Origin of the sequence: Microbacterium horticulturae, assembly GCF_029094505.1 — a bacterium.
GTDB classification, from domain to species: domain Bacteria; phylum Actinomycetota; class Actinomycetes; order Actinomycetales; family Microbacteriaceae; genus Microbacterium; species Microbacterium horticulturae.
Genome location: NZ_CP119108.1, coordinates 2,859,115 through 2,916,785, shown reverse-complemented (window position 1 = coordinate 2,916,785; position 57,671 = coordinate 2,859,115). Strand labels below are relative to the sequence as shown.

Genomic DNA, 57,671 nt, shown 5'->3' with positions numbered 1-57,671 from the left:
TCGCCGGGCAGCTTCGAGCGGCGCAGCAGTCGGATGATCCGGTCGAGGGTCGTCCCCAGCAGTGCCACGTCGAGGCGTGGGGTGGTTGCATCGGACATGAAAGTCATTATATATCGAGCTTATGTAATAGTCGAATGCACCGCGTCCGTGGAGTCACCCGGGCGCGGTCATATGAGTCTCCGAGCCATCACCCATCGGGCTTCCAGGACGGCCCGCATACTCTTGCACGATGTCTTATTCCGCCCACAGGCCGGGCCGCTTCGGCTCCGACGGCCGCATCGTCCTCGATGAGGCCGAGCAGGAGGAGACCGAACCGCTGTATCTGAGCGACGTTCGTGCGGCGACCGCGACCGCCGATCCGCTGGAGCAGACGCTCGAGCCCTGGGGCGCCCCGCCGATCGACGAGCAGCGGCCTGAGCCCGCCGACGAGGCGCCGACCGACGTTCTGAGTGCGCCCGCACCCCACCCGGAGCCCGAACCCGCTCCGCAGCCCGAGCCCGAAGCGCCGGCCGTGGCATCCACCCCCTCCGTTCTCACCCCGCGTCGGCCTCGCCTGCCGTGGACGCGCCGGCTCGCCGTCCTCGGCGGCGCCGACGCCGAGGTGCTCGCCGAGGTGCCGATCGAGACGTCGCGCTTCGTGCAGATGTTCTTCGTGCTCGCCGGCACCGCGCTCGTGTCGGCCCTGTCGATGTTCTTCGCGCTCATCACCGGCGTGGGCGTGCTGGTGTGGGTCGCCATCCCGGTTGCGCTCGTGTGGGCGCTCATCATCTTCAACCTCGACCGGTTCCTGACATCGACGATGAAGGCGTCGACGAGCATCCTCAAGCTCATCGCCCTGGCGCTTCCGCGCGTCGTGATGGCCGCGATCATCGGGATCGTGGTGGCCGAGCCGCTCGTGCTGCAGGTCTTCCACAACGACATCGCGCGCGAGGTCACCTCCACGAACATCACGAATGCCGTCTCTGATCAGCAAGCCGTCTCAGACGGACCGGAGAAGAAGGCGTTGGATGCCGCGAGCAAGCGCGTCAACCAGCTCGAGGACCAGGCGGCCACCGGCATCGTCGCAGGCACATCCACGACCTCGGCGGCGTCGGCCGCCGCGCAGAAGACGGTCGACGATCTGAGCACGAAGCTCGATGCGCAGCAGAAGGTCATCGATCAGGCACGCGCGCTGTACCAGTGCGAGCTGACCGGCCAGGGCAAGGGCAGCGTCGCCGGCTGCACCGGCGTGACCGGCAGCGGCGCGAGCGCCGATGCGGCCAAGAAGCAGCTGGCATCGGCACAGGACTCGTACGATGCCCTGGCTGCGAAGCTGAAGGACGCGAACGCCACGCTCGCGGCGGCCGATGCCTCCAGCACCGCGGCCGCCGACGCCTCGGCGGCACAGAACAAGAAGCAGGCGCAGGACGAACTGCCCGCCGCGCGCACGCAGTACACGCAGGCGCTGAAGGCGTACGACGACCGGGCCGCGTCGGTCGCGGGCGGCAACGCCGGGGCCGAGGGGCTGCTGAGCCAGATCAGCGCGCTCGACCGCCTCTCGCAGAGAGAGCCCACCCTCGCCTGGGCGCACTGGCTCATAGCCGCGCTCTTCTTCATGATCGAGCTGCTGCCCGTTCTCGTGAAGGTCCTCACCAGCTACGGTGAGCCGTCGCTGTACGAGAAGGCCGAGACGATGCGTCGCCAGGTCGCACTCGATCGTACGAGCCGACGCACCTGGGACGAGCGGGCCGAGATCGCGAGCGGCGGCGCCGCCTGAGGCGACTAGCGTAGGGGCATGGTCGAACATCGTTATCTGGGCAACAGCGGACTCAAGGTCTCGGAGATCACCTACGGCAACTGGGTGACGCACGCGTCGCAGATCGACGACACGGGCGCCGTCGCCACCGTGCACGCCGCACTCGACGCCGGCATCACGACGTTCGACACCGCCGACACCTACGCGAACACCGCGGCCGAGACCGTGCTGGGCAAGGCGCTCGCCGGCCAGCGGCGCGCGTCGCTCGAGATCTTCACGAAGGTCTACTTTCCGACAGGTCCGAAGGGGCCGAACGACACGGGGCTTTCGCGCAAGCACATCTTCGAGAGCATCGACGGCTCGCTGCAGCGACTGGGCACCGACTACGTCGACCTCTACCAGGCGCACCGCTACGACTACGAGACGCCGCTCGAAGAGACGATGCAGGCCTTTGCCGACCTGGTGCGCGCCGGCAAGGCGCTCTACATCGGCGTGAGCGAGTGGACCGCCGAGCAGCTGCGCGAGGGCGCCGCGCTGGCGAAGGAACTGCACGTTCCCTTCATCTCGAACCAGCCGCAGTACTCGATGCTGTGGCGCGTGATCGAAGACAAGGTCGTACCCGCCAGTGAAGAGCTCGGCATCTCGCAGATCGTCTGGTCGCCGATGGCGCAGGGCGTGCTGTCGGGCAAGTACCTGCCCGGTCAGCCGGTGCCCGAGGGCTCGCGTGCGACCGACGAGAAGAGCGGCGCGCACTTCATCCAGCGCTTCCTGCGCGACGATGTGCTCACCGCCGTGCAGCGGCTGGAGCCGATCGCGAGTGACTGCGGGCTGACGATGCCGCAGCTGGCCATCGCCTGGGTGCTGCAGAACACCAACGTCGCGGCGGCGCTGGTGGGGGCATCCCGCCCCGAGCAGATAGCGTCGAACGTCGCAGCCTCGGGAGTCAAGCTCGACACCGACGTCATGACGGCGATCGACGAGGCACTCGGCGACATCGTGGAACGAGACCCGCAGAACACCTACGAGGTCTCGCCGAAGGCACGCCTGGGCTGATGATCCGCAGCGCGGGGCTGCTGCTGCACCGTCGGGTCGGCGGCGTGCTCGAGGTGTTCATCGCACACATGGGCGGACCGTTCTGGGCGCGCAAGGACGAGGCGGCGTGGTCGATCCCGAAGGGCGAGTTCGACGCCGAGACGGAAGAACCGGTGGATGCCGCGGTTCGCGAGTTTCGCGAAGAGCTGGGCGTCGATCCGCCCGAAGGGCCGTACGACGAGCTCGGCACCTGGGCGTACTCATCCGGCAAGCGGGTCACGGTGTTCGCCGTCGACGGCGCGGGGTTCACGGCATCCCGATTCCTCTTCGGCACCTTCGAGATGGAGTGGCCTCCGCGGTCAGGCAGGCGGGCGGAGTTCCCAGAGATCGACCGGGTCGAATGGATGACGCTGGATGCCGCGCGCCCGCGCCTCGTGAAGGGGCAGCGCCCTGCGCTCGATGCCCTCCTGAACTCCGTGTAGCGGAGTGCCGCAAGTCCGTGGCATGCTTGTTCATCCGCGCATTCGCGCGATCCTCTTCTGGAGTCCTCCGTGCTCGGCAAAATCCTCTTCCGCTATCTCACGACGTATCGCTGGCTGCTGCTGGGCGTGCTCGTCTTCCAGTTCGCATCGGCGATGGCGCAGCTGTACCTGCCGCGCCTGAACGCCGACATCATCGACAAGGGCGTGGCCACCGGTGACACCGGGTTCATCTGGACCCATGGCGCGTTCATGCTGCTGATCTCGCTCGGCCAGATCGTGGCCTCCGTCATCGCCACCTTCTTCGCGGCGCGGGCGGCGATGGCCGCCGGCCGTGACATCCGCCGCGACGTCTACGACCGGGTCAGCTCGTTCTCCGAGCGCGAGATCTCGACGTTCGGAGCCGGGTCGCTCATCACCCGCAACACGAACGACGTGCAGCAGGTGCAGATGCTCGCGATGATGGGCGCGACGATGCTCGTGACCGCGCCGCTGCTGGCGATCGGCGGCGTCATCATGGCGCTGCGCCAGGATGTCGGCCTGAGCTGGCTGATCGCGGTGTCGGTGCCGATCCTGCTCGTGCTCGCAGCGCTTGTGATCAGCCGGATGGTGCCGTTGTTCCGCAGCTTCCAGACGCGGCTCGACGCGGTCAACCGCATCATGCGCGAGCAGCTGAGCGGCGTGCGTGTCGTGCGCGCATTCGTGCGCGAGCGCATCGAGGAGGAGCGCTTCCGCGGAGCGAACACCGACATCATGGTCGTCGGCCGCAAGGTCGGCTCGCTGTTCGTGCTGCTGTTCCCGCTGGCGATGCTCGTGCTCAACCTCACTGTCGTGGGCGTGATCTGGTTCGGCGGACTCGCCGTGCACGACCGCGACCTGCCCATCGGCACCCTGTTCGCGTTCATGCAGTACATCGGCCAGATCCTCATGGGCGTGCTGATGGCCAGCTTCATGACGATCATGATCCCGCGCGCGGCGGTGTCGGCCGAGCGCATCGGCGAGGTGCTGGACACCGACAGCTCGCTGGCCCGCCCTGAGAACCCGGTCGGCGATTTCACCGCGCCCGGCACCGTGGAATTCGACGACGTGACCTTCGCCTACCCGGGTGCCGACCAGCCGGTGCTGCAGGACATCTCGTTCCGCGCAGAGCCCGGCGAGACCGTCGCGATCGTCGGGTCGACCGGGTCGGGCAAGACCACGCTGGTCTCACTGATCCCGCGCCTGTTCGACGTGACCGGCGGCGCCGTGCGCGTCGCGGGTGTCGATGTGCGCGAGGCCGACCTCGACGCGATGTGGCAGGGCATCGGCCTGGTGCCGCAGCGCCCGTTCCTGTTCACCGGGACCATCGCCTCGAATCTGCGCTTCGGCCGCGAAGAGGCCACCGACGCCGAGCTGTGGGAGGCCCTCGAGATCGCGCAGGCCCGCGACTTCGTCGCCGAGAAGGACGGGGGCCTGGCTGCGCGCATCGCCCAGGGCGGCACAAACGTGTCGGGCGGGCAGCGGCAGCGGCTCGCCATCGCGCGGGCCATCGTGCACCAACCCGAGGTGCTCGTCTTCGACGACTCGTTCTCAGCGCTCGATCTGTCGACCGACGCCGCGCTGCGCAAGGCGCTGTGGCACCGGATGCCGCACGTCACCAAGATCGTCGTGGCACAGCGTGTGTCGACCATCACCGATGCCGACCGCATCGTCGTGCTCGAGGCCGGGCGCATGGTGGGTGTGGGTACCCACGACGAGCTGCTCGAGAGTTGCGACACCTACAAAGAGATCGTCGACTCGCAGCTGGGGGTGCAGGCATGAGCACTCCCGATCTGCAGACCGAAGAAGAGCGCCTCGAAGAGGAGCTCGCCGAGCAGGCGCGGCTGAACTCCGACGACTGGAGCGGCGGCGTCGCACCCGGCAAGGCCGCGAACTTCCGCGAGAGCTTCGTCCGGATGATCGGGCTGCTGAAGCCCCACTGGGTCGGCTTCTCGCTCGTGTCGCTCGCCGGGGCGATCGGCGTCGTGCTCGCCGTGATCGCGCCCAAGGTGCTCGGCGAGGCGACGAACATCATCTTCGAGGGCGTCATCTCCTCCGTGCTGGGCGACCAGTTCCCGGCATCCGCCACCCAAGACCAGGTGGTCGAGGCGCTGCGGGCCGCAGGGCAAGGCGAGATCGCGAACATGGTCGCGGCGATGTCGAACTTCCAGGTCGGCGCCGGGATCGACTTCGACCGCCTGCGCGGAGTCATCATCGCGGTGATGGCGATCTACGTGGTGTCGGCCCTGCTCAGCTGGGTGCAGGGGTACGTGATCAACATCATCATGGTGCGCACCATGTGGCAGCTGCGTGAAGACGTCGAAGCCAAGCTCAATCGGCTGCCGCTCTCATACTTCGACAAGGTGCAACGCGGCGAGCTGATCTCGCGCGTCACCAACGACATCGACAACATCACGCAGACCATGCAGCAATCCCTGTCGGGCGCGCTCACGAGCGTGCTGACCGTGGTCGGCGTGCTCGTCATGATGTTCTCGATCTCGTGGCAGCTGGCGCTGGTGGCCCTGGTCGCTCTGCCGCTGATGGCGGTGATCTTCGGTGTCATCGGTCCGAAGTCGCAGAAGGCGTTCAAGACGCAGTGGCGCAAGGTCGGGCGGCTGAACGCCCGGGTCGAGGAGTCGTTCTCGGGGCATGCGCTGGTGCAGGTCTTCGGCCGCGACGCCTCTTCGCGCGCGCAGTTCGCCGAGGAGAACGAAGAGCTCTTCCAGGCCTCGTTCAAGGCGCAGTTCCTGTCAGGCATCATCATGCCGGGCATGACCTTCATCGGCAGCCTGAGCTACGTCGGCATCGCGGTGCTGGGCGGCCTGATGGTAGCCTCGGGCAATCTGCGGCTCGGCGATGTGCAGGCCTTCATCCAGTACTCGCAGCAGTTCACGCAGCCGCTGAGCGAGCTGGGCGGCATGGCCGCGGTCGTGCAGTCGGGCACCGCGTCGGCTGAGCGGGTCTTCGACCTGCTCGATGCCGAAGAGCAAGACCCCGACGACCCTGACGCGCCGGCGTACCAGCCCGGGCGTGGAGTGATCGAGTTCGAGCACGTGAAGTTCTCGTACGACCCCGAGCAGCCGCTGATCAGCGACCTGTCGTTCCGCGTCGAGCCCGGTCAGACGGTCGCGATCGTGGGGCCGACCGGTGCGGGCAAGACCACGCTGGTGAACCTGCTCATGCGGTTCTACGAGCTGGACGGAGGGCGGATCCTGCTCGACGGGCAGGATGTGGCATCCCTCACCCGTGACGATGTGCGCACGCGCACCGGAATGGTCCTGCAGGACCCGTGGCTGTTCGCCGGCACCATCCGTGAGAACATCCGCTACGGCCGGCAGTCGGCCACCGATGAAGAGATCGTGGATGCCGCGACCGCGACGCGTGTGGACACCTTCGTGCGCTCGCTGCCCGACGGCTACGACACCGTGCTCGACGAGGACGCCTCGAACGTCTCGGCGGGCGAGAAGCAGCTGATCACGATCGCGCGCGCGTTCGTCGCGCAGCCGTCGGTGTTGATCCTCGACGAGGCGACCAGCTCGGTCGACACCCGCACCGAACTGCTGCTGCAGCACGCGATGGCGGCGCTGCGGTCGGGTCGCACCTCGTTCGTGATCGCGCATCGGCTCTCGACGATCCGCGACGCGGACCTCATCCTCGTGATGGAGCACGGCGACATCGTCGAGAAGGGCACGCACGACGAGCTCATCGCTCGCGAGGGCGCGTACTGGCGCCTGTATCGCGCGCAGTTCGAGCAGGCGGCCGCCGACATCGACCTCGAAGAGGCGCTGGAAGCCGAGACGAGCACGGTGCCCGTCGTCGCACCCGAGGGGGACGCCGCGACCGGTCGCTGAGGGTTCTCTTCACCCGGTTGAGCGTCCTCTTCACCCGGTCCTTGAGCGAGCGAAGCGAGTCGAAACGCTCTTCCCCCTGCTCCGAGCGTGCACACGGTCGGGGATTCTGGCCGACACGCCGCTCCCCGGCATCCGCCCCGGTCGTGTCGCTGGAGATCCCCTACGGTATGCACAGACGGAGGGGCGGCGATGCACGCACAGGATGAGTACTTCTCGCGCGAGCATCGCTATGCGTTGGGGATCGACGCCGAGTCGGTGCGGCACTATCTGTCGACTCCGGTGAGCAACGGCGCCGCCGACTACGAAGAGTATTACGGGGTGGATGCCGCGCACTATGCGCATCTGCGGGCCGTCGAGGATGCCGCTGCCGTGTTCGCCGACGTGAGGTGGCCGTTCCGATTCGCTTCCCTCGCTCACGCCCGGGGGCTCAATGGCCGGGGTGGGAAGCCCGTTCGACCGCCCACTCGTCGATGAGCTGCGGCATCCGCCTGGCCAGAAAGCGCATGAATCCGGCGATGTCGGCGGCGCGCTGCTGCGCGGCGGGGTCGTCGTCGAGCTCGGCGGCCATGTCGTCGAGGATCGCCGCGGCCCGCGTGTAGACCGGGTCGTTGTCGACGACCGACCGGTAGAAGGCGTCCTCGAGCAGCACATAGCGCTCGCGGCGCTCGCCGGGCACCGTGCGTCGCTGGATGAAATGCAGCTGCTGCAGATACCGCACCGCCCCCGACACCGCAGCCGCGCTCACGCCCAGCCGTTCGCACAGCTCGCCGGCGGTGTACCCGCCTTCGGGCGCGGCGATCAGGGCCATCATGACCCGCGCGGGCATGCGCGGCATGCCGGCGGCGACCATGACGGCAGCTCCCCGTTCGGCGGCCTCGATCGCGCGGTGCTCGGTCATCGTCTTCGAATCTATCCGTTCGTCGCCAGCTCGCGCCGCCGCATGAAGGTGAGGGATGCTGCGGCTCCCACCGCGACCGCCAGCAGCAGCCACCACAGCCCGCGCACGTCGACCTCGCCTTGCGAGACCACCGGGGTCACGCCGAACGGCGAGATGCTGGTCGTCCAGTCGGGGAAGCCGAACAGCGGCCCGAACATGCCGAGCATCGTCGCGATCAGCAGTAGCGCCCACGCGAGCCCGATCGTCGCACGCGGCGCGAGCACGAACACGAGCGCGGTGATGACGGTGAACACCGATGCCGCGACCGCCTGCCCTGCGCCGTCCACGAGCACGGTGCGGGCGATGTCAGCACCCCCGCCCGACGAGGCCATGCCGACAAACGCGAACACCACCGCGGCTGCGATCACGATCAGCACGGCGCAGGTCGCGACGATGAGGTAGTCGGCCAGCCACACGACGCGGCGCGTCGGCGTGGAAAGCACCGGCTCGGCCGTGCCATGGGACTCTTCCTGCCGGGCGCGGGCCACCGTCTGGACCGCGCAGCATCCCGCCACGATCCCGAGCATCGTGAAGAAGACCGTCACCATGGCCTCGTCGAGGGTGCCCGACTGGGCGATCTTCGTCAGGATGTCGGCCACGGCAGGGTTCTCGGTCGAGACCTGGTCGATCACGCCGCCCAGGGTGGTGGCGAGGATGCCGGTGAGAGCGCCGCCCACGGCCCAGCCGATCAGCGACCCGCCCGACAGGCGCCAGACCAGGGCATGGGTTGATGACAGCGCGGGGCGGGCGTGCACGCGGCCCATCCGCGGCGCGATGAAGCTCGCCCCCATGTCGCGCGCAGACTGCAGCAGCGCCGCGACCACGGCGAGGCCGATGCCGACGACGAGCGCGAGCGCGACCGGCCACCCGTTGTTCGCATCGTAGGGGCGGGTCTGCTCGGCCCAGCCGAACGGCGAGATCCACGCGGGCCACGCGCTCGTGATGTGCGTGAGGTCGTCGCTGGGCGTGCCTGCCGCGTTGCCGATTCCCCGCAGCAGGAACGTCGCCACGAGCACCCAGACGGTGAGCGAGTTGGCGCCGCGCGAAGTGCGCATGAGCTGCGCTGCGATCAGGCCGATGCCCAAGAACGCTATACCCGTCGCGCCGGCGGCCGCTCCGGTGAGGGCCGAGCCCGCGGCATCCAGCCCCGTCGACATCAGGGCGAGGGCTGTGAGCACCGCGAGGACGACGTCAGCGAGGATGCCGTGGATGATCGTCGCGACGGTCGGCAGCGTGCGCGCGGCCGGGGTGGCCGACAGAAGTTCGCTGCGGCCGGCCTCTTCGTCGGCGCGGGTGTGGCGCACGGCGAGGAAGAGCGACATGAGCGCGGCGAGGATCGCGAGCCAGGGGAGCACCTCGAACGCGAGGAACGCACCCTCGCTCGCCCCCGACGGCAGGCCACGGAACATGAGGATCACCGGGTTGGCGAGGGCGGCGGCGAGGATGTTCTGTCGGTCTTCGAGCGTGCCGTACGACTGGGTGACACCCGAGTAGCCGGCGTAGGCCATCAGCGCGGTGCCGAGGATCCACAGCAGCAGCTGCAGCCAATCGCGGCGCAAGCGCTGGCGCAGGAGGGCGCCGATCATCGCTTGCTCGCCTCGATCTTCTCCAGGTCGTCGCCGTAGTGGCGCAGGAACAGCTCCTCGAGCGACGGCGGCGCGATGCGCAGCCCTGAGACCTTGCGCCGAGCGAGCTCGGGCAGCACGGCGTCGACGTCGTCGCTGTCGACCGTGAACGTCGCCCGGCCCGATGCGAACGCGGCGTCGTGGGCGGCGGCGATGCCCTCGAGGGCGGCGAGATCGGCGGCCTCGAACGAGACCTCCGAGCGGGTCAGGTGGCGCAACTCGTCGAGGGTCCCCGACTCGACGATGCGCCCGGCCCGAATGATCGAGACACGGTCGCAGAGCAGCTCGACCTCGGAGAGGATGTGGCTCGACAGGAGCACGGTGGCTCCGGCATCCCGCACCCGGGTGATCTCGTCGCGGAAGGCGACCTCCATCAGGGGATCGAGGCCGCTCGTCGGCTCGTCGAGGATGTACAGATCGGCGGGCACCGCGAACGCCGCGATGAGCGCAATCTTCTGCCGGTTGCCCTTCGAATAGCTGCGGCCCTTGGGCCGCGGGTCGAAGTCGAAGGCCTCCGCCAGGCGGTCGCGCTCGGCCCGATACCCGCGGTCGCGGTGCGCGGCGCCGCGCAGGCGCGCGAGCAGGTCGATGGCTTCGCCCCCGGAGAGGTTGGGCCACACGCTCACGTCGCCGGGTACAGAGGCGGTGCGCCGGTGGACGGCGACGGCATCGTTCCAGGGATCGAGTCCGAAGACGGATGCCGCGCCTCTCGTCTTGCGTGCGAGACCCAGCAGAATGCGGATCGTCGTGGTCTTGCCGGCGCCGTTCGGACCGAGGAAGCCGTGCACCTGACCGGCCTCGACGCTCAGGTCGAGGCCATCGAGTGCGTGGACGCGGCGATAGTGCTTGTGCAGCGACTCTGTGTGGATGACGGTGGTCATGAGCGACGAGTGTACGCGTAGTTCATGAATTTGTGAATAGTGCGAAATTACGCCGCGTGTCGTCACTCTTCGTCACGCTCGCCCGGCGGTGTCCGCGGCATCCCTACGATCAATCCCTATGAGCAGCAGCACAGCAATCGCCAAGAAGAAGGACGAGCGCGGCCCCGTCCGTCGCGTCCTCACGAACTTCGGGTTCCAGATCCTGGTCGCCCTCGTCCTGGGTATCGCCCTCGGCCTGTGGGCCCGGGCGATCGGTCCCGACGCCGAGGGCAACGACAACGGCCTGACCGCGACGCTCGGGGTCATCGGCTCGTCGTACGTGACGCTGCTGAAGGCCGCCGTCGTGCCCCTCGTGTTCGCGGCGATCGTCGCGAGTATCTCGAACCTCCGCCGCGTGCGCAACGCGGCGCGGCTGGCGGGCCAGACGCTGATCTGGTTCGCGATCACGGCGTTCATCGCCGTGTCGATCGGCATTGTGCTGGGTCTGGTCATCAAGCCCGGCGCACGTGCGGGAGAAGGACTCGAGGCCGGTGAGCCGAGCCATGTCGGCACGTGGTGGAACTTCCTCATCGGACTCATCCCGCAGAACTTCCTCGGGCTGCAGGTGTCGAGCTCGCTCGACGGCGATGCGGTCAGCTCGGCTGTGAGCTTCAACATCCTGCAGGTCATCGTCGTCTCGGCCGCCATCGGCATCGCGGCGCTGAAGGCCGGGCGCAAGGCCGAGCCGTTCCTCGCGTTCGTCGAGTCGTTCCTGAAGGTCATCCAGCGGGTGCTGTGGTGGATCATCCGCATCGCGCCGATCGGCACCCTCGGCCTGATCGCCAGCGCCGTGGTCAACTACGGCTGGGAGAAGCTGGCGTCACTGGCCTGGTTCGCCGGCGCTGTGTACATCGGCCTGGGCATCGTGCTGTTCGTCGTCTACCCGATCCTCGTCAAGACGCACGGGCTGTCGATCAAACAGTACTTCTCGGGCGTGTGGCCGGCGGTGCAGCTCGGCTTCGTGAGCCGCTCGTCGATCGGTACGCTGCCGGTGACCGAGCGTGTCACCGAGCGCAACCTCGGCGTGCCGCGCGCCTACGCATCGTTCGCTGTGCCGTTCGGATCGACGACGAAGATGGACGGCTGCGCGGCCATCTACCCGGCCATTGCCGCGATCTTCGTCGCGCAGTTCTTCGGGGTGACGCTCTCGCCCATCCAGTACATCCTCATCGTCGTGGTCTCGGTGTTCGGCTCGGCCGCGACCGCCGGCACGACCGGGGCCACGGTGATGCTCACCCTGACGCTGTCGACCCTGGGTCTGCCGTTGGAGGGCGTCGGCCTGCTGCTGGCCATCGATCCGATCCTCGACATGGGCCGCACGGCGATCAACGTCGCCGGTCAAGCGCTCGTACCGACGATCGTCGCCAAGCGCGAGGGCATTCTCGACCTCGACCTCTACAACGCTCCGCGCGAGGGCCTGCCGTTCGCCGACGACTCGGACGAGGACGAGACGGTGGATGCCGCGGCCGAGGCCTCCGGAGTGGCGGACGCCGACCGGGTGCCGGTCGCGGCGAGCTGACGCACTCGGCCGCTGTAGGGGCGTGGTGTCTGTGAAGGCGCCACGCCCCCGCTGTGTGGGCTGCCGCCCGCCCACAGCGTGAGGTCGCGGTGCGGGTGCCGGGCAGGACTCAGTCGATCTGGGCGTCGAGCAGCCTCGAGCCGCGGCATCCACCCCCCTGACGGCGCGGATTGGATGAGTTGTGAACGCGCGACGCCGCTGACCGGGTGCGCTCAGAGCCTCTCGATGACGGTGGCGTTGGCCATGCCGCCACCTTCGCACATGGTCTGCAGGCCGTAGCGGCCGCCGGTGGCCTCCAGGTACGAGAGCAATGTGCCCATGAGGCGCGCGCCGGTGGCACCGAGTGGATGGCCGAGCGCGATCGCGCCGCCCCAGGGGTTCAATTTGGCCGGGTCGGCGCCGGTCTCGTGCGCCCAGGCCAGTGGCACGGGGGCGAAGGCCTCGTTGACCTCGTACGCGTCGATGTCGTCGATGGAAAGGCCCGCGCGGTCGAGGACCTTCTTCGTGGCGGGGATCGGACCGGTCAGCATGTAGAGCGGGTCGTCGCCGACGACCGCGAACGAATGGAACCGCGCCCGCGGGGTCAGGCCGAGCTCGCCGGCCTTGTCTTCGCTCATGATCAGCAGGGCAGAGGCCCCGTCGGTCAGCGGCGAGGAGTTGCCGGGGGTGATGTTCCAGCCGATCTGAGGGAATCGCGCGGCGGTGTCGTCGTCACGGAAGGATGCCGCAAGTCCGGCGAGCTTCTCAACGGTGGTGCCGGCGCGGACGGTCTCATCGACGGCGACCTCGCCGCCCTCGACCGGCACGGGGATCAGCTCGCGGTCGAACCGGTGCGCCTCCCACGCGGCGGCGGCGCGGCGGTGCGACTCTGCCGAGAAGGCGTCGAGGGTGTGGCGGTCGAACCCCCATCTCGCGGCGATGAGTTCGGCCGATACGCCCTGGTTCACCAGCCCGTCCGGGTAGCGCTCCCGCATCCGCGGTGAGGTCGGCGAGCCGCCTGCCGCGGACGAGCCGAGCGGTACCCGGCTCATCGATTCGACCCCGCCGGCGATGACGACGTCGTACGCGCCGGCGATCACGCCCTGCGCTGCGAAGTGCGCTGCCTGCTGGCTCGATCCGCACTGCCGGTCGATCGTGGTTGCGGGCACCGTCTCGTCGAATCCGGCCGCCAGCACCGCATTGCGTGCGAGGTTGACCGACTGATCACCGATCTGGCTGACGCATCCCATCAGCACGTCATCGATCTGGCTGGATTCCAACCCGTTGCGTTCCAGGATCGAGGAGAGCACCAGCGCCCCCAGATCCACCGGATGCACCCCCGACAGGGCGCCCCCCAGCTTGCCCCGCCCGGACGGGGTGCGAACAGCGTCGACGATGACAGCAGCAGACATGTCCTCACTCTAGATCGGCTGTCGACTGCCGGATGAATGTATACGCTATGGGCAGACAGGCGTCGACTGAATGGCGATCCACGCGGATTATGCATACACTAGCTGCGAAGCCATCGAGGGAGGGAGCGTATGCGCGCCAGCGACCGTGCTTACGGCATCCTCCTCGACGAGATCCAGTCAGGCGTGCTCGCACCGGGCGCCGTTCTCGGCGAGGTCGAGCAGGCGGCGCGCCTGGGCGTCAGCCGCACCCCGCTGCGTGAGGCCATCGGGCGCCTTGCCGCCGACGGCCTCGTCGTGCAGCAGTCGCCGCGCGTGACCGTGGTCAGCGAGATCGATGCCGGCGACATCCGCGAGATCTTCGAGATGCGCCGTGCGTTGGAAGAGACGGCAGCACGCTTGGCCGCGCGGCGGGCGGATGCCGCGAACTTCGCCTCTCTCGCGGAAGGCTTCGCCGCCGTCCGTATCGGCGAGACCAACGCCCCCGACGCGTACCGCGAGCTGTTCGGCCGGTTCGACGCGGCACTCGACGAGGCCGTCGCCAACGACTACCTGACCTCGGCGCTGCGCACTATCCGCACACACCTCGTGCGGGTGCGGCGCATGGCACGCGAGAACCCCGAGCGGCTCGCCGCAGCCGTCTCCGAGCACAAGCTCATCTCCCACGCGATCGCGGCCGGTGACGAAGAGCTCGCCGCGCACGCGACCCACATCCATCTGCACAATGCCCTGGAGAGCATCCTCGCCTCCGTGGCCTCGGAACAAGGAGCAGCATGACCGTCACGCACCACGTTCGCGTCTACAAGAGCGAAGAAGAGCTGCCCCGCGACCAGCAGCTCGCTTACAAGATCGCCGAGGTCGCCGCAGACCCCATTCCGGTCGATGATGACGTCGTCGACATGATCATCAACCGTGTGATCGACAATGCGGCCGTGGCCGCGGCATCCCTCACCCGAAAGCCCGTGAGCGCGGCGCGCCAGCAGGCCCTCGACCACGCCGTGTCGGTCTCGGGCGACGGCTCGACCGTCTTCGGGTGCGCGCTCGACCGCCGCACGAGCCCGGAGTGGGCGGCGTGGGCCAACGGCGTGGCCGTGCGCGAGCTCGACTACCACGACACGTTCCTCGCGGCCGAGTACTCGCATCCGGGTGACAACATCCCGCCGATCCTCGCGGTCGCGCAGCACGCGGCCAAGGATGGTGCGGCGCTCGTGCGCGGGATCGCGACGGGGTACGAGATACAGATCGACCTGACCCGCGTGATCAGCCTGCACAAGCACAAGATCGACCACGTGGCGCACCTCGGCCCCTCGGCAGCCGCGGGTATCGGGACCCTCCTCGGCCTGCCGGTGCAGACCATCTACCAGGCGGTCGGCCAGGCGCTGCACACGACCACCGCCACCCGACAGTCGCGCAAGGGCGAGATCTCGAGCTGGAAGGCGCACGCGCCCGCGTTCGCCGGCAAGATGGCGGTCGAGGCCGTCGACCGTGCGATGCGCGGCGAGACCAGCCCCAGCCCGATCTACGAGGGCGAAGACGGGGTCATCGCCTGGCTGTTGGACGGCCCGGATGCCGCATACGACGTGCCCCTGCCGGGTGGCGGTGAGTCGAAGCGCGCCATCCTCGACTCGTTCACCAAGGAGCACTCGGCCGAGTACCAGGCGCAGGCCTGGATCGACCTGGCTCGCAAGCTGCACAACGAACACCCCGCCGAGGCGTTCGAGCCCGACAACATCGCCTCGATCGTGCTGCACACCAGCCACCACACGCACTACGTCATCGGCTCGGGCGCGAACGATCCGCAGAAGTACGACCCGCGCGCGTCGCGCGAGACGCTCGACCATTCGATCCCGTACATCTTCACGGTCGCCCTGCAAGACGGCGCGTGGCACCACGTCGACTCGTACGCTCCCGAGCGTGCGCAACGCGACGACACCGTCGCACTGTGGAAGAAGGTCACCACCGCCGAGGACGAAGAGTGGACGCGCCGCTACCACTCCGAAGACCCGAACGAGAAGGCGTTCGGCGGACGCGTGGAGATCACCTTCGCCGACGGGGGAAAGATCGTCGAAGAGATCGCCTTGGCCGACGCGCACCCTCTGGGCGCCCGGCCGTTCGCGCGCGAGGACTACATTCGCAAGTTCCGGATGCTGGCCGAGCCGGTGCTCGAGCCCGACGAGATCGAGCGGTTCCTCGAGCTCGCCCAGCGCCTGCCCGAGCTGAGCGCCGAAGAGGTGCAGCAGCTCACGATCGTCGCCAAGCCCGGCGTGCTGGCCACGGCGCCTGCGCCGAAGGGGCTGTTCTGATGGAGCGGCGCACACAGACTTCGGACGATCACCCCATGTTCGGCCCATTCGGCGCACATCGTCCGAAGTACGCGCGATCCTCCGAACCCTGGATGGCGCCGGCGCCCCGTGACGGGGCGTCGATGCGGGAAGAGAGCGCGTTCTGATGCTGTACGCCAAGACTCCGGCCGCCGAGAAGAGGCGCCTGTTCCGCGAGCGGCTCGCGAGCGGTGAGCTGCTGCGCTTTCCCGGGGCGTTCAATCCGCTGTCGGCACGGCTCATCGAGCGCAAGGGCTTCGAGGGCGTCTACATCTCGGGCGCTGTGCTCTCGGCAGACCTCGGTCTGCCCGACATCGGCCTGACGACGCTGACCGAGGTCGCCGGCAGAGGCCAGCAGATAGCGCGCATGACCGAGCTGCCCGCGATCATCGACGCCGACACCGGCTTCGGCGAGCCGATGAACGTCGCCCGCACGATCCAGACACTCGAAGACGCGGGCCTGGCCGGCACGCACATCGAAGACCAGATCAACCCCAAGCGCTGTGGTCACCTCGACGGCAAGCAGGTCGTCGACGAGGGCACGGCCATCAAGCGCATCCGCGCCGCCGCCGACGCGCGCCGCGACCCGAACTTCCTCATCATGGCCCGCACCGACATCCGTGCCGTGGACGGACTGGATGCCGCGAAAGACAGGGCGAAGGCACTCGTGGATGCCGGTGCCGACGCTATCTTCCCGGAGGCGATGCGCACTCTCGACGAGTTCGCCGCGATGCGGGATGCCGTCGACGTGCCGATCCTCGCGAACATGACCGAGTTCGGCAAGAGCGATCTCTTCAGCGTCGAGCAGCTGCGCAGCGTCGGGGTGAACATCGTGATCTGGCCGGTCTCGCTGCTGCGGATCGCCATGGGCGCGGCATCCCGCGCTCTCGACACGCTCATCGACGAGGGCCATCTCACGAGCAAGCTGGGTGAGATGCAGCATCGCGCCGACCTCTACGATCTGGTGGACTACGAGGCGTACAACCACTTCGACACCAGCGTCTTCAACTTCCAGATCGCCCGCTAAGGAGAGCCATGACCGACACTGAGATCAAGAAGGGCCTTGCCGGGGTCACCGTCGACTACACCGCGATCAGCAAGGTCAACCCCGACACCAACTCGCTGCTGTACCGCGGGTATCCGGTGCACGAGCTCGCGGCGACGCAGCCGTTCGAGGCCGTCGCGTATCTGCTGTGGCATGGCGAGCTGCCGAGCGAGACGCAGCTCGCGCAGTTGCGCGCCACCGAGCGCGAGCGCCGTGCGCTCACCGACGATGTGAAGGCGGCCATCGACCTGCTGCCGGTCGAGGCCCACCCCATGGACGAGGTGCGCACCGCCGTGTCGGTGATCGGCGCCGCCGACCTCGCGGGCATCGGCAACGTGATGGACGCCGTCGGGACCCCCGAAGAGAACCTTGATCGCAGTATCCGTCTGTTCGCGGCCCTTCCGGCGATCGTCGCGTACGGCCAGCGCCGGCGTCGTGGGCAGGACGCCGTCGCGGCGCGTGACGACCTCGACTACGCGGCGAACTTCCTCTGGATGACCTTCGGCGAGGAGGCCGACCCCGTCGTCGTCGATGCCTTCAACCGCTCGATGATCCTTTACGCCGAGCACTCCTTCAACGCGTCGACGTTCACGGCGCGGGTCATCGCCTCGACGTTGTCGGACCTGTACTCGGCCGTGACCGGTGCGGTGGGTGCGCTGAAGGGGCCGCTGCACGGTGGCGCCAACGAGGCCGTTCTGCACATCTTTGACGAGATCGGTTCGGCCGACCGGGTCACGACGTGGCTGGATGACGCCCTGGCCCGGAAGCGCAAGATCATGGGCTTCGGGCATCGCGTCTACAAGCGCGGCGACTCGCGGGTGCCCACGATGAAGGCCGCGCTCGACAGCCTGGTCGCGCACTACGACCGGCCCGACGTGCTCGCGCTGTACGACGCGCTCGAGAGCGAGTTCGTCGGGCGCAAGGGCATCTACCCGAACCTCGACTATCCGTCCGGTCCGGCATACAACCTCATCGGGTTCGACACGCTCACATTCACGCCGCTGTTCGTCGCGGCGCGCATCACCGGCTGGACCGCGCACATCATGGAGCAGCAGGCCTCGAACGCGCTGATCCGGCCGCTCTCGGCGTACAACGGCTCGGACGAGCGGCACATCGAAGGATATGTTCCCGATTCCGCGACCGCCGCGGCCGCCGACCGCCCCGAGGAGGCCGCCGGCTGACGCGCCCCGCGGCATCCCGCCTCGTCTTCTTCAACAGTCCGTAACTGCAGGGCCTCGGCAGGCGCGGGCCCGCGGCATCCACCCCCTCGATCACGCCCCCGTGCTCAGTCGTCACGGATTACCGATTCTTCACGCTGAACTGGTCATCTGTGACGACCGAACCTCTGCGGGCCGGCTTCGGTCGTCACAGATGACGGTTTTGAGCAGCGAAAACGGTAATCCGTGACGACCGAAGGCGGCGAGGCGTGGCGGGGAACGTGGAGGCACGCCGGGGGCGCGCCGCCTCGAGCGCTGAGAGTGCAGTGGGTGGACGAGGAGTAGGGAAGCACCCGCTCTTTCGTCCACCAGCTGCACTCTCACCGCTTTCGGTGGGGCCCGATTCGCCGATGCATGGGCGCCCGCGCATTTAGTAGGACGTCCATGTAAAATGGAGGCGATGCCGGAGGCGGCATCCCCTCGTGGTCACACGATGACGTTGCGCGGGGGCGATCGACAGGGGCTGCCATGAGCATGACGACGACCGAAGAACGCCGCGCGATCCTCGAGGCCGTGCGCGAGTTCGCCGAGACGGAGCTCGCGCCGCACGCGCAGGAGTGGGATCAGAACAAGCACTTTCCCCGCGATGTCATCCAGCGCGCGGGTGAGCTGGGTCTCGGCGGCGTCTACGTGCGCGATGACATCGGCGGCACCGGCCTCGGGCGCACCGAGGCCGTCGCGATCTTCGAGGAGCTCGCCCAGGGCGACCCGACGATCTCGGCCTACATCAGCATCCACAACATGGTGGGCTGGATGATCGACACCTTCGGCACCGACGAGCAGCGGCAGACCTGGCTGCCGCGCCTGACCGCGATGAGCGCGCTCGGCGCTTATTGCCTCACCGAGCCGGGAGTGGGGTCGGATGCCGCGGCCCTGACGACGTCCGCGATCCGGCAGGGCGACGAGTACGTCCTCACCGGCGTGAAGCAGTTCATCTCGGGTGGCGGCGAGGCCGACGTCTACGTGGTCATGGCGCGCACGGGAGAGGCGGGGGCCCGCGGCATCACCGCGTTCGTCGTGCCCGACGGTCTGCCCGGCCTGAGTTTCGGCGCGAACGAGAAGAAGATGGGCTGGAACGCGCAGCCCACCCGACAGGTGATCTTCGACGAGGTGCGGGTACCGGCCACCGCCGTGCTCGGCGAGGTGGGCAAGGGCTTCAAGATCGCGATGCAGGCGCTCAACGGCGGCCGCCTCAACGTCGCCGCGTGCTCGATCGGCGGCGCACAGTGGGCGATGGACCGCGCGATCCGCTACGTGCACGAGCGGTTCACCTTCGGCGAGCCGCTGGCCGAGCGCCAGGCGGTCATGTTCGCCCTGGCAGACATGGCCACCAAGCTGCGGGCCTCGCGCGCTCTGGTGCGGGATGCCGCAGCCGCCCTCGACGCGGGCGAACCCGATGCCGCGCTGCAGTGCGCCATGGCCAAGCGGTTCGCGACGGACGCCGGCTTCGAGGTCGCCAACGAGGCGCTGCAGCTGCACGGCGGCTACGGCTACCTGCAGGACTACGGCATCGAGAAGGTCGTGCGCGATCTGCGCGTGCATCAGATCCTCGAGGGGACGAACGAGATCATGCGGGTCATCATCGGCCGCGAGGTGCTCGGCGCGTGACGCGTGACACGATGGGAAGCATGACCGAGTACGCCACGATTCTCACCGAGACGCGAGGACGCGTCGGGTGGATCACCCTCAATCGACCCGAAGCCCTCAATGCGCTGAACTCGCAGGTCTGCGCCGACGTCGTCGCCGCCGCGACCGCGTTCGACCGCGACCCCGTTATCGGCGCCATCGTCGTCACCGGTTCCGAGCGCGCCTTCGCTGCGGGCGCCGACATCAAGGAGATGGAGTCGAAGTCGTCGCTCGACATGATCATGGGCGACCACTTCGGCGGCTGGGCCGAGTTCGCGGGCGTGCGCACACCGGTGATCGCGGCGGTCAGCGGCTACGCGCTGGGCGGCGGGTGCGAGCTGGCGATGATGTGCGACATCATCCTCGCCGCCGACACCGCGAAGTTCGGGCAGCCCGAGATCAACCTCGCAGTGATCCCCGGGATGGGCGGCACGCAGCGGCTCATTCGCGCGGTCGGATATTACAAGGCCGCCGAGCTCGTGCTCACGGGACGTCTGATGGGCGCCGAAGAGGCCGAGCGCGCCGGGCTCGTCTCGCGCGTCGTGCCCGCGGCCGACCTGCTCGACGAGGCCGGCAAGGTCGCCGACACGATCGCGTCGAAGTCGCTGCCGTCGGTCTTCGCCGCGAAGGCGGCGCTGGATGCCGCGATGGAGACGACCCTCGCCGAGGGCCTGCGCTTCGAGAAGCAGGCGTTCGCGGGGCTCTTCGATACGCAGGACCAGAAGGAGGGGATGGCGGCCTTCCGCGAGAAGCGTGCGCCGTCGTTCGAGAATCGCTGATCGGGCTTTCGCGATGTGCGGCCGCGGCCACAACAGGCGAGTCGTTCGAGCCTCGGACCGTTCGAAAAGCGCATTGAACTTCCGGTTCACACAGCCCCTCCGAGCTGTGTGAGCGGGAAGTTCAACGCGTCTGGAGGATGTGTCGGTGCGCCCGAGAAGGCGCCGCTGCGCGGCGACCACAGCCGAGTCGCTGTGCTTCTCGCTCAACGACCTAATCGCCCTCGGCAACGAGCGCCGCGGCCTCGGCCCGTTGTGCGCGCAGCACGGCGACGCTCGCGATCGCCATCGTGAGGGCGCCGCCGATTCCCGCGACGATGAACGTTGCGCGGGGACCGAGCAGTGCGTTGCCCACGCCGCCCAGGCCCAGGGCGATGAGTGATCCGCTGCGGGCGAGGCCGTTGAGCGCTGCCGACACGCGGCCGCGCTGCAGATCTGATGTGCGCGAGATCAGCAGGGCGCCGAAGGTCGCGTTGCCGGTGCCGAAAGCTGCCACCAGAAGAGTGAGCAGTGCCGCGTACACCCAGAAGCTCGGCGCCGTGCCCGCGGCGATCATCACCAGCGCGGCGGTCCCGAAGCCGATCGTGGCCGCGCGCGCACGCACGACGTTGCTGTGGATGCGGCCGGCGACGGCCGCGCCGATCAGGCCGCCGGCGCCGGCGAAGAACTCGCTGAGTCCGTACTGCCAGTCGGTCGCCTCGAGGGCATCGCGGGCCAGGAACACCTCGACCGGGTTGATGCCCTCGACGAGCACGACGAACACGATGATCGCCCCGAACAGCGGCACAAGGATGCGGTCGCGCATCACGACGCGCAACCCGACGGTCCACGACTCCTTCGGCGTTTCGACGCCGTCCGTCGGCGTTGCGTCGACGGCGCCATGGCGACGCGTCCGGATGATGAGAGCGCCTGCGGCCAGCAGGACGTAGGTCGCGGCATCCACCCAGAATCCCCACGCCACATCGTCGAGGGTCACGAGCAGCCCGCCGAGCCCTGCACCGATCGGCGACGCGACGGCGGCGAGTCCCTGCTGCCACGAGATTGCTTGACCGATACGGTCTTCGCCGACGATGCGGGGGACCAGTGCGCTCCACGTCGGCTGCTCGAACGCCTGCGCCAGCGAGATGACGACGCCGGTGACGAAGATCATCGCGGTGTCGTGCGAGAAGCCGAGGGCGACGACGGCGGTGGCCTGGACAAGGGATGCCACCACCAGCACTGTGCGCGAGTCCATGGTGTCGGCGACCCGCCCGGCGATTCCGATGGTGGCGATCGCGGGGATCACGAGTGCGGCGAGGAACGCTGCGATGCCGAGCGCGCCCACTCCGCCGTCGTGCAGCAGCAGGATCGCGGCGATCGAGGTCACCGAGGTTCCGGCGGTACTCAGCGCCCGGGCGACGAGGGCGATGCGCGCATCGCGGATCGCCCACACCGAGTTCTGAAAGGAACGCTTCACAAGTATGAAGGATATGTTTCATGAACTCAGAGCGCAACTAGACTGTCGACATGGCGGGCAAGAAGGCTGAGCCGATCGAGGTCAACGACCTCGCGCAGATGCGTGCGCTGGTGCATCCGGCGCGCTGGACTGTCTTGCAGGCCCTCTACGACGGAGACCCTCTCACCGCGACCCAGGCGGCCGAGCTCACCGGTCTCACTCCGTCCGCCATGAGCTATCACCTGAAGCAGCTGGCGAAGATGGGGCTCATCGAGCGCGCGCCGAAGACCGACGACGGCCGGGAGCGGCCCTGGGTGGCGCGCGGCGGTGGACTGCGCATGTCGGCGCAGCCCGACGAGTTCGTCGGCGGCATCATGATGCGCCATCTGATGACCGCGCTCACCAAGGTCGTCGCGGCTCCGCCGCCGAAAGACCCCGAGGAGCGCCCCTGGCCGGCCGGTTACTCACAGATGCGCATGCGCATTTCGAAGGAGCGCCGCAAAGAGATGCTCGAGCGGTTGCAGGCGATCCTGGACGAGTATGACGAGGTCGAGGACCCCGACGCGCCCGAGATCGACGTCTTCCTGATCCACGGTCCCCGGGTCGAGCCGGGGGAGGGGCGGGATGCCGCGGCCCCCGCATCGCCAGGCGATGGCAAGGCATCCGCGCGCCGCAGCGCGTAGCGCCCGGTCGTTCCCCGTGCACATGGTCGGGGACTTTGTCCGACGCGCCGTGCATTTCGCGATGACGGCGGCGTGTCGCCCAGGATCCCGACTCTGTGCACGGGCTGACGTTGTTGCGGCTCGTTCAACGCGCGGGCGCGACTCATCCCATCCGCCGCCGGTAGGCGAGCATCGCGAAGACGTACGCGATGATCAGGATGCCGCAGCACCAGGCCAGCGCCATCCAGATGTCGCCCGACACGGCGCGCTGGGCGAACAGGTCGCGGATCGTGTTCACGATCGGCGTGACCGGCTGGTACTCGGCGAACCACTTCACCGGCCCCGGCATCGTGTCGGTGGGAACGAACGCCGAGCTGATGAACGGCAGGAAGATGAGCGGGTACGAGAAGGCGCTCGCGCCGTCCACCGACTTCGCCGAGAGCCCTGCGATGACCGCGATCCAGGTCAGCGCGAGTGTGTAGAGCAGGAGGATGCCCGCCACGGCCAGCCACGCGCTCACGCCCGCTCCGCTGCGGAAGCCCATGAGCACCGCCACGGCGACCACCAGCACGAGCGAGACCGCGTTGGCGGCGAGCGAGGTGAGCACGTGCGCCCACAGCGCCGCCGATCGCGCGATCGGCATCGACTGGAAGCGCTCGAAGATGCCGCCCTGCAGGTCCATGAACAATCGGTACGAGGTGTAGGCGACGCCCGATCCGATCGTGATGAGCAGAATGCCGGGCAGCATGTAATCGATCGGTGCAGCGTCGCCGGTCTGCATCGCACCGCCGAAGACGAACACGAACAGCAACATGATGGCGATCGGCATCACCGCCGTGGTGATGATCGTGTCGAGACTCCGTGTGACGTGCCGGAGTGAACGGCTCGTCAGAGTGACCGTGTCGGTCAGGATGTCGCCGGTCATCGTTCCTCCCCGTTCGGGGTCGTGCCGACCAGGGTGAGGAAGACCTCCTCGAGCGTCGGCTGCTTTTCGACGTACTCGACTTTCGCGGGCGGCAGCAAGGCCCTGAGCTCGTCGAGCGTGCCGTTCTGGATGATGCGCCCCTCATGCAGGATCGCGATGCGGTCGGCCAACTGCTCGGCCTCGTCGAGGTACTGCGTGGTCAGGAGCACCGTGGTGCCGCCGGCGGCGAGGTCGCGGATGGCGTCCCACACCTCGTTGCGCGCCTGCGGGTCGAGGCCGGTCGTGGGCTCGTCGAGGAACACCACCGGCGGATCGCCGATGAGGCTCATCGCGATGTCGAGCCGCCGGCGCATACCGCCCGAGTATGTGCCCGCTCGCCGTGAGCCGGCCTCGGTCAGAGAGAAGCGCGCGAGCAGCCGATCGGCGACGGCGCTCGGGCTGCGGACATGGCGCAGGCGGGCGACGAGCACGAGGTTCTCGCGTCCGGTGAGCACCTCGTCGACGGCGGCGAACTGTCCGGTCAGACTTATAGCCTGCCGCACAGCGGCCGGATCGGCGGTCACATCGGCATCCGTGATGCGGGCGGTTCCGGCATCCATTCTCAACAGCGTCGACAGGATGCTGATGAGGGTGGTCTTTCCCGCACCGTTCGAGCCGAGCAGCGCGAAGATCGTGCCAGGTGAGACGTCGAAGTCGACGCCACGCAGCACGGAAAGGTCGCCGAACGACTTCTCGATGCCCGCGACGGCGATGGCGGGCGCGGTCATGATCGGCCCTCCTCGGACTCGGCCTTCGCGATCGTGTCGGTCAGGCGCGTGCGCTCCTTGGCGATCCACTCATCCTCGGAGTAGTTGGCCAGGAAGGCGTCGGCGAACTCGACCGGGTCGTCGCCGACGATCGTGTGGATCGGCGTGGCGTCGGCCGCGGCCTGCTCGAACAGGTCGGCAAGGTCTTCGAGCATCTTCACCAGGGTCGAACCGCGGGTGATCGCGCCCTTGTGCATCAGATAGCGCTCGACACCCTCGACCGCGGTGCGGTACGGGGTCGGCAGCGCCTTGACCCGCGCCTTGTATTCCTTCCAGCGGCGCTTCTCACCGAAGTCGCCGACCATCTTCTCGATGAAGTTCGTCATCGTCGTTCTCCTTCGTGGAGTTGGGCGAGTCTGTCGGTGAGGAAGCCCCACGATGTCCAGAACCCGCTGAGCTGTTCGTGTCCTTGCGTGTTGAGGGAGTACACCTTGCGCGGCGGCCCCTTTTCGGAGGGCACCTTCTCGACGTCGACCAGCCCGCGCTGCTCGATGCGCACGAGGAGCGCGTACACCGTGCCCTCGGCGATGTCGGTGAAGCCTTGGTCGCGCAGCCACGCCGTGATCTCGTAGCCGTATGCCGGGCGGCGGGCGAGGATCGCCAGGACGATGCCCTCGAGCACGCCCTTGAGCATCTCGGTCTCTTGCTTGCCCATGTGCCCTCGTCTCGGTACTCAGTGACATTGATTACCGGTACAAAGTAACACTGAGTACCGGTAGCTGGCAAGACTAGGTACCGAGCAGCCGCGCGCTGCCTCGATCCGCGTCCGCCCCTGTCATTCGCCCGCGAACAGGGAAAACGACAGCGCGACCGGAGAAGCGCCGGGCGCGCCGGGTCTCGAAGCCGAGGCGGCTCTCCCGATGCGCGAGATCACGCTCGTGCACGCCCTGAGGCACCAGAAGCGTGCACAAGGATGTTCTCGCGGAGGGAGCGCCGGGGCGCAGGGTTCGCGGAGGGGCGGCGGGATGCCGGGGCGCAGGGTTCGCGGAGGGGCGGGATGCCGGGGCTCAGGGTTCGCGGAGGGGCGGCGGGATGCCGGGGCTCAGGGCTCGCGGAGGAGGCGCCCCGCACCGCCCCGCACCGCACCGCACCGCATCGGGGCCGCGTCAGAGCGGCTCGGGCGCCGGGCGCGGGTCGTCGAAGTCGCCGGCGCCCCGGCGCATGCGCGCCACGAGGCCGACCAGCTCTTCAGCCTCGCTGCGCTCGAGCCCGGGGTGCTCGAACACCTCGGCGTTCAACGCGGCGGTCGCGCGCTCCGCGAGAGCGCGGCCCGACTCGGTGAGAACGATGAGGGTCGCCCGTCCGTCGTCGGGGTGCGGCTCGCGCCGCACGTGCCCGGACGTCTCGAGTCGGTCGACGGTGTTCGTCACGCTGGTGGGGTGCACCTGCAACCGCAGCGATGCAGACGCCATCGGCATCCTTCCGCTCTTCGTGAAGCTCAGCAGGGTGAGCAACTCGTAGCGCGCGAAGGTGAGTCTGAAGGGCTTGAGTGTGGCGTCGACGCGGGCCAGCAGCAGCTGCTGTGCACGCATGATCGAGGTGACGAGGGTCATACCGGGCGCGGCGTCGGTCCATCCGTGGGCGAGCCATTGCCGCTTCGCCTCGGCGATCGGGTCGACGGGCAGTCTCTTCACGCGGGCCACGGGCAACCTCCTGGATCAACGGTACTGGGTGGGGCGCCGTCGGCGAGAATGGGCGGGTGCAGGATCGAGAAGCCCTATCACCGATTACAGCGGCGCTGCGCGCGATCGCGGATGGCACACAGCTGGATGCTGCCGCTGTCGCCAGCGTCGCCGCCGGAGAGGCTGAGGTGGAGGACGCGCTGCTTGACCTCTCAGCTCAGGCTGCCTCACTCCGCCGCCGTGGAGCCGAACTCCGCGCCCTTGTCTCCTCGACCCGCGAACTGCTGGGCACACATGACACAGTGGTTCTGTTGCAGCGCATCGTCGAGCGGGCGCACGAGTTGCTCGATGCTGATGTGGCGTATCTATCGGTGTACGAGCCCGCCACGGACGAGCTCTACGTGCGCGCACAGACGGGAACGATCTCGCCCCGTTTCGCCGGCATGGTGGTGCCAGCCGGGGTTGGCCTGGCGAGTCACATCGTCCGCACCCGTCGCCCGCAGAGCGTGGATGACTACCGCGAGATGACCGGCCTGCCGCACGACTCGACCATCGATCAGATCGTGTCAGAAGACCAGCTGCGTGCGCTCGTGGGCGCTCCGCTCGTGGTGGACGGACAGGTTCTGGGGGTTCTCTTCGCGGCCAGTCGAACCCCACACTCGTTCCGCGCGGAAGAGATCGCGCTCCTCAGTGCGTTCGCCGGCCATGCGGCACTCGTTCTGCATGTGGCGCGGTTGCTCGCGGCAGCGACCGAGGCCTCTGCGGAGGCGACGTGGCGTCAGCAGCAGGCGGAATGGGCCGCTGGACTGCATGCTGAGCTCACGGAACTGGTGGTGCGGGGGCATCCCGCCGCCGACATCGTCGCTGCGCTGGCCGGAGCACTTGGGCGAGACGTGGCGATGATCGCGCAGGGAGAGGCCATAGCGGGGCCTCCGAGCCTGGTGGACGCCGCCGTGCCGCTGAAGGATGCCGCAGCCGACGCTGCCGTGTCGGGCCGTGGAGTCGTGCTCGACGGCGGTGCAGTCGAGATGATCGCCCCGGTGCCGGCGGGTGCAGACCGGCCAGCCCTGCTCGTGGTGGGGCGGGGTGCGGCCCCGATGACGGATGTCGAGCAGCGGACCGTCGAACGCTCAGCATTGACGGCAGCGCTCGTCCTTCTGCGCCGCGACGCCGTGGATGACGCGGAAGAACGCGTGCGAGGAGAGCTCGCAGCCGATCTGCTGGAGACCGAGAGCAGCCGCCGGTCGGCGTTGCGGCGCGCTGCGGCACGCGGTCTACCGATCGACGCTCCCTGGTGCACGGTGGTGGTGCCGTCGGCGGTGGGCGATCGCGGTCGCATCGTCAGCGCCCTGCGTGCGGTCGCCGATCGTCTGGTGACGAAGATCCCGGATGGTGTCGTGGCGTTCGTGCCGGAAGCGGAGTCGGCATCGATGGGTCGTGGAACGGCGCTCGCCGAGGTCGCGCCCCTGGTCGTGGTGCGCGGGCATCGAAATCTCGCGGAGGCATCCGGCCAGGCACGTCATACGCGGCGCACGGCGGAGCTCGCAAGGGGGCTGGGCATCTCGGGCGTTCTTGACGCGAAGCTGCTCGCGCCGTATGCGCTGCTCACCGACGGCGATCCGCGAGCGCTGCTCGAGTTCGTCGAGGCGACGCTCGCGCCGGTGATCGCGTGGGATGGCCCCGGCGGTTCAACCCTGTTCGACACGCTCGTCGCGTTGCAGGACGAGCATTGGGGCGCAAGCGCGACAGCCCGGAAGCTGCATATCCACCTGAACACTCTCAAGCAGCGGCTTGCGCGACTGCGGGCGCTGCTGGGGATGGTGGTCGACGACCCGGAGGCTCGATTCCGTCTCGAACTCGCCGTGCGCGTGGAGCGGGCCCGCCGCCTTCTCGGCTACACCGAACGGTAAGCGTCTCGGACATTTTCTGCGCCTGCTTTGTGGCCGATCTGGACCTGTAGGCGTCGGACCGGACTTGCTTTGCTGAGAGGGCTGCGGCGAAGACGCCCGCAGGAAAGGATGCATTGTGGCCACCACCTCTCGTCTCAGCGGTCTGCGAAACAGTGCGGTCGATGACCGCAGGGTCACCGTCATCAAGGCGATCGGCCTCGACTCCGACGCTCTCCGTGCGCTGGAGGGCAGCGGCCTGTCGATGGATCAGGCGGACCGCATGGTCGAGAACGTGATCGGGCAGCTCGGTGTGCCGGTCGGCGTGGCGACCAACTTCATTGTGAACGGACGTGAGGTTCTCATCCCGATGGCGACGGAAGAGCCGTCGGTGATCGCCGCAGCATCCAACGTCGCGCGCATGGCGCGCCCGACGGGCGGCATCGTCACGACGGCTGCGGAGCCGCTCATGCAGGCTCAGGTGCAGTTGTTGGAGGTTGCTGACCCGTTCGGCGCGAAGGCGCGCATTCTTGAGGCGCGGCAGGAGATCCTCGATCTTGCAGATGCGCAGGACCCGAGACTCGTCGAGGTCGGCGGCGGCGCACGAGACCTTCTGGTGCGTGTGATCGATGCATCACCGGCCCCGCACCTGGTCGCGCATCTGGTGGTCGACGTCGGCGATGCCATGGGCGCCAATGCGGTCAACACAATGGCAGAGGCCATCGCTCCGCGCCTGGCCGAGATCACCGGGGGCCGGTCTCTGCTACGCATTCTCACCAACCTCGCCGATCGCCGCGTGGTGCGGGCACGGGTCGTCATCGATCCTGACGAGATCGGCGGGCCAGCCGTCGTCGACGACATCATCGAAGGAGCCCGCCTTGCCGTGGACGATCCGTATCGGGCGGCGACGCACAACAAGGGCATCATGAACGGGGTCACGGCCGTGGTCCTCGCGACCGGCAACGACACACGCGCCGTGGAAGCCGGCGCCCATTCCTACGCGGCTCGCGACGGCCAGTATCGCTCGCTCAGCCGCTTCGAGAAGGATGCCGACGGCCGTCTCGTCGCTACTCTCGAAATGCCGATGGCTGTGGGGCTGGTCGGCGGAGCCACGAAGTCCCATCCCGCCGCTCGCGCCGGCGTGGTGATGACTGAAGTCACGACTGCTGCCGAGCTGGGCGAGCTGATCGCCGCCGTCGGACTCGCGCAGAACGTCGCCGCAGTGCGCGCGCTCGCCGCAGAGGGGATCCAGCGCGGGCACATGGGACTCCACGCCCGCAACGTCGCGGTCGCGGCCGGCGCCTCTGGTGAGGAGATCGACGTGGTCGCCGCCGAGCTGGTGCGTCGACGCGCGGTGAGGACCGACGTCGCCGAGCAGGTCCTGGCGGAGCGGAGAAGTGCGCGGTGAGCCGCGACGACAGCCTTCCCATGCGCGTTGCCGACAGCGCACTGCCAGCGGACGTGGAGATCTGGGATGTCGCACCGCGCGACGGTCTGCAGTCTGAGGCGACGCGGCTCGACGTCGCGCACAAGGTCGAGCTGATCGAGCGACTCGTGCGCGCTGGGTTCCCCGTCGTCGAGGTCGGCAGCTTCGTGCGCGCCGAACGCGTCCCGCAGATGGCCGACTCCGCCGACGTGTTCGCGCGGGTGAAGGATCTGCCGGCGCGCACGCCCGTGCTCGTCCCGAACGCTACAGGCTTCGAACATGCCCGAGCTGCCGGCGCCGATGACATCGCGGTCTTCCTCAGCGTCACCGAGACCTTCTCCCGTGAGAACCTCGGCGCGTCGCGTGCCCGCATGGAAGAGGAAGTGCGGTGTATCGCGCGGCGGGCTGTCGCCGACGGGGTCCGCGTCCGGGGCTACCTATCGATGGTGTTTGGTGACCCCTGGGAGGGCGCGGTAGCCGACGGCGAGGTCGTGCGCCTCGCCACGGAGATGCGCACCTGGGGGATCCGTGAGCTGTCGCTCGGTGACACCATCGGCGTGGCCACCCCCGGCCAGGTCAAGCACATCGTGCGGCTGCTCGCCGGTTCGGGGATCGCCGTGACCGATGTGGCGCTGCATCTGCACGACACCTACGGGACGGCTCTGGCGAATGTGTACGCCGGGCTGGAGGAAGGCGTGCGCACCTTCGATGCCGCAACCGGTGGGGTCGGCGGCTGTCCGTTCGCGAAGTCCGCGACCGGTAATCTCGCCGCGGACGATCTCATTTGGATGCTCGAAGGGCTTGGCATCCGCACCGGCGTCGATCTCGATGCTGTCGTCGAGACGAGCGCTTGGCTGTCGGCCGTCTTGCAGCGGCCCATCACATCTCGAGTCGCAACGGCGCTGACCCGTTAGAGAGGAACACCCTGTGGAAGACCGCTATCTGGAGGTCTGGGGAGATACCGTCGACAAACGACATCTCCTCATCTCGATCATCCTGGGCGTCGGCATCGCCGTCCCCGTCTATCTGATCGCCGATTGGCTGTTCGGGATGCTGGCCGACGGCGCCGTCGGACATAGCTATGCCCTGCTGGTCGGGTTGGCCGGCTGCATCATCGCGGCGGTGGTCGCCGCGCGGCTGTTCAAACCCAAGCGCATCGTCGAGATTGGCGCCGAGCACACTGGTTCGCGCGAAGCGGCGATGGACGCCATCGAGGCCGAGATCGGCCCGCTCGGCGACCCCGACGAACTCCCGCGGGCGGCGCTCGCCGAGGTGAAGGAGCTCGGGCTGTACGAAGATCTGAAGGCACAGCACGAGAAGAACCGTCGCGCGGCCGTCGAGATCGGGGAGCGCGCATGACCGCGCTGCTCGAACCCACGCTGTGGGCGCTTGGGATGGCTTTGCTTGGTGCGATCGTCTTTGCCCTCATCGGACTTGTCTCGGGTACGGACGAGACAGCGACGGTCGCCCCGCTCACGCTGCTCGTGATTCTGCTTGGGGTTCCGCCGGCCGGCGTGTTCGCATTCTTCATGGCGTCGATCGCCGCCAAGCACGTCACCCACGCTATCCCGACGACGCTGCTCGGCATCCCCGGCGATACGATGGCGGCTCCCCTGTTGCGTGATGCGCAGATGTTACGCGAACTGGGCGTGCCCCACATCGCGCTCCGCAAGGCGATTTCCGGTGGGGTGATGGCGGCCCTCATCGCCGTGCCGCTGGCGGTGCTGTTCGCGTGGATCATCACGCCGTTCTCCGACGCGATCAGCGCTGTCGCACCCTGGTTGTTCCTCGCCGCAGCCGCGCTCATCGCCGTCCTCTCGAAGGGACGCTGGGGCGCACTGATCGCGCTCGTGCCATTCGTGCTCATCATCGTGGGGTTGCAGCAGTTCTCGAGTGACATCCTCGGCAAGGGCCTGTCGATCAGCTTCTTCCTCGGCATCGCGACCGGTCCGCTCATTGCGGACCTGGTACTCGCGTCGACGCCTGCTGGTCGGCGGAGTATGGCGCGACCCGGTCCACGGGTCTTCGAATTGGCCGCGGATGTGCGCACGTGGTCGGGACGCATGCCGAACCCCGCGAAGGTGCTCGATCGCACCCAGTTCTGGGGCACCGCTGGAGCGGCGGCCGTCTCGAGTGCGACCTTCGTCTTCTCACCTGTTGCGATGACCGTCATGATGGGTGAGCTGTTCGGCGGCCGCATCAAGAACGGCTATCGGCGCCTCACGACGCTCATGGCTGTGAAGAACGGCACGACCGAGTCGACGTATATCGCCGAGACCCTCATCCCTCTCATCGCGATCGGACTGCCCCTGTCACCGATGGCGGCGGGACCGGCAAACCCGCTGTTCAACGCACCGCCGGTGTTCACGATCGATACCGAGACCGGTGCGACGCACAACCTGCACGACCTCATGGCGCCGTGGCAGTTCCTCGGGGTAGGACTGCTCGCGGTGATCATAGCGCTGCTGATCACATACCCGTTCGCAATGACGCAGGCACATCGTGCAGCGTCATGGATCATGCGGCACGTATCGCACGAGGCGATCATCGGCGCCTTCGCCGGGCTGATCGCCGTCATCTGCCTCTATGAGGGCGGCGTCGTGGCCATTCTGGTCGCGGTGACGGTCGGCCTGGTCGGTGGACTCATGAACCGCTTGTTCGCCATGCACACCGGCGTGCAATTCATGGGCTACTACGTTGCGGCACTGACCGTGCCGGCGATCGGAGGCCTGTTCGCCTGACCGCGAAGACACACATGAGGCCCGGCGGAAATCGCCGGGCCTCATGTCGTTGCATCTACTCTCGTCGAACCCCACAAACAACTCTCCGCAGACGCATGTCCCTTCGTGGAATGTATACATTGACCGGATGGTCACGGGGATTTTCCCGGTCGAACCCGCGAGATTGGGTACATTCGCCGTGCTTGGCTAGACTCGGACCCGCCGAAGGAGTTGCCTTTATGAAGATCATCGTCCTGGTCAAGGAAGTCCCGGATACGTACGGGGACCGCAAGCTCGATCTCGAGACGGGGCTCGCAGATCGCGCCGCGAGCGAGTCCGTGCTCGACGAGATCAGCGGGCGCGCCCTGGAAGTCGCGCTGAGCTACGCCGACAAGAACGCGGGCACCGAGGTCGTCGTGCTGTCGATGGCACCCGAGTCGGCGCAGGCGACGATCCGCAAGGGGCTCGCGATGGGGGCGGGAACGGCGGTGCAGATCGTCGATGAGGCGCTGCTGGGCGCCGACCTGGGCCTGAGCGCCGAGGCGCTCGCCGCCGCGATCCGCGAGATCGGCTTCGACCTGGTGATCGCCGGCAACCAGTCCACGGACGGCTCGGGCGGTGTGCTCCCGTCGATGATCGCCGAACTGCTCGATGTGCCGCAGGCGACGAGTCTGAACAGCGTCGAGATCACTGACACGGCGGTGTCGGGCGAGCGCGCGATCGACGGCGGCACCGCGAACGTGACGGCCCAGTTGCCTGCTGTCATCTCGATCACCGAGCGCCTCCCCGACGCCCGGTTCCCGAACTTCAAGGGCATCATGGCGGCGAAGAAGAAGCCGTATGAGACGAAGACGCTCGCCGATCTGGGGGTGGATGCCGCAGACCCGGCGGCATCCCGCTCGATCATGATCGCGGTGAGCGAGAAACCCGCGCGTTCGGCGGGCACCAAGATCGTCGATGAGGGCGACGCGGGTGTGAAACTCGCCGAGTTCCTGATCCAGAACCGACTGGCCTGAGGTGAGCGACATGGCTGATTACGCTGCAGATTCCATTCTCGTCCTGCTCGACACCACTCCGTCGGGCGAGCTGGCGAAGTCCTCGGCGGCCCTTCTGGGCGCGGCATCCACCATCGGCACGCCTGTCGCGCTCGTTGCGGGCGACGAGACGCTGGGGGATGCCGCAGCAGCCCTCGGCGCGGCGCGCGTGCTGGTCGCCCCTGCCGCTGGCGAGGGCCTGACGGTTCCGATCGTCGACGCGCTGGCGGCTGCCGCCGACCAGGTGCAGCCCGACGCGATCCTCATCTCGCACTCGGTCGATGGGCGCGACGTCGCGGGCCGCTATGCCGCACGCACTCGCTCGGCGCTCGCCGTCGACGCGGTCGGTGTCGGGCGCGACGACGAGGGCATCGTCGCCCACCACGCCGTGTACGGCGGCATGTTCAACGCCGATTCAGCGGCGACCTTCGGCGCTCCGGTGATCACGGTGCGCCAGGGCGCGGTCGAGGAGCGCGCCGAGGGGCAGCCGGCCGCCGTCGAGAAGCTCGAGGTCACCCCGTCGGGACGCAAGGCCGCGACCGTGACCGCGGTGCAGGAGAGCACCGAGACCTCCACCCGCCCCGAGTTGCGCGGCGCCGCGAAGGTCGTCTCCGGCGGACGCGGGCTGGGCTCGGGCGAGAAGTTCGCTCTCGTCGATGAGCTCGCCGACGTGCTCGGCGCCGCCGTGGGCGCCTCGCGCGCCGCGGTCGACGCCGGCTATGTGCCGCAGTCGTACCAGGTCGGTCAGACCGGCGTCTCGGTGTCGCCGCAGCTGTACGTGGCGCTGGGCATCTCCGGCGCGATCCAGCACAAGGCCGGCATGCAGACCGCCAAGACGATCGTCGCGATCAACAAGGACGCAGATGCCCCGATGTTCGACATCGCGGACTTCGGCGTCGTCGGCGACCTGTTCACGGTCGTGCCGCAGCTGATCGAGACGCTCAAGGCGCGGAAGCAGTAGCTGTGGCGACCTACGCGCGCACGGTTCGCCGCGGTCTGCCGCGCACTCCCGACGGCGAGATGTGGCCGCCCGCCGGGCAGGCGCCGGTCGAGGTCGCCGATCCGGCCGAGACGGTGGTGGATGCCGCGGCCGCCGCGCCGGCGGTCGTTGAGCGAGCGCAGCGAGTCGAAACGACGGCTGAGCCCGCTGCGGCCGAGGACGTTTCGACTCCTCGCTCCGCTCGTCGCTCAACGAGCGGTGCGGGTGCGCCCCTGCGCCGCGGCCTGCCGCGCGTGGCCGGGGGAGAGCCCTGGCCCCCGGCTGAGGTCGCGCCCGCGCTCGTAGCCGAACCCCGGGTCGCTGAGCGAGCGGCGCAGCCGCGAGACGAAGCGCCGTTGGCAGCCGCCGCACAGGCGGCCGCGGATTCCGGCCCTTCGTCTCGAGCCCCCGGCCCGCGCTCAGGGACCTCTGTCTCCGACACCGCCCTGCGTCGCGGCCTGCCCCGCACCAAGGGCGGCGAGCCGTGGCCACCTGCCGGTTTTGCGCCGGCCGTTGCCGCGGAGCCGGGCGCCGCGCGAGCGCAGCGAGTCGAAACGACGGCAGGGCCCGCAACGGCCGAGGACGTTTCGACTCGGCCCTCCGGGCCTCGCTCAACGACCGGTACCGGCCGCCGCACGGGCCTACCGCGCCCGGGCGCCGCAGCCGCGGCATCCACCACTGCCGCCGCACCCCCGGCATCCACCTCTGCCGCGGCACCCGCGGCGGAGCCCGCCGCACCGGCCGCGCTCGCACCTCTGCCGTTCACGAGCAGCGTGCACGCCGGCGCCGCGGCCGAGCGATGGCAGGCTGACCGGGCCCGTACGATCGCCACGCGCAAGCCGATCACACCCCCCGAGCCGGCCCGCCACGGCCCGTTCACGACGGGGCAGTGGGTCGGCGCCGCGATCGTCGCGGTCATCGCCCTGGTCGGCGCGGCTGGAATGCTCGTCATGCTGACCCGCTGGTTCCTGAGCCTGGGCTTCATGGAGAGCTTCATCGCGACCTACCCCGGCGCGTACGAGCTGCCCGAATCGGCGCCGGTCGGGTTCCCGGCGTGGCTGAACTGGCAGCACTTCCTCAACATCTTCTTCATGGTCCTGATCATCCGGTCAGGTCTCATGGTGCGGCACCAGAAGCGCCCGCCGGCGTTCTGGAGCACCCGCGGCAATCCGCGCCGCAAGATCAGCATCAACCTGTGGTTCCACCAGTCGCTCGACATCCTGTGGCTGGTCAACGGCGCCGTGTTCGTCGTGCTGCTGTTCGCGACCGGCCAGTGGATGCGCCTGGTCCCGACCGACTGGTCGGTCTTCCCGAATGCGCTGTCGGCGGGCCTGCAGTATCTGTCGATGGACTGGCCGATCGAAGACGGCTGGGTCAACTACAACAGCCTGCAGCAGATAGCGTACTTCGCGGTCGTGTTCCTCGCCGCCCCCCTCGCGGCGATCACCGGCGTGCGGATGAGCGGTGTGTGGCCGAGCAATGCGAAGACGCTGAACAAGATCTACCCGGTGGAGTGGGCCCGTGCGGTGCACTTCCCGACGATGATCTTCTTCGTGCTGTTCATCGTCGCGCACGTGACGCTCGTGGTGACGACCGGCTTCCTGCACAATCTGAACGCGATGTTCGCGTCGAACCCCGGCCACGGCTGGACCGGCTTCTGGTTCTTCGTGGGCGCCATGGTCCTCGTCGTCGCCGGGTGGGTCGCGGCGCGCCCGCTCGTGCTCGCGCCGATCGCGAAGCTGTTCGGCAACGTGAGCGAGCGCTGACCGGGGGATATCCCCACCACAGGTCTGCAGATCCCCACGCTGTGCGGGTGGATGCCACGGCCTAGCGTTGAAGCATGACTTCGACAACGACCGACAAGACGCCACGGCTGTTCACGCCGACGCGCGTGCTGGGGGCGATCGCACAGATGGCCGCCGTGGGCGTCGCCTGGGCGATCGCCTTCGGCGTGCTCTTCGCGCTGCTGGCCGCGGGCATCGGCCTGCTCTTCGCGATCGGCATCGGCCTGATCGTCCTGCTCGGCCTCGTCTACGCGATGTTCGCGCTGGCATGGCTCGAGACCGCGCGTGTCGACGGCCTCTACGGATTCGGCATTGCGCCCCTTCCCGCCCGCACGAGCGGCCGCCCCGGCTTCACCGGATGGCTGCGCACGGTGTGGCTGCAGTTCAGCGATGGACGCATGTGGCGCGGCATCGGCAGCGCGGCGGTGTCGGCGATGCTCGGGTGGGCGACGCTCTCGCTGCTGTCGATCATGGCGTCGGGCGTCGCGATGGTGTTCACACCACTCGTGCCCGGCGACCCCGACACGATTCCGCTGCGCGGCGCCGGGTGGGACGTGCCCGCACCGTGGGCGGTTGGCGTCGGCATCATCGCCGCGCTCGTCGCGATCGCGGGCCTGATCGGTCTCGCGGCCCTGCACGGCGTGCTGACCCGGGCGATCCTGGTCCCGTCCCGCGAAGTGCAGCTCGCAGCCGAAGCGCGTACCGCGCAGGCACAGCGCGGCGGTGCCGTTCGTGCCGCCGACGTCGAGCGCACCCGCATCGAACGCGACCTGCACGACGGTGTCCAGCCCCGACTGGTGTCGGTCGGGATGACGCTGGGCATGGCCCAGCAGAAGATCGACGACGACCCCGAAGCGGCCAAGCAGCTGATCGCCGAGGCGCACACCTCGACGAAGGCCGCCATCACCGAGCTGCGGCAGCTGGCCCGCGGCATCCACACCTCCATCCTCGATGACCGGGGGCTGGATGCTGCGCTGTCGGCCCTCGCCGCGCGCTCGCCGATCCCCGTCCAACTCGACTCACGGCTCACCCAGAGGTGCAGCCCGCAGACCGAGACCGCCGTCTACTACGTGATCGCCGAGTCGCTGACGAACGCGGCCAAGCACTCACGCGCCGCGGAGTGCCGGGTGATCGTCCGGCAGCGCGAGGGCGGCATCCTGTGGGCGCGGGTCGAAGACAACGGGATCGGTGGTGCGACGGTCGTGCCGGGTGGGGGATTGGACGGCTTGTCGAACCGGGTGCTCGGCGTCGGCGGAACGCTGACGGTCACCAGCCCCATCGGCGGACCCACGACGGTGGAGGTGAGTGTGCCGTGCGCGTACTGATCTGCGAGGACTCGGTCCTGTTGCGGGAGGGCCTCATGCGCCTATTGGAGGACGCCGGCCACAACGTGGTCGCGGCCCTGCCCGATGCCGACGAACTTGACGAGACGGTCGCCGAGACCAAGCCCGAGCTGTGCATCCTCGATGTGCGGCTGCCACCGACCCGCACCGACGAGGGCATCCGGGCGGCGATGCGGCTGCGCGCCGCGCACCCCGAGCTGCCGATCCTGGTGCTCTCGCAGTATGTCGAGGAGCGCTACGCGGCCGACCTCATCGCCGGGCGGGGCGGAGCCCTCGGATACCTGCTCAAAGACCGGGTGGCCGATGTCGCCGACTTTCTGCAGACAGTGGAGCGGATCGCGGGCGGCGCGACGGTATTCGACCCCGAGGTCGTCGCCCAGTTGCTCGGCCGCCGTACGCAGGACGAGCGGATGCAGCGGCTCACCGCCCGCGAGGCGACGGTGCTTGCGCTGATCGCCGAGGGCAAGTCGAACCAGGCCATCGCTCAGACGCTGTACATCACCGAGGGCAGCGTGGAGAAGCACATCACCTCGGTGTTCCAGAAGCTCGAGCTCGACCAGGATGAGTCGGGCAACCGGCGGGTGCTGGCAGCGCTCGCCCACATCGCACACAGCGGCGACGCGCCGCAGGCAGGAGAGAACCGATGAGCACGACACAGGGAGCACGAGCCGTCGCGATCGTCGCAATAGTGCTGGGCGGCGCACTGGCCGTCGGGTCGGCGGGCGGCGCTGCGGCATCCACCCTTGCCTCCGCCGCGCAGCAGACGACCAGCCGTGCGATCCCGGTTGCGGGGGTCGACGACATCGACGTCGACATGGGCGCGGGCTCGATGCGGGTGGAGTTCGCCGCTATCGACGAGGCCGAGCTCACGGTCACCGGTGGTGTCAGCGCCGACCGATGGACCCTGCGCCAGGACGGCTCCGCGCTGCGGGTCGCCTCGCCCGACGCGCATTTCTGGTCGTGGTTCGGCTGGTTCGGCGCGCACAACGGCCAGGCGGTGCTGCGTCTGCCGCAGTCGTTGGCCGGGGTGGATGCCGATCTCGATCTGGCGGCGGGGGCGCTCACCGCGGACGGTGAGTTCGGTGACCTCACGGTCTCGGCCGGGGCCGGACGCCTGCAGGTCAAGGGGTCGGCCGACGCGGTCTCGGCCGAGATCGACGCCGGCAGCGCTGATCTGCAGCTCGCCGATGTCGGCAGCGCCGACCTTCAGCTGAATGCGGGGCGGATGGACGCCCGCTTCACCGGTGCGCAGCCGCAGCGGATGACACTGTCGGCCAGCGCGGGCAGCATGGACGTCGTCGTGCCCGAGGGGCAGTACGACGTGACGCAGGAGACCGACGCGGGCAGCTTCGAGAACCGGATCGGATCGGTGCCGGGCGCTGCCAGCACCGTGCGCGTGCAGGTCTCGGCCGGCAGCGTGATCCTATCGAGCGGGCGCTGAGCGCCCGGCGGACCACGATGGCGAAGAGCGCGACTCACCCGGCGGTGTCGCGCTCTTCCCACATCTCCTCGACGCCGGCGGCATAGCCCTGGTCGTAGGCTTCGTCGGTACCCAGGCGGAACATGTCGCGCTCTGCCGGTCGCACGATCGAGCGGGCGCCGGGCAGGTCGAGGTCGCCGACGAGATCGCCGCGGCCGCGCACGATCGCAACCGGGCGGCGCGCCGCCTTGCCCTTGACGAGTTCGGCGGCCGAAGCGATCTCGTCGGCGACGCACGGCTGCGTCACGACCAGCAGGCGCCCTTCGGCGTCGGTCTGACCGCGCAGGTCTTCGAAAACCGCGACCCCGGCGGCGCCGATGGCGGCGTCGGTCTGCCCCTCGCGCCATGCCCGGCCGAGGGTGTCGGAGACGATGACGCCGACCCGCGCCCCGAGGAGTTCGCGCAGGCCGGTCGCGATGGCACGGGCAGAGGCGTCCGGATCCAACGGCAACAGCAGCACGGTGCCCTGCGGCGTGTTCGATGCGTCGACGCCCGCGGCAGCCGAGATCATACCCAGCCGGTTTTCGACGATCCGGGTCACGTGCCCCGACTCGGAGGTGCGGGATGCCACGACCCGCACGGTCTCGGCGGTGATGGCGTCTTCGCGGTCATCGGCCTGGACCGTGCGTGCTTCGGCCTTGGAGACGATCTTCGAGGTGACCACGACGATGTCGCCGTCGCGCAGCGTGTCGCCGGCGGCGTCGGCGATGATCGCCACGAGGTCGTCGCCGGCTGTGATCTCAGGGATGCCCTCGAGGGCCTGGATCTGCAACACGGTCAGCGGACGAATCGCACCTCGGTGAGCTGCTCACCGAGGAAGGGCTCGGTGTGTCGTGCGCCGTCGAGGGCGAAGCCGTTGCGCTCGTAGAAGCGGTGCGCGCGCGGATTGTCCTCGGCGACCCACAGGTAGAGAGGCTCGTCTTCGTCGACCGCGGCGTCGAACAGGCGGCGGCCGATGCCGGTGCCCTGGTACTTCGCCAGCAGGTAGATGAAGTAGAGCTCGCGGTTGCGCGGGGCGTCCTTGTCGCGGGCCGGGCCCGATCCGACGAAGCCGACGATCTCGCCGTCGATGAGGGCGGCGCTCATCTTGAACTCGGGGCCCTGTACGGCCCAGTGGGTCCACAGCTCGGCGAGGCGCTTGGGTGAAACGCTCTCGAGCGCGGCCTTGCTGATGAGGTGGTCGTACGTTTCGTGCCAGCAGGTGGCGTGCACTCGTCCGAGGGCTTCCGCGTCTACGTCGCGAACCGGACGGACGACGATGTCTGTCTGCAGTTGGGCGTCCATGGCCAGACTCTACGCGGCCGGGCGCGAACGGGGAAATCGGGCACGACATGCGCGGTCGGGCGACGGTCAGCGCACCTGAGCTCGCGCGCCCGCAGAGCGCCGATGCATCGGGCCGCCGCCGTTGTCGATGACAGCCAATCGAATCGGTCCATCGGCGGCGACCCGGTACGATCCCGGTTCGTGAATGTCATCTGGCGGACGATCCTCATCCACCTGCGCGCGCGACGACGCCTGCGCCGCGGCGACACCCTCGCGATGGACGGCGTGAGCCGCATCCGGCTGACGACGCTGCCGACCGACATCGACATCCTCATGCACATGAACAACGGGCGCTATCTCTCGTTGTTCGACCTCGGCCGCTGGGACCTGCTCGTGCGCACCGGGTTCTGGGACACCATGCGCGCCCACGATTGGTACGCGGTGGTGTCGGCCGAGACCGTCACGTTCCGCAAGTCGCTGCAGCTCTGGCAGCGGTTCGACGTCGAATCGCGGATGCTGGGGCACGATGATCGCGGCGTCTACATGGAGCACCGCGTCGTCGTCGACGGTGAGGTCTACACGCGGGCGATCGTGCGTTCGCGCATGATGCGCAAGTCGGGTGGCACGCTCCCGCACGAAGAACTGTTCGCAGTCATCGGAGCGATGGACGGGATGCCGGAGGTCGAGCCGTGGGTGCGCGACTGGGCCGCGGCATCCCGACTTCCCTCCACGCGGGCGAGCGCCCCCAGCGTCTGGGAGTGAGCGCGGCCCCTTCCCGCGCTGTCGCCGCCGACCTCGACAGCGTGCGATGCCCTCAGAGGCGCTCAGAACTCGTCTCATCGCCGTAGAGCCCGGCGCCGCTCAAGGGCGAGTCGATCCCTTCTCTGTTCCGGCGCAGCACAGCCAGCACGCCGGCTGTGCCGAGCACGGCCAGTGCCAGCACGCCGATCACCGAGACGATCGCCCACGCGGGGGCGTTCACCGGCGCACGGTCGTGCACCGTCACGGGCGCGGCCGGGGTCGCTGTGGCAGGTTCGTCCGCGGCATCCACGAAGGGACTCTCCGGGCCGCGCAGCCCCGGTCCGGGCACAAGCGTCAGGGCGCTGTACGGTTGCACGACACCCCAGCCCGACACGTCGTCGCGGGCATCGGGGTCGGCGCGTCGCGCCGTGACCTCGAGACGGTACGCCCACTGCGCGGGCGTCTCGTCGGGGTGGGCGGCGGCCACGAGCGCTGCGGCCGCCGACACGTACGCTGCGGCATAGCTCGTCGCCGGCGGCTGGCCTTGCTGGGGGAAGATGCAGTCGCCGCCCAGGGTGCTCAGTGAGAGCACATTCTCGCCGGGAGCGGCCAGCGAGACCTGCGGCCCGTGGATGCTGGCGTCGGTCACGACACCGTCGGCGCTGAGCGCGGCGACGCCGAGCACGGCGGGGTCGCCGGCGGGGAAGCGGTCGCCGTCCGATTCGCCGTCGCTGCGGTTGTCGGCGCTGGCTACCACGAGGCTTCCCTTCGAGGTGGCGTACGCGACGGCGTTGCGCAGCCGCTCATCGTCGGTCGGTGTGCTCGACGACACGTTGATGATCTGTGCGCCGTGATCGGCGGCGTACCGGATGCCGGTCGCCAGACGCCCGATGTCGGGTCCGTTGCCGGCCTTGACCGCCTCGTCGTCTTCGCCGGCGTACACACGCACCGGCAGGATCTTCACGCCGGGCGCGAGGCCGACCAGACCCGAGTCGCCGCTGGCCTGCGTCGCGATCTGGCCGGCGATGATCGTGCCGTGTCCGAAGTCGTCCGTGCGCCCGTACCGGTCGCCGCCGTCGACCAGGCTGGTGCCCTTCAGCACGGCCCCCGACAGGCGCGGGCTCGAGACATCCACTCCCGAATCCACCACGGCCACGGTGACGCCGGCGCCACGGGTGACCGTCCACGCGCGCTCCACCTGCAGCACGGCGAACGCCGGTGGTGTGTCGGTGAGGCGGGTCTGCGCGGTGCACTGGTCGCCGGTCGCCTGGGCGACGGAGGTCGGCGCGGAATCGATGGATGCCGCGGCCGCCGGTGCAGCGCCCGGCAGCAGCGCGAACGACAGCACGGCCAGCGTGGCGGCCGCGTACCCCATCGTCACCCGCGCGCCAGGCCTCATCCGCCGACGGTCTTCCCGGCGGCGTCGCTGGTGAGCGCGGGCCCGGTGGGCAGCAGGTCGGTCCACGCGGCTTCGACCGTGCCGACGTCATCGGCGTCGTAGCCGAGCCGCGCGACGGTCTCGGCCGTGGCGCCGGGCAGGCTGAATGCGGTACCCGTGGCGTCCACGAGGGTGAGCATCCGGCTGCTGCCCTCGCCGGCCTGCGCGTAGACGAGGGCGCCGGCACCGGCACCGACCTGAACGCCCGCCGTCGCCTTTCGGGTGGTCGGCTGCGAGGCGAGCACGGTCTGCGCGGCCGCGCCCTCGTGCGTGAGCAGCGCGCAGGGCCGCTGGCTGTCATCGAGCGGTGTGAAGCCGTTCTCGGGCCAGTCGGCGCCGCCGGCTGGTGCCTTCGCGGTCTGCAGGCCCCGCACCTGCGCCGCGGCGACCTCGGTGGGGGCGTGCACGCTCGGTCCGTTGCCCAGCTGATAGAGCTGCCAGGCCAGCGGGCTGAGGGCGGCCAGTTCGCCGTCGTCGGTGATGAGGAACCGCTCGTCGTCGGCTGTGCCCTCGATGTGCACGACTTCGCCCGTGGTGAGCTTCGAGTCGCCGACGGGCGCGGGACCCGCGACGGTGATCGGGGCGAGCTCGGTGCCCGCATCGAAGAGGTTCAGCCACGACGCGGGCACCTTCTGCGCGCCGGATGACGTGATCCCCGCCGCCCGCAGCACCGCATCGCTGTCGGCGGCGGTGACCGGGTGGCGCACGTGCCCGGCGACGACGAACAGGTTGGAACCGGTGGTGACCACGACGGCGTCGGGCGTGGCCGTTGCCGCGGGTGTCGCGGCGATGCGGGTGGACAGGCCATCCGCTGCGGTGCAGCTCGTCCAGCCGTCATTGGCCAGAGAAGATGCCGCGGGCAGCGCATCGGGCGCGCCGACGATGCCGAGCGTCGACCCGAGGGGGACGTCGGCGAGGTCGCTCTGGTTCGTGGTGATCACGGTGAAAGAACTCGAGGGGATCAGCAGCCGTGCGCTCGCCGTGTTCACGACCGGGTGCAGCGTGCCGTCGATCGTGACGTAGCGGGCTCCGGTGTCTTTGGCGAGCACGAGTCGGCCGTTCTCCCAGCCGCTCGGCAGCCCGGGGTGCAGCAGACCCCAGAAGACGCCCACGCCCACGACGGCGACCGACAGGGCGATCGCCGCGATGACGGCGCGCATCGGCTTGGCCGGCTCGAGCTCTTTGCCGCCGGGAGCGCCGCTGACGAACGCGGTCAGCAGACGGCGCTGTGAAAAGCTCTGCGCCTGGATCAGGTCGCCCTTGGTCGCCATGGGGTCAGGCCAGTCCCGCCGCGATGACGCCGACCGGCAACAGGGAGGCGAGGATGACCAACTCGGCGACGTCGGCCACGCGGCTCATCCGCATGCGGGTCGCCGGTGCGATCAGGGTGATCGTGACGGTGACGACGGTCGCTGCGACCACGACGATCAGCAGCAGCGACTGCAGCGCGGGCTGGGTGAGGGCCGTGACGATGCCGGTGAGGCCCAGCCCGACCGTCGACAGGGTCATGATCGCCATGACATGGCTGCGTGCGTACACCTGGCGTGCGGGGAACATCGTCCCGATGAACGCCAGGGCGCACAGCCCACTGCCGGCGGGGGTGGATGCCGCCACCAGCGGTGTGGCGATGAGAATGCACACACCCAGTGCGAGCCGTGAGACGAGAAGGGCGCGGGCGGCGGTCGCAGTGCGGCGTGCGACATCCTCCCCGTCGATGGGAGCCGGGTCGGCGAAGACTTCGGCGTCGCTGTGCGGCGAGATCACGCGGATGCGGCTGGAGCTGAGCACGAGCCACGGCAATGCGTTCGATGCCGTCGCGACGATGGCCGCCATGAGCGCATACACGGCTACGGCGGCGCCCGGCATGAGCGCGGTGAGGCCGCCGGTCACGCCGATGACGGCGCCGGCGACGATCACGCCGAGGGCTGTCTCTCTCCGCTCGGGCATGAGCGCAGCGGTGGCTCCGCCCACGACGAGCGCCGAGGCGCCGGCCGCCGCCAGCGGCAGACCCCAGGGCCCGGCGGTGCCCACGACGGCGAGGTAGCCGGCGACCGCAGCGAACACTCCCGCCGCGATACCGAGTCCATGGCCGGCGCCGACCTGGCCGAGCCGAGCGACCACGACCGCCACGGCGACCAGGAGCACGGCGCCGATACCCGCGATGAGGGCACCGATCGGCACAGCGGGACCGGCGGCGAGCAGCACCACGGCACAGACGCCGAGCAGAGTGAGGCTGGCCGCGAGCGCCGTGCGGACACCGTCTTGCGGCGTCCACGGGCGATGCTGGTCTTCGGTCGCGTCGATCACGGCCTCGACGACGTCGTCATAGACGCGCGGCTGTGCCACCAGTCCGCCGCGGGCGAGGGTGAGCACGTCTCCATCGAGCACTCCCTGGGCGGCTGCGGTGCTGCTTGCATCGAGCGCCCGCCCGTCTGCCCGGCGAAGCTCGTAGCCGGCATGCGTCATCGTGGCGTCGAGCAACCCGAGGTTGCGGGCGAATCCCGGCATCAGTTCGATGAGCGGAAGCTGGGCGGGAATGCCGATGTCGAGGCGCCGCCCTTCACCGAGCACCGAGATGCGCACGAGGGCGCGTGGTGCACTCACCGTCTGACTCACCCGGACAGTCTAACGACGCCGCTCAGACGCCTGAGGATAAGAGTTTTATCTTCGCGATCAGCCGGTGTGTGGTTTCATAGATTTTGTTGCTCTGACTGCGGGTTGGGGCATTACCGCATGGTCGAGTGAACGTTGGAGGTTGTGATGGCTGATCTGATTTCGGCTGAGGAAGGTGCGCTGGCGCGTGGCGCGCAGGCGGTGAACGAGGCCAAGGGCGGGATTGACCAGCAGGTCAAGTTCGTGCGTGGCGAGATCGAGCAGGTGTCGGGCTTCTGGACGGGTGCTGCGGCGGGTTCGTTCGCGCAGCTGATGGCCCGTTGGGACGAGGAGACCCGGAAGCTGAACAACGTGCTGGTCACGTTGGAGGACGCGCTGCGAGGCACCGAGCGTGACCAGGCGGCGACGGAGGATTCGCACCAGCAGACCATCTCGGGCCTCGGCTCGATGATGGGCGCGTGAGGTTTCTGGGATTCAGGGAGAGGTTTTGATGATGCAGTCGATGTCGGTGAAGCCGGAGCAGGTTACCGCGCTGTCGGGTCAGATTCGTACGGGTGCGCGGGGGATCGCGTCGCGGCTGGAGACGTTGGAGTCTGAGGTCGGGAAGCTGCGTGCGTCGTGGGACGGTTCGGCGCAGCAGGCGTATGACCAGGCGCAGCGCGAGTGGACGAAGTCCCTGCAGGCGTTGAACACGCTCCTGGAGCAGATCTCGGTGAAGACGGAGCAGATCTCGCAGGGGTACGTCTCGCAGGACAACTCGTCGGCGGGTCGCTTCGCGAACTGAGGTGACGTTGTCTGGTGTCGTGGCCCGGTTCGTTCCGGTCCACGACACCTGCACGTGAAGGAGAGTGGGGCATGGCGATCTACCCGGGTCTGATCGGTTTCGACGGCGAGATCCTTTTCAACCTCAACGCGGTGCTCATGCAGCGCCACGACGGGTTGCCGACGCGCGAAGAAGCGAGTCGTGTCTATGGGGCCTCCGATGAGCATGCGACCGCCGCGTTCATGCAGCGGTTGACGAAGGTCGCCGACCAGCTCGGCGACCACACCAACGTCGTGCGCGTCACCGTCAAGGATCACGTCGAGATCATGCGGGACGCGGCCAGCTCGATGCAGGACCACGACGAGCACAACGCCGCGTGGGTCAAAGAGCAGGACGCCATGTTCACCGACACCGCGAAGTCCACGACGCAGAAGGACGTCGCGGACGCTCAGGAGACGGTGCAGACGGACGCCGAGTCGCAGGGTCAGACGACCGAGGCAGGTGCGACGTCGACGTCGAACACCGGTGACATGTGATGAATTCCTCGCGCCGCGTCGGCCGGGTCGTCATGGCGTTCGTGGCAACCGCGGCGCTGGTAGCTGTGCCGACCGTGGGTGCGCAGGCGGACGACGAGCCGGCATCGAGCTGGTGGTACGACGGCTTTCACGTCGCACAGGTCCAGGCCGATGGTTGGACGGGCGCCGGGGTGAAGGTCGCGGTGATCGACAACCAGATAAATCCTGGTCTGGAGGTTTTCCAGGGGGCGCATCTGACGGTGGCGGATGAGGCTATCTGTCCGGATGGTGAGCCGGTGGTGTCGGGCCAGGACGTGTCGGATGGCGCCAGTCATGGTTCTGATGTGACGGCGCTGTTGATCGGCAATGGCAAGGGCAAGGGCAACGTGAAGGGCATTGCGCCGAAGGCGGATGTCACGTTCTATGCGATCGGCTACGACAGCAGCAATTGCCCGGGGTCCGCGGACTTCGACGGCCGTTCGGCGACGTCGGAGGGGATCCGTCGCGCTGTGGCCGACGGTGCGCGGATCATCTCCATCTCTTCGGCGGATACGCTGGCGACGGCTGCGGACGATGAGGAAGTTGCTGCCGCGTTGGCGGCGGGCGTTGTGATCGTGGCGGCGACGCCGAACTCCGTCAAGGACGCCGAGTCGAAGTGGCCGTGGTCGTTCAACGGTGTGGTCTCGGTGAACGCGTTCGGCAAGGACGGAAAGATCCAGGAGGATCAGCAGGTCGCGGGGCAGCCCATCGGCTGGAAGGAGACGACCGTGGTCGCTCCCGGTGCGAATTTCCCGTCGGTGGATTGGCGGAGCGGCTCGTGGTCGATCACGGGGGCGAGTCTGGCGACTCCGTTGACAGCGGGGATTCTCGCGGTGGCGGCGCAGAAGTATCCGGATGCCACGGGAAACCAGCTGATCCAGTCGCTGATCCACAACACGAGGACGGAGGACCACAAGCTGTCTCGTGATGGCGCGAGCGGGTATGGTCCGGTGTCGTTGCGGCACATCCTGCAGGTGGATCCGGCGACGTATCCCGACGTGAACCCCTTGATGGACAAGGCGTCTGGCCGGCCGACGGCCGAGCAGGTCGCGCAGGGCGGGGTGGCGGCATCCCCGACGGCAACGCCGACGCCGACGCAGAAGGCTCCGACGGCGACGCCGACGGTGATCGCCTCCGGTGGCGGCGGCGTGATGGTTCCGCTGCTGGTCGGTGGTGGCGTCATCCTGCTGCTGATCGTCATCGCGGTGATCGTGATCATCGTCGTGGCGGCCAATCGTAAGAAGAACAACGATGTGGGAGGTGCGGTGTGACCGGTATCTGGGAAGATCGGCTCAACAACATCGCGTACGGGCTGACATTCGACATGCCTGAGGCGCAGACGGTCATCGACAAGATGAATGACCTGAAGGACGTGCTCCTCAAGGCGGCGCAGGAGCCCGGCGCGAGCGGTCGAACCGGTGATGCGGCGACCGAAAACCTGAAGGCTGCGGCCGAACGCGCGAAGAACATCGCCGAGGTCACGAAACTCGTCAAGACGAAGGTCGATCAGGCGGCGGAGGTCCAGTACACGGCGCAGAGCGCGTGGCAGGACCTTCCTGACGGAGAGCTCAGTGCTGCCACCTCAACCCGCATCAGCATGACGGCAGACGAAGCTCCGGTCTGGATTCCAGAACTGAGCATGTATGTCGTCAAGGACGCGTACACGTTGCAGAACGCCCGAGCCGCCGTCGCGGCCAAGCGCGAGGATGCGGCGAAGACGGCTGTCGAGAAGGCCAGCGACGACCTCGACAAGATCGAGTTCGACGAGAACATCACGACGAAGCTCGACGGCAAGACGTCTCAGGGCGGTGGCGGAGGCGGCGGTACCTCCTGGCCGTCCACCTCGTCGCCGCAGCGGAGCTTCTCGTACTACCCGAACGCCGGTGGCTCCGGCAGCGGTGGAGGGTCTTCGGCAGGCACCGGATCGGCCGGCTCGTTGATCGGTTGGGGTTCGGGAAGTCTCCCCGTTAATCCCGGCACAGGTTCTGACTTTTCCGGTGGGGGCCCGGGCTACCCGGGCGGCTCGTCATACCCGGGCGGCACGTACCCGGGCGGTGAGTACGGTGGCGACTTGACGCCGAACGCGCCGGGCGGTGGCGGTACCACCTGGAGCGGTGGAGCGCCGGGCGCGGGAGCTGGCGCCGGCGCGGGCGGTTCAGCGGGATCGGGCCTTCTGGGCAACATCGCCACCGGCGGCGCGGCAGCCGGCGCCAGCGGTGCCGCACTCTTCGGCGGCGCACGTCTTGCCGGCGGTGCTGGTGGCGCCGGTGGCGTCGCGGCAGCCGGTGGTGTTTCGGGCTCGGGCGGCACGGCGGGCGGCACACTCGGTGCGCGTGGTGCCACGGGCGTCGGCGGAGCAGGCGGATCGGGCGCAGTCAGCCCCGGGAACGTCGGCGGCCTCGGTCGCGGAGGTGCAGCCGGGTCCGCGGGACGCACCGGTGGACTTCTCGGCGGAACGCGTGCGGGCGGTGGCGCGGGCGCCGCCTCGTCGTCCGCCGGGGCGGGTTCGGGCGCACGCTCGGGCATGGCCGGAGCGGGCGGACATCCCGGCGCCGGTGGACGGGAACGTGACAAGCAGCAAGGGCGCGGCCTCGGCGGCCCCATCGCCCCGCACCTCGAAGACGAGGAGGAGCGCGGTCCGCGATCGGCGTCAGCCGGCGCCGGCGAGCGCGGGTGAGCCTCGCCCGCGGGTCTCTTCCCGGACGGAGATGAGCTCCCCGTTGTGAAGGATGTCGGGCTCGGCGGCCGCGGCTGAGCGATGCCGATGGGGCGCTGTCGCACATGACGGCGCCCCCTCTGCGCGCGGACCGGGAGCGATTGCCGCCGATCACGTGATGCGAGGATGGACGAGTGGAATCGGTCGAGACGGCGCAGCGCCGGCGCGTTGTGATCTGCGACGGTCCGGCGCGACACGACGTCGCAGCGTCCGCGGACTCCGCACTCGGCGCTGTGCTGCGTCATCTCGGCATCGACCCGGCTGCGGTCACGCTGCATGATCGTGCGGGTTCTGCCCTCGACCTTGCGCGCCCTCTCGGCGACTGCGAGGACGGAGACGTGCTGACCGTCGTCGATCCCCTCGCCACGACGACATCGCCTCGACGGCAGCGCGGACGCGCGGCCGCGGCATCCACCACACCTGAGCACATTCCCGCGGTCCTCGCCGTCTTCGCGGTTCTGCTCGTCGCCCTCACCCCGCTGACCACGCGTGCGTCGGCCCCGCTGACAGCCGCGCTCGGCATCGTCGCGGCGGTCGCGGCCGTGGCGGCGGGATTGGTGTGGGCCCGTCGCGCACCGCGAGACGACGTCGAGCTGTCGAGTGGATTCTTCGCATCGCCCGTACTCGCCGCCGCGGCCGGACTCATGGTCGCGCCGTCGTTGGCCTGGGGCAGTGTTCACGTCGCCGTGATCTGCGCGGCGACGGCGGTCGCCGTGCTGTCGGGGGTGCTCGCAGTGGCCGCCGTCGGGCGCGTCGCGGCCGCCGCGTACGCCACCGTCGCGGCGCTGAGTGCCGGCCTCGCCGTGCTGTGGACGCTGATCCTGCTGCTGAGCATGCCGGCATCCGCCGCATGCGCCGTGGCCCTCGGCCTCACCCCGCTCGTCCTCCGCCTGCTGCCGTCCACGGCTCTCAGCGCGGCGCCGGGGATGTTCATCGACTTCGTGCGTTTTCAAACCCTGCGGTGGAGCGTACGCCAACGCGAACCCGAACCCGCTCACGCCGTGCGGGCGACGCAGGCGCGCACGATGGTCGCGCAGTCGGCCGCCCGGTGGCGTGTCGGTGCGACCATCACCTGCCTGGTCGCCGCGGTCTCGGCGCCGTTCGCGCTCGTTCCTCTGCAGGGCGACGCCGTCGTGTTCGGGGGTCAGGTCGGCCTGGCCGCGTACTCTGCCATCGCGTTGGCGTTGCAAGGGCGGCGCGCTCTCGATCCCCTGGTGCGGTGGATGCCGCGGGCCGCCGCGGTCGTCGTCGTGCTGTGCCTGGTCGTCGGGGCACTCGGCGGTGTCGGCACTGATCTCGTGGTCGCCGGCGCCGTGGTGCTGCTGGTCGCCGGGGTGGTGGCCGCCGCGGTGACCGTGCCCGTCGGGCGAGGAGCGCGCTCGCTGCGGTGGTCGCGTGTGGCCGACATGCTCGAGTCCCTGACGGTGGCGCTGGCGCTGCCCGCGGGCCTGCTGGCCGCCGGGTTGATCGACCTGCTCCGTGGGATGATGGCCTGATGACTGCGCGCAGCACCAGCCCGGCCATCGCTTCGGCATGCGCAGTCTGTGGAGTCGAGATCCATGCAGGGGCCGCGGTGTGCCCCCAGTGCGGCGCCGCGCAGGTGCGCCCGGCAGGCGTCGCCGCGCGCATGGCCGCGCTGACTCTCGACGTCGCGGCGGTCGCGATCGTCGGCTCGATCGTTCTGCTGGCCAGCCGCTCGATGGCATTCGCGGCGGTCGCCGCCGCCGAAGCGACGCTCGCTCTCTGGATCCTGCAGGCGCGTGCCGGACTGGGGCTCGGCAACGCCGTCATGAGGCTGCGCACGGCCCGTGTCGACAAGCCGTATTCGCCGGGCGGCGGTCGTGCGCTCGTGCGCGGCGCGTTCACCGCCGTGGGACTCGCCGTGTTCGCCGTCGGCGCCTGGCTGCTCGAGCTCACCGGAGTGGCCGACCGAAGCGGGTGGCGCCGGTCGTGGGCGGATCGGGCCGCCGGCACGGTTGTCGTCGAGGTGCCTCGCTTGGCCGCCCCCGAGCAGGCTGCGACGAGAGCCCGAGCGGCCTCGTCGTCTGCGCCGTCGGCTGCTCCCGCTGAGCCTGCGATCGCACGCCCCGCCGCGGGCGCGGGGCTTTCAGCCGCGGCCCGTCGCGCGACCGGCCTCGTCACAGATGTGCCGGGTGCGCGCGTGCCCGCGGCGCCGCCGGTCGCTCCGCCGCTGACGCCGGCGCCCGCCGGTGCGCCCGGACCGCGCCGCTCCACCGCGGTGCCGGTGCCGCCTGTCGCGGCAGCCCCGCCTGCCGCTCGCACTGCCGCGCAGCCTTTGGCGCCGGGGGTTCCAGAGCGGCAGGTTCCGGTAGCGTCGCCGCCGACTGCCGCGGCCGCGCCGGTGGCGGCATCCACTCCTCCCGACGCCGCACCGTCGGTGCCGGGATCACGCCGCGCACGGCGGGCGGCGACCGGCGACGTGCCGGTGATGCCCGCCGCACCGGGCCCGCGCCGCTCGGGCGCGCAGTCGTCAAGCCGGGGAGCGCAGACCGTGCTGTTCGCGTTCGACACCGGCCAGCGGTTGGAAGCTCCCGTGCCGTGCGCGGTCGTGCTCGGCCGTCACCCCAGCCCGATGGAGGATGGCGACCTCGTGATCACCGTCGACGACCCGCAGCGGACCGTGTCGAGCCTGCACGCGCGGCTGGAGGTCGGCGTCGACGACGCCTGGGTCACCGACCTCGGGTCGACGAACGGCTCGGACCTGATCACCGAGGACGGCGCCGCCAAACGGCTCGTCGCCCAGCAGCGCGCGCGCGTCGAGGACGGCACCCGCGTGCGCATCGGCGACCGCGCCCTGACCCTGACCCGACTTGCGGGAGACGACGCATGAGCACCGGAACACGCCTGGCGCCGCCGCGCAAGCCCGAAGAGCGGATCGTCGTGCAGCCGCCGCCCGAGCTGGTGCCCAGCGAGGGCGGCTCCGGCATCCTCACCTCTCTTCTGCCCATGGTCGGCAGCCTCGGTGCCATCGTCATGATCACCGTGACCAACTCCGGCCCCACCGGTTTCATCACCGGCGGCATGTTCTTGCTCTCGTCGCTCGGATTCGTGGCCGTCAACGGATGGCGCCAGCGGTCGCAGCACAACGCGCAGGTGCTGGCCAACCGGCGTGAGTACCTCGCCTACCTCTCGCAGCTGCGCGACAGCGTGCGGGTGGCGGCCCGCCAGCAGCGACGACACGACAACTGGGAGAACCCGGCGCCCTCGACACTGCCCTTTCTCGTCGAAGAGCGCACCCGGGTGTGGGAACGGCGGGCCAGCGACGAGCAGTTCCTGCGCGCGCGGGTCGGCGTCAACGACCAGCCGCTGTCGCTCACCCTCACTGCGCCGGAGTTGCCGCCGCTCGCCCAGCTCGACCCCGTCGCCGCGTCGGCGGCCCACCGACTGATGCTCACGCACGAGACGCAGCACGAGCTGCCGTGCGCGATCGACCTGGCCGACTACGCGCGCGTGGAGGTCACCGGCCCCGACGACGCGCGGGTGCGGGCACTGGCGCGCTCGATCCTCGTGGGCGTGGCGGCTCTGCACGACCCCGAGGACGTTGTCATCGCGGTGCTGTGCGACGAAGGTCAGACGCCCGAGTGGGAGTGGGCGAAGTGGCTGCCGCACGCACACTCGCAGCGTGCGCGCGACCGCCTGGGCGCCGCCCGCATGATCGGCACCTCGCTCGACGCGCTGAAAGACATGCTGCCGGCGGGTCTGGCCGAGCGCGGCCGCTTCCAGCGGGGCGACGTGGCGCCCGCGCCGCACGTGATCCTCGTCTCAGACGGCGTCACGCTGCCGATGGGCGACCCGCTGGTGGGGCGCGAGGGCGTGCAGGGCGTGACCGTCATCGACCTGCCGGTGCGCTGGGGCGAGCTCGAAGACCCGTTGACGCTGCGCCTCGCGCTACCGGCCGAGGCGACCGGTCAGGCCGAGATCCTCGATGTGATGGCGGCCACCGAAGTGTTCACGCCGGATGCCGCGAGCGTCGTCGAGGCGGAGGCCACGGCCCGCCGGCTCATGTCGCTGCGGCCCGTCCCGGTGGCGGCCGGTGGGGCAGGCAGCGGTGAGAAGAGCGTCGGCCAGCGCGAGCTCGTCGACCTGCTCGGCCTGCCCGATGTGCGCGACCTCGACCTCGACCGCGCCTGGGCGCCGCGCCTGGAGCGCGACCGACTGCGGGTGCCGATCGGGCAGGACACCTCCGGCGCCTCGCTCATCCTCGACCTGAAGGAGGCGGCCCAGCAGGGTATGGGTCCGCACGGCGTGCTCATCGGCGCGACGGGGTCGGGCAAGTCCGAGGTGCTGCGCACCCTCGTGCTGGCACTCGCCCTGACTCACTCGCCCGAGCAGCTCAACTTCGTGCTCGTCGACTTCAAAGGCGGGGCGACGTTCGCCGGAATGGCGGGGATGCCGCATGTCTCGGCGGTCATCACGAACCTGGGCAGCGAGCTGGCGCTGGTCGACCGCTTCCAGGACGCCCTGCAGGGTGAGGTCGTGCGCCGCCAGGAGCTGCTGCGCGCCGCGGGCAACTTCGCCAACGTCACCGACTACGAGAAGGCACGCCGCAATGGCCGCACCGAACTGGAGCCGCTGCCGGCCCTGGTGATCGTGGCCGATGAGTTCTCCGAGCTGCTGGCGGCCAAGCCCGAGTTCGTCGACAGCTTCATCAACATCGGTCGCGTCGGCCGCTCGCTGGCTGTGCACCTGCTGCTGGCCTCGCAGCGGCTGGAGGAGGGCAAGCTCAAGGGGCTCGACACCTACCTGTCGTACCGCATCGGTCTGCGCACGTTCTCGGCCGCGGAGTCGCGCACGGTGCTGGGCGTGCCCGACGCGTACACGCTGCCGCAGCAGCCGGGTGTCGGCTACCTCAAGTCGGGCACCGAAGAGCTCATCCAGTTCCGCGCCGCGTACGTGTCGGGACCGCCGAAGGGCCGCCGTACTGCGGCGGCGACGGTGGGCGGCGATGTGTATGCCGGCGCCGCCGAGATCGAGGTGTTCACCGCGGCATCCCGTGCTCTCGACAACGACGACGAGACGTCCGCACCCGTCGTCACCGCGGCACCGGTCGAGCAGGAGAAGCGCTCGACCTTCGAGCTCGCCGTCGAGCGGATGGCCGGGCGAGGACCCGAAGCGCACCAGGTGTGGCTGCCGCCGCTGCACGAGCCCGCCACCCTCGGCCAGCTCATGCCCGACCTCGCCGTGGACCCCGAGCTCGGACTCATCTCGCGCGGATGGCGGGATGCCGGGGCTCTCACCGTTCCGCTCGGCATCGTCGATGTGCCGCTCGAACAGCGTCGCGAGCAGCTCACCGTCTCGCTCGGCGGCGCGGCCGGCCATGTGGCGATCGTGGGCGCACCGCTCAGCGGCAAGTCGACGCTCGCGCGCACGCTCGTCTCGGCGCTGGCCCTGACCACGACCCCGCGCGAGGCGCAGTTCTACGTGCTCGACTTCGGCGGCGGCGCCTTCTCAGGCATGCGAAAGCACCCGCACATCGCGGGGGTCGCCACCCGCACCGATCAGGAGTCTGTGCGCCGGACCGTCGCCGAGGTCGAGGGCATCCTGGATGCGCGGGAGAAGTACTTCCGCGACCAGGGACTGGACTCGATCGACACCTACCGGCAGCGCCGCGCGCAGGGCATCGTCGACGACGGCTACGGCGACGTCTTCCTCATCATCGACGGATGGCCCACGCTGCGCAGTGAATACGAAGCCCTCGAGGCGCGGGTGCAGACGATCGCCGGCCGAGGCCTCGGCTTCGGCATCCACATCGTCGTCACGGCCAACCGTTGGATGGAGATCCGAGCGAGCCTGAAAGACCTCATCCAGACCCGCCTCGAACTGCGACTGGGCGACCCGAGCGACTCGGAGATCGACCGCAAGCAGGCCCAGAACGTCGCCCGCAACATGCCCGGCCGCGGCCTCAGCCGGGCGAAACTGCAGATGCTCACCGCACTGCCGCGCGTGGACGACGACCAGAACCCGGGCAGCCTCGCAGACGGTGTCGACGCCATGATCGCGCGCATGAACGAGGCGTGGCAGGGGCCTGCCGGGCCCAAGCTGCGGCTGCTGCCCCAACTGCTCACGCTCGAAGACGCCCGCGCCCAGGCGGGATCCGGCTTCGAGAGCCTCCTGCTGGGCGTCGACGAGGCGCACCTGCGGCCGTTCGGCATCGATCCTCGCGTCGAGGCGCACGCTTTCCTCTACGGCGACGCGGGGACGGGCAAATCGTCGTTCCTGCGCGCGATCGTGCAGGAGATCACGCGCCTGTACACACCTGCGCAGGCGAAGATCTTCGTCATCGACTACCGGCGTTCGCTGCTCGGCGAGGTGCCGCAGGATTACCTGGGCGCCTACCTCACAGCGCACGACATGGCGACCTCGGGCATGCAGGAGCTGTCGCAGTTCTTCTCCGGCCGCATCCCCGGTCCGAATGTGACGCCCGAGCAGCTGCGCAACCGCAGCTGGTGGCAGGGCGCCGAGGGCTTCATCATCGTCGACGACTACGACCTTGTCGCCACGAGTCAGGGCAATCCGCTCGCGGTGCTGCAGCCGCTGCTGGCCCAGGCGACCGACCTCGGGCTGCACGTGATCCTCACCCGTCGCACCGGCGGTGCCAGCCGCGCCGCGTACGACCCGATCATCCAGCGGTTCACCGACCTGGGCGTCACCGGCATCCTGCTCGGCGGCAACCCCGAAGAAGGCGCTCTCATCGGCCGCGTCAAGCCGGTGCCGTCGGCGCCGGGCCGTGCCCAGGTGGTCAGCCGCAACGCGGGAACCTTCTCGGCGCAGATGGTCTACTCGCCGCCGACGGTCGGCTAGGGCGCCACGTCACGTCGAGAGTACCGTCCCCGGCGGGCGGCTACGGCGCGCCCGTGCATCGAGTTCATCGACGATGATCCATCGTCAATGTTCGCTTTTCATGAAGGTTTGCATGGCGCATGCTGGAAACGGCGAGGCTGATGGGTGCAGTCTGGAAGGGACCGGGCAGAACGTGCTGATGAACGGGGAGCGAGTGGTCGACGACACGCAGGAGCGCGCCCGCAAGGCGACCGTGCTCGCGCAGCGATGGGTGAACGAGTCGGCCGGTGCCGTCGTCGAGCCCGCCGCGAAGAAGCTGGCGGGGGTCTTGCAGGACGAGAATGGCCTGCCGTTCACGATCGGGTTCGTCGACGGCGTGATGCGTCCCGAATCGCTGGCGGCCGCGGCATCCAATCTCCGCCGCGTCGCCCCGCTCGTGCCGAAGTTCCTGCCGCTGTATCTGCGCGGTGCGGTGCGCCTCGGCGGCGCGATCGCCCCGATCCTGCCGTACCCCGTCGTTCCGGTCGCTCGTCGCGTGCTGCGTGGCATGGTGGGGCACCTCATCGTCGACGCGCGGCCCGAGAAGCTGGGGCCGGCGATCGAGAAGATCCGCGGCACCGGGCACCGGTTGAACCTCAACCTGCTCGGTGAAGCCGTGCTCGGCGAGACCGAGGCGCGGCGCCGGCTTGACGGCATCCACGATCTCATCCGCCGCGACGACGTGGACTACGTCTCGGTGAAGGTGTCGGCCGTGGTCAGCCATCTGTCGATGTGGGCGTACGACCAGGTCGTCGACGAGGTCGTCGAGCGACTGCAGCCGCTGTACCTCACAGCCGCGCTGAACGGCACCTTCATCAACCTCGACATGGAGGAGTACCGCGACCTCGATCTGACGATCGAGGTGTTCACCCGCATCCTCTCCGATCCGCGACTGCGTGACCTGGAGGCGGGCATCGTGCTGCAGGCGTATCTGCCCGACGCGCTGCCCGCCCTCGACCGGCTCACCGAGTGGGCGCAGCGGCGCGTCGCCGACGGCGGTGTGGGGATCAAAGTACGGCTGGTCAAGGGCGCGAACCTCGCCATGGAGCATGTCGACGCCGTCATGCACGGCTGGGAGCAGGCGCCGTACCGCACCAAGCTCGACTCCGACGCGAACTACCTGCGCATTCTCGACGCCGCACTCACGCCCGAGCGCAGCGCCGCAGTGCGGCTCGGCATCGCCGGGCACAACCTCTTCGACATCGCGTACGCCTGGCTGCTCGCCGGTGAGCGCGGCGTGCGCGACCGCATCGAGTTCGAGATGCTGCTGGGCATGGCGCAGGGCCAGGTCGAGGCCGTCTCGCGCGAGGTGGGTGCCGTACTGCTGTACGTGCCGGTCGTGAACCCGCGCGAGTTCGACGTCGCCATCAGCTACCTCGTGCGCCGGCTCGAAGAGAACGCATCGACCGAGAACTTCCTCTCGGCGGCGTTCGAGCTGCACTCTGACGGGTCGCTGTTCGAGCGTGAACGCGGGCGGTTCCTCGCGTCGGTCGAGCGCGCCGCCGACCCGACGCTGCACACCGGCCCATTCCGTACGCAGGACCGTCGCGCCGAGACGCCGGCAACCGCTCCGAGCCGTCGCACGCGCGGTGCCGCATCGGGCGACGAGGCGCTGACGGAAGCCGTGATGGACATCGCGCGCACGGCCGGGCGGGAGACCGTGCCGATCGAGCCCGACGTCGAGGAGAAGACGTTCGGCGGGCAGAGCTACGTCGAGACCGCGGTGTTCTCGCGGCGCGAGAACGGCACGCGCGCCAGCGGGGCCCCCGGCTTCCGGAACACCCCCGACTCCGATCCGGCGCTGCCCGCAAACCGTGCGTGGTCACGCGAGATCATCGGCCGGGTCGCGGCATCCACCGCCGGTGATGCCACAATCGACGCCGCCCGGGTGTCCGATCCCGACGCGCTCGACGGCATCGTCGAGAGGGTGAAGGATGCCGCGGCCGCCTGGGGCGCACGGCCCGCGGCCGAGCGCGCCGAGGTGCTGCACGAGGCCGCGCGGGTTCTCGAGTCGCGCCGTGGAGAGCTGATCGAGGTCGCTGCCTCCGAGACCGGCAAGGTCTTGAGCGAGGGCGACATCGAGGTGAGCGAGGCCGTCGACTTCGCCAACTTCTACGGAGCGTGCGCGCGCGAACTCGACGGCGTCGCCGGG

Annotated in this window: 51 protein-coding genes (2 of these 51 only partly in view); 35 read left to right on the top strand and 16 right to left on the bottom strand. The window is 69.3% G+C overall.

Translation table 11 applies throughout. From position 1 onward, the window contains the following. Positions 1–98 carry the start of a MarR family winged helix-turn-helix transcriptional regulator gene (locus tag PU630_RS13815; protein ID WP_275277633.1) on the bottom strand. Its footprint begins 358 nt before the window's first position, so only the first 98 of its 456 coding nucleotides appear in the window; its start codon is at positions 96–98; the stop codon falls past the left edge of the window. A gap of 131 nt (positions 99–229) precedes the next feature. On the opposite strand from PU630_RS13815, the gene PU630_RS13810 reads away from it, so the two are divergent. The 6 genes from PU630_RS13810 to PU630_RS13785 all read left to right on the top strand — a co-directional run bounded on the left by PU630_RS13810 (position 230) and on the right by PU630_RS13785 (position 7,589). Then, positions 230–1,756: a DUF4407 domain-containing protein gene (locus PU630_RS13810; RefSeq protein ID WP_275277632.1), complete on the top strand. Its 1,527-nt coding sequence runs from the start codon at positions 230–232 to the stop codon at positions 1,754–1,756. Positions 1,757–1,774: 18 nt separating this feature from the next. After that, the gene (locus tag PU630_RS13805; RefSeq protein ID WP_275277631.1) at positions 1,775–2,788 is read left to right on the top strand and encodes an aldo/keto reductase family protein; all 1,014 of its coding nucleotides are present in this window, start codon (positions 1,775–1,777) and stop codon (positions 2,786–2,788) included. Further along, positions 2,785–3,249 (top strand): NUDIX hydrolase, encoded by a 465-nt coding sequence (locus PU630_RS13800; RefSeq protein ID WP_275280110.1) that lies wholly within the window; start codon positions 2,785–2,787, stop codon positions 3,247–3,249. Before PU630_RS13805 ends, PU630_RS13800 begins: the two co-directional genes overlap by 4 nt. A gap of 69 nt (positions 3,250–3,318) precedes the next feature. Beyond that, positions 3,319–5,046: an ABC transporter ATP-binding protein gene (locus PU630_RS13795; protein ID WP_275277630.1), complete on the top strand. Its 1,728-nt coding sequence runs from the start codon at positions 3,319–3,321 to the stop codon at positions 5,044–5,046. Continuing rightward, complete coding sequence (locus PU630_RS13790) at positions 5,043–7,115, top strand: ABC transporter ATP-binding protein (protein WP_275277629.1); 2,073 nt, start codon at positions 5,043–5,045, stop codon at positions 7,113–7,115. Before PU630_RS13795 ends, PU630_RS13790 begins: the two co-directional genes overlap by 4 nt. 189 nt (positions 7,116–7,304) lie before the next feature. Further along, positions 7,305–7,589 carry a hypothetical protein gene (locus PU630_RS13785; protein ID WP_275277628.1) on the top strand — a complete coding sequence of 95 codons (285 nt, stop codon included), beginning with the start codon at positions 7,305–7,307 and terminating at the stop codon, positions 7,587–7,589. On the opposite strand, the gene PU630_RS13780 is transcribed toward PU630_RS13785, so the two are convergent. The 3 genes from PU630_RS13780 to PU630_RS13770 are packed head-to-tail and all read right to left on the bottom strand — an operon-like array spanning position 7,543 to position 10,558. After that, positions 7,543–8,013, bottom strand: coding sequence for a GbsR/MarR family transcriptional regulator (locus PU630_RS13780; RefSeq protein ID WP_275277627.1), 471 nt, complete (start codon positions 8,011–8,013; stop codon positions 7,543–7,545). The two genes, PU630_RS13785 and PU630_RS13780, sit on opposite strands and share 47 nt — an antisense overlap. A gap of 11 nt (positions 8,014–8,024) precedes the next feature. Continuing rightward, positions 8,025–9,638 (bottom strand): ABC transporter permease, encoded by a 1,614-nt coding sequence (locus tag PU630_RS13775; RefSeq protein WP_275277626.1) that lies wholly within the window; start codon positions 9,636–9,638, stop codon positions 8,025–8,027. After that, on the bottom strand, positions 9,635–10,558 hold the full coding sequence (locus tag PU630_RS13770; protein WP_275277625.1) for an ABC transporter ATP-binding protein: 924 nt from the start codon (positions 10,556–10,558) through the stop codon (positions 9,635–9,637). The genes PU630_RS13775 and PU630_RS13770 overlap by 4 nt, the downstream gene beginning before the upstream one ends. Before the next feature lie 118 nt (positions 10,559–10,676). Between PU630_RS13770 and PU630_RS13765 the strand changes: the two genes are divergently transcribed. Next, on the top strand, positions 10,677–12,116 hold the full coding sequence (locus PU630_RS13765; RefSeq protein WP_275277624.1) for a dicarboxylate/amino acid:cation symporter: 1,440 nt from the start codon (positions 10,677–10,679) through the stop codon (positions 12,114–12,116). Positions 12,117–12,328: 212 nt separating this feature from the next. On the opposite strand, the gene PU630_RS13760 is transcribed toward PU630_RS13765, so the two are convergent. Continuing rightward, positions 12,329–13,507 carry a thiolase family protein gene (locus tag PU630_RS13760; protein ID WP_275277623.1) on the bottom strand — a complete coding sequence of 393 codons (1,179 nt, stop codon included), beginning with the start codon at positions 13,505–13,507 and terminating at the stop codon, positions 12,329–12,331. 129 nt (positions 13,508–13,636) lie between these two features. Here PU630_RS13760 and PU630_RS13755 point away from each other — a divergent pair, with 129 nt between their 5' ends. From PU630_RS13755 to PU630_RS13730, 6 genes are all read left to right on the top strand, one after another. After that, entirely contained in the window at positions 13,637–14,281 is a 645-nt protein-coding gene (locus PU630_RS13755; protein WP_275277622.1) for a GntR family transcriptional regulator, read from the top strand. Beyond that, positions 14,278–15,807 carry an MmgE/PrpD family protein gene (locus PU630_RS13750; protein ID WP_275277621.1) on the top strand — a complete coding sequence of 510 codons (1,530 nt, stop codon included), beginning with the start codon at positions 14,278–14,280 and terminating at the stop codon, positions 15,805–15,807. Before PU630_RS13755 ends, PU630_RS13750 begins: the two co-directional genes overlap by 4 nt. 145 nt (positions 15,808–15,952) lie before the next feature. Next, entirely contained in the window at positions 15,953–16,852 is a 900-nt protein-coding gene (gene prpB / locus PU630_RS13745) for a methylisocitrate lyase (RefSeq protein WP_275277620.1), read from the top strand. An 8-nt stretch (positions 16,853–16,860) separates the two neighbouring features. Then, on the top strand, positions 16,861–18,051 hold the full coding sequence (locus tag PU630_RS13740; protein WP_275277619.1) for a bifunctional 2-methylcitrate synthase/citrate synthase: 1,191 nt from the start codon (positions 16,861–16,863) through the stop codon (positions 18,049–18,051). 504 nt (positions 18,052–18,555) lie between these two features. Continuing rightward, positions 18,556–19,695: an acyl-CoA dehydrogenase family protein gene (locus PU630_RS13735; RefSeq protein WP_275277618.1), complete on the top strand. Its 1,140-nt coding sequence runs from the start codon at positions 18,556–18,558 to the stop codon at positions 19,693–19,695. A 20-nt stretch (positions 19,696–19,715) separates the two neighbouring features. Continuing rightward, entirely contained in the window at positions 19,716–20,492 is a 777-nt protein-coding gene (locus PU630_RS13730; RefSeq protein WP_275277617.1) for an enoyl-CoA hydratase-related protein, read from the top strand. Positions 20,493–20,703: 211 nt separating this feature from the next. Here the strand turns inward: PU630_RS13730 and PU630_RS13725 are convergent, their stop codons facing one another. Next, complete coding sequence (locus PU630_RS13725) at positions 20,704–21,945, bottom strand: MFS transporter (RefSeq protein WP_275277616.1); 1,242 nt, start codon at positions 21,943–21,945, stop codon at positions 20,704–20,706. A 50-nt stretch (positions 21,946–21,995) separates the two neighbouring features. Between PU630_RS13725 and PU630_RS13720 the strand changes: the two genes are divergently transcribed. After that, the gene (locus PU630_RS13720; protein WP_275277615.1) at positions 21,996–22,607 is read left to right on the top strand and encodes a winged helix-turn-helix domain-containing protein; all 612 of its coding nucleotides are present in this window, start codon (positions 21,996–21,998) and stop codon (positions 22,605–22,607) included. 142 nt (positions 22,608–22,749) lie between these two features. Here the strand turns inward: PU630_RS13720 and PU630_RS13715 are convergent, their stop codons facing one another. From PU630_RS13715 to PU630_RS13695, 5 genes are all read right to left on the bottom strand, one after another. Continuing rightward, a complete protein-coding gene (locus tag PU630_RS13715) occupies positions 22,750–23,511 on the bottom strand; it encodes an ABC transporter permease (RefSeq protein WP_275277614.1) in 762 nt (253 codons plus the stop codon). Beyond that, a complete protein-coding gene (locus PU630_RS13710; protein WP_275277613.1) occupies positions 23,508–24,278 on the bottom strand; it encodes an ABC transporter ATP-binding protein in 771 nt (256 codons plus the stop codon). Before PU630_RS13710 ends, PU630_RS13715 begins: the two co-directional genes overlap by 4 nt. After that, positions 24,275–24,643: a DUF1048 domain-containing protein gene (locus PU630_RS13705; RefSeq protein WP_275277612.1), complete on the bottom strand. Its 369-nt coding sequence runs from the start codon at positions 24,641–24,643 to the stop codon at positions 24,275–24,277. The genes PU630_RS13710 and PU630_RS13705 overlap by 4 nt, the downstream gene beginning before the upstream one ends. After that, positions 24,640–24,972: a PadR family transcriptional regulator gene (locus tag PU630_RS13700; RefSeq protein ID WP_275277611.1), complete on the bottom strand. Its 333-nt coding sequence runs from the start codon at positions 24,970–24,972 to the stop codon at positions 24,640–24,642. Before PU630_RS13700 ends, PU630_RS13705 begins: the two co-directional genes overlap by 4 nt. A 451-nt stretch (positions 24,973–25,423) precedes the next feature. Continuing rightward, positions 25,424–25,960: a MarR family winged helix-turn-helix transcriptional regulator gene (locus PU630_RS13695; protein WP_275277610.1), complete on the bottom strand. Its 537-nt coding sequence runs from the start codon at positions 25,958–25,960 to the stop codon at positions 25,424–25,426. A 56-nt stretch (positions 25,961–26,016) separates the two neighbouring features. Here PU630_RS13695 and PU630_RS13690 point away from each other — a divergent pair, with 56 nt between their 5' ends. The 11 genes from PU630_RS13690 to PU630_RS13640 all read left to right on the top strand — a co-directional run bounded on the left by PU630_RS13690 (position 26,017) and on the right by PU630_RS13640 (position 38,552). Further along, positions 26,017–27,849, top strand: a complete 1,833-nt coding sequence (locus tag PU630_RS13690; protein ID WP_275277609.1) for a helix-turn-helix domain-containing protein — start codon at positions 26,017–26,019, stop codon at positions 27,847–27,849. A 115-nt stretch (positions 27,850–27,964) separates the two neighbouring features. Further along, positions 27,965–29,233: a hydroxymethylglutaryl-CoA reductase, degradative gene (locus tag PU630_RS13685; protein WP_275277608.1), complete on the top strand. Its 1,269-nt coding sequence runs from the start codon at positions 27,965–27,967 to the stop codon at positions 29,231–29,233. Continuing rightward, a complete protein-coding gene (locus tag PU630_RS13680; protein WP_275277607.1) occupies positions 29,230–30,165 on the top strand; it encodes a hydroxymethylglutaryl-CoA lyase in 936 nt (311 codons plus the stop codon). Before PU630_RS13685 ends, PU630_RS13680 begins: the two co-directional genes overlap by 4 nt. Positions 30,166–30,178: 13 nt before the next feature. Continuing rightward, a complete protein-coding gene (locus PU630_RS13675) occupies positions 30,179–30,610 on the top strand; it encodes a hypothetical protein (RefSeq protein WP_275277606.1) in 432 nt (143 codons plus the stop codon). Continuing rightward, positions 30,607–31,992 (top strand): tripartite tricarboxylate transporter permease, encoded by a 1,386-nt coding sequence (locus PU630_RS13670; protein ID WP_275277605.1) that lies wholly within the window; start codon positions 30,607–30,609, stop codon positions 31,990–31,992. Before PU630_RS13675 ends, PU630_RS13670 begins: the two co-directional genes overlap by 4 nt. A gap of 218 nt (positions 31,993–32,210) precedes the next feature. Then, positions 32,211–32,987 carry an electron transfer flavoprotein subunit beta/FixA family protein gene (locus PU630_RS13665; protein WP_275277604.1) on the top strand — a complete coding sequence of 259 codons (777 nt, stop codon included), beginning with the start codon at positions 32,211–32,213 and terminating at the stop codon, positions 32,985–32,987. 10 nt (positions 32,988–32,997) lie between these two features. Then, entirely contained in the window at positions 32,998–33,966 is a 969-nt protein-coding gene (locus tag PU630_RS13660; RefSeq protein WP_275277603.1) for an electron transfer flavoprotein subunit alpha/FixB family protein, read from the top strand. 2 nt (positions 33,967–33,968) lie between these two features. Further along, on the top strand, positions 33,969–35,750 hold the full coding sequence (locus PU630_RS13655) for a cytochrome b/b6 domain-containing protein (protein WP_275277602.1): 1,782 nt from the start codon (positions 33,969–33,971) through the stop codon (positions 35,748–35,750). Positions 35,751–35,824: 74 nt separating this feature from the next. After that, the gene (locus PU630_RS13650) at positions 35,825–37,093 is read left to right on the top strand and encodes a sensor histidine kinase (RefSeq protein WP_275277601.1); all 1,269 of its coding nucleotides are present in this window, start codon (positions 35,825–35,827) and stop codon (positions 37,091–37,093) included. After that, complete coding sequence (locus PU630_RS13645; protein ID WP_275277600.1) at positions 37,081–37,758, top strand: response regulator; 678 nt, start codon at positions 37,081–37,083, stop codon at positions 37,756–37,758. Before PU630_RS13650 ends, PU630_RS13645 begins: the two co-directional genes overlap by 13 nt. Further along, entirely contained in the window at positions 37,755–38,552 is a 798-nt protein-coding gene (locus PU630_RS13640) for a DUF4097 family beta strand repeat-containing protein (RefSeq protein WP_275277599.1), read from the top strand. Before PU630_RS13645 ends, PU630_RS13640 begins: the two co-directional genes overlap by 4 nt. A gap of 34 nt (positions 38,553–38,586) precedes the next feature. On the opposite strand, the gene cofE is transcribed toward PU630_RS13640, so the two are convergent. Together cofE and PU630_RS13630 are read right to left on the bottom strand one after the other, a co-directional pair. Further along, positions 38,587–39,366 carry a coenzyme F420-0:L-glutamate ligase gene (gene cofE, locus PU630_RS13635; protein WP_428981960.1) on the bottom strand — a complete coding sequence of 260 codons (780 nt, stop codon included), beginning with the start codon at positions 39,364–39,366 and terminating at the stop codon, positions 38,587–38,589. A 2-nt stretch (positions 39,367–39,368) separates the two neighbouring features. Beyond that, the gene (locus tag PU630_RS13630; RefSeq protein WP_275277598.1) at positions 39,369–39,875 is read right to left on the bottom strand and encodes a GNAT family N-acetyltransferase; all 507 of its coding nucleotides are present in this window, start codon (positions 39,873–39,875) and stop codon (positions 39,369–39,371) included. 180 nt (positions 39,876–40,055) lie between these two features. Between PU630_RS13630 and PU630_RS13625 the strand changes: the two genes are divergently transcribed. Next, entirely contained in the window at positions 40,056–40,616 is a 561-nt protein-coding gene (locus PU630_RS13625) for an acyl-CoA thioesterase (protein ID WP_275277597.1), read from the top strand. Positions 40,617–40,668: 52 nt separating this feature from the next. Here PU630_RS13625 and PU630_RS13620 read toward each other — a convergent pair whose 3' ends face one another. From PU630_RS13620 to eccD, 3 genes are read right to left on the bottom strand one after another with little or no spacing between them, the layout of a single operon-like run. Further along, complete coding sequence (locus PU630_RS13620; RefSeq protein WP_275277596.1) at positions 40,669–41,994, bottom strand: S8 family serine peptidase; 1,326 nt, start codon at positions 41,992–41,994, stop codon at positions 40,669–40,671. Continuing rightward, the gene (gene eccB, locus PU630_RS13615) at positions 41,991–43,304 is read right to left on the bottom strand and encodes a type VII secretion protein EccB (RefSeq protein WP_275277595.1); all 1,314 of its coding nucleotides are present in this window, start codon (positions 43,302–43,304) and stop codon (positions 41,991–41,993) included. The genes PU630_RS13620 and eccB overlap by 4 nt, the downstream gene beginning before the upstream one ends. A gap of 4 nt (positions 43,305–43,308) precedes the next feature. Beyond that, complete coding sequence (eccD, locus tag PU630_RS13610) at positions 43,309–44,649, bottom strand: type VII secretion integral membrane protein EccD (RefSeq protein WP_275277594.1); 1,341 nt, start codon at positions 44,647–44,649, stop codon at positions 43,309–43,311. 144 nt (positions 44,650–44,793) lie between these two features. On the opposite strand from eccD, the gene PU630_RS13605 reads away from it, so the two are divergent. From PU630_RS13605 to PU630_RS13565, 9 genes are all read left to right on the top strand, one after another. Then, entirely contained in the window at positions 44,794–45,108 is a 315-nt protein-coding gene (locus PU630_RS13605) for a WXG100 family type VII secretion target (protein WP_275277593.1), read from the top strand. A gap of 28 nt (positions 45,109–45,136) precedes the next feature. Continuing rightward, positions 45,137–45,430 carry a WXG100 family type VII secretion target gene (locus PU630_RS13600; protein WP_275277592.1) on the top strand — a complete coding sequence of 98 codons (294 nt, stop codon included), beginning with the start codon at positions 45,137–45,139 and terminating at the stop codon, positions 45,428–45,430. A 71-nt stretch (positions 45,431–45,501) separates the two neighbouring features. Next, entirely contained in the window at positions 45,502–45,945 is a 444-nt protein-coding gene (locus tag PU630_RS13595) for a hypothetical protein (RefSeq protein ID WP_275277591.1), read from the top strand. 182 nt (positions 45,946–46,127) lie between these two features. Further along, the gene (locus tag PU630_RS13590) at positions 46,128–47,234 is read left to right on the top strand and encodes a S8 family serine peptidase (protein WP_275277590.1); all 1,107 of its coding nucleotides are present in this window, start codon (positions 46,128–46,130) and stop codon (positions 47,232–47,234) included. Next, positions 47,231–48,640: a hypothetical protein gene (locus PU630_RS13585; protein ID WP_275277589.1), complete on the top strand. Its 1,410-nt coding sequence runs from the start codon at positions 47,231–47,233 to the stop codon at positions 48,638–48,640. The genes PU630_RS13590 and PU630_RS13585 overlap by 4 nt, the downstream gene beginning before the upstream one ends. A 173-nt stretch (positions 48,641–48,813) precedes the next feature. After that, entirely contained in the window at positions 48,814–50,175 is a 1,362-nt protein-coding gene (locus PU630_RS13580; protein ID WP_275277588.1) for a hypothetical protein, read from the top strand. After that, positions 50,175–51,530: an FHA domain-containing protein gene (locus tag PU630_RS13575; RefSeq protein WP_275277587.1), complete on the top strand. Its 1,356-nt coding sequence runs from the start codon at positions 50,175–50,177 to the stop codon at positions 51,528–51,530. Before PU630_RS13580 ends, PU630_RS13575 begins: the two co-directional genes overlap by 1 nt. Then, positions 51,527–55,501: a type VII secretion protein EccCa gene (gene eccCa / locus PU630_RS13570; protein WP_275277586.1), complete on the top strand. Its 3,975-nt coding sequence runs from the start codon at positions 51,527–51,529 to the stop codon at positions 55,499–55,501. The genes PU630_RS13575 and eccCa overlap by 4 nt, the downstream gene beginning before the upstream one ends. Before the next feature lie 178 nt (positions 55,502–55,679). Beyond that, positions 55,680–57,671, top strand: the 5' portion of a protein-coding gene (locus PU630_RS13565) for a bifunctional proline dehydrogenase/L-glutamate gamma-semialdehyde dehydrogenase (RefSeq protein WP_275280108.1). 1,731 nt of this gene lie beyond the right edge of the window; only the first 1,992 of its 3,723 coding nucleotides appear in the window; the start codon lies at positions 55,680–55,682; its stop codon lies off the right edge, out of view.

Bases quoted from the DNA above. Each gene is read 5' to 3' on its own strand.
- PU630_RS13810 (WP_275277632.1), top strand. From the start codon at position 230: ATGTCTTATTCCGCCCACAGGCCGGGCCGCTTCGGCTCCGACGGCCGC.
- PU630_RS13805 (WP_275277631.1), top strand. From the start codon at position 1,775: ATGGTCGAACATCGTTATCTGGGCAACAGCGGACTCAAGGTCTCGGAG.
- PU630_RS13790 (WP_275277629.1), top strand. From the start codon at position 5,043: ATGAGCACTCCCGATCTGCAGACCGAAGAAGAGCGCCTCGAAGAGGAG.
- PU630_RS13785 (WP_275277628.1), top strand. From the start codon at position 7,305: ATGCACGCACAGGATGAGTACTTCTCGCGCGAGCATCGCTATGCGTTG.
- PU630_RS13780 (WP_275277627.1), bottom strand. From the start codon at position 8,013: ATGACCGAGCACCGCGCGATCGAGGCCGCCGAACGGGGAGCTGCCGTC.
- PU630_RS13775 (WP_275277626.1), bottom strand. From the start codon at position 9,638: ATGATCGGCGCCCTCCTGCGCCAGCGCTTGCGCCGCGATTGGCTGCAG.
- PU630_RS13770 (WP_275277625.1), bottom strand. From the start codon at position 10,558: ATGACCACCGTCATCCACACAGAGTCGCTGCACAAGCACTATCGCCGC.
- PU630_RS13765 (WP_275277624.1), top strand. From the start codon at position 10,677: ATGAGCAGCAGCACAGCAATCGCCAAGAAGAAGGACGAGCGCGGCCCC.
- PU630_RS13760 (WP_275277623.1), bottom strand. From the start codon at position 13,507: ATGTCTGCTGCTGTCATCGTCGACGCTGTTCGCACCCCGTCCGGGCGG.
- PU630_RS13755 (WP_275277622.1), top strand. From the start codon at position 13,637: ATGCGCGCCAGCGACCGTGCTTACGGCATCCTCCTCGACGAGATCCAG.
- PU630_RS13750 (WP_275277621.1), top strand. From the start codon at position 14,278: ATGACCGTCACGCACCACGTTCGCGTCTACAAGAGCGAAGAAGAGCTG.
- prpB (WP_275277620.1), top strand. From the start codon at position 15,953: ATGCTGTACGCCAAGACTCCGGCCGCCGAGAAGAGGCGCCTGTTCCGC.
- PU630_RS13740 (WP_275277619.1), top strand. From the start codon at position 16,861: ATGACCGACACTGAGATCAAGAAGGGCCTTGCCGGGGTCACCGTCGAC.
- PU630_RS13735 (WP_275277618.1), top strand. From the start codon at position 18,556: ATGAGCATGACGACGACCGAAGAACGCCGCGCGATCCTCGAGGCCGTG.
- PU630_RS13730 (WP_275277617.1), top strand. From the start codon at position 19,716: ATGACCGAGTACGCCACGATTCTCACCGAGACGCGAGGACGCGTCGGG.
- PU630_RS13720 (WP_275277615.1), top strand. From the start codon at position 21,996: ATGGCGGGCAAGAAGGCTGAGCCGATCGAGGTCAACGACCTCGCGCAG.
- PU630_RS13715 (WP_275277614.1), bottom strand. From the start codon at position 23,511: ATGACCGGCGACATCCTGACCGACACGGTCACTCTGACGAGCCGTTCA.
- PU630_RS13710 (WP_275277613.1), bottom strand. From the start codon at position 24,278: ATGACCGCGCCCGCCATCGCCGTCGCGGGCATCGAGAAGTCGTTCGGC.
- PU630_RS13705 (WP_275277612.1), bottom strand. From the start codon at position 24,643: ATGACGAACTTCATCGAGAAGATGGTCGGCGACTTCGGTGAGAAGCGC.
- PU630_RS13700 (WP_275277611.1), bottom strand. From the start codon at position 24,972: ATGGGCAAGCAAGAGACCGAGATGCTCAAGGGCGTGCTCGAGGGCATC.
- PU630_RS13670 (WP_275277605.1), top strand. From the start codon at position 30,607: ATGACCGCGCTGCTCGAACCCACGCTGTGGGCGCTTGGGATGGCTTTG.
- PU630_RS13665 (WP_275277604.1), top strand. From the start codon at position 32,211: ATGAAGATCATCGTCCTGGTCAAGGAAGTCCCGGATACGTACGGGGAC.
- PU630_RS13660 (WP_275277603.1), top strand. From the start codon at position 32,998: ATGGCTGATTACGCTGCAGATTCCATTCTCGTCCTGCTCGACACCACT.
- PU630_RS13650 (WP_275277601.1), top strand. From the start codon at position 35,825: ATGACTTCGACAACGACCGACAAGACGCCACGGCTGTTCACGCCGACG.
- PU630_RS13640 (WP_275277599.1), top strand. From the start codon at position 37,755: ATGAGCACGACACAGGGAGCACGAGCCGTCGCGATCGTCGCAATAGTG.
- PU630_RS13630 (WP_275277598.1), bottom strand. From the start codon at position 39,875: ATGGACGCCCAACTGCAGACAGACATCGTCGTCCGTCCGGTTCGCGAC.
- PU630_RS13620 (WP_275277596.1), bottom strand. From the start codon at position 41,994: ATGAGGCCTGGCGCGCGGGTGACGATGGGGTACGCGGCCGCCACGCTG.
- eccB (WP_275277595.1), bottom strand. From the start codon at position 43,304: ATGGCGACCAAGGGCGACCTGATCCAGGCGCAGAGCTTTTCACAGCGC.
- PU630_RS13605 (WP_275277593.1), top strand. From the start codon at position 44,794: ATGGCTGATCTGATTTCGGCTGAGGAAGGTGCGCTGGCGCGTGGCGCG.
- PU630_RS13600 (WP_275277592.1), top strand. From the start codon at position 45,137: ATGATGCAGTCGATGTCGGTGAAGCCGGAGCAGGTTACCGCGCTGTCG.
- PU630_RS13595 (WP_275277591.1), top strand. From the start codon at position 45,502: ATGGCGATCTACCCGGGTCTGATCGGTTTCGACGGCGAGATCCTTTTC.
- PU630_RS13575 (WP_275277587.1), top strand. From the start codon at position 50,175: ATGACTGCGCGCAGCACCAGCCCGGCCATCGCTTCGGCATGCGCAGTC.
- eccCa (WP_275277586.1), top strand. From the start codon at position 51,527: ATGAGCACCGGAACACGCCTGGCGCCGCCGCGCAAGCCCGAAGAGCGG.